The organism is Mesorhizobium sp. B3-1-6, assembly GCF_006439555.1.
Classification (GTDB): domain Bacteria; phylum Pseudomonadota; class Alphaproteobacteria; order Rhizobiales; family Rhizobiaceae; genus Mesorhizobium.
In genome coordinates this window covers 1-56191 of sequence record NZ_VFTM01000024.1, presented here as the reverse complement: position 1 = coordinate 56191, position 56191 = coordinate 1, and the positions used below count along the sequence as shown (strand labels likewise).

Sequence of the window (56191 nt, the reverse complement as noted above, 5' to 3'; positions counted from 1 at the left end):
CCCAATTCATCGGTAACCGTCGGCAAGGTCGTCTTCGCCAACAATGCGCCGCTGTCGCTGATCGCCGGCCCGTGCCAGCTTGAATCGCGCCAGCATGCTTTCGACATGGCGGGCGCGTTGAAGGAACTGACGGAACGTCTGGGCATCGGCCTCGTCTACAAGACCAGCTACGACAAGGCCAACCGCACCTCGCTGTCGGCGACGCGCGGCGCCGGGCTCGATGCGGCAATGCCGATCTTCGACGATCTGCGCAAGGAGTTTGGGCTCCCGGTGCTGACCGACGTCCACACCGAGGAGCAGTGCGCGATCGTCGCGCCGCATGTCGATGTCCTGCAGATCCCCGCCTTCCTGTCGCGCCAGACCGACATGCTGGTCGCCGCCGCCAGGACCGGCAAGGTCATCAATGTGAAGAAGGGCCAGTTTCTCGCGCCCTGGGACATGAAGAACGTCGTCGCCAAGATCACCGGTTCCGGCAATCCGAACGTGCTGACCACCGAGCGCGGCGTCTCGTTCGGCTACAACACGCTGATCTCGGACATGCGCGCTCTGCCGGTCATGGCCGAGATCGGCGCCCCGGTTATCTTCGACGCCACCCATTCCGTGCAGCAGCCGGGCGGGCAAGGCGGCTCCTCCGGCGGCGAACGGCACTTTGTCGCGACGCTCGCGCGCGCGGCCGTTGCCGTCGGCGTCGCCGGCGTCTTCATCGAAACCCATCAGGACCCGGACAATTCGACGTCTTCGGATGGCCCCAACATGGTGCCTCTCAAGGACATGCCGGCGCTGCTGGAAAAGCTGATGGCCTTCGACCGGATCGCCAAGGGCCATTGATCCGACCCGATCCTGCGCCGGCTTGTGGTTGCATTGGGCCGGCGCTACGCTCGTTTTCGTAACTGAGCGTTTTGGCAGGAGGAAGCCATGTCCGTTGCCCGCGTCACCGAAATCACGTCGTCGTCCATGAAGAGCTTTCAGGATGCCATCGAGCAGGGCATCGCGCGCGCCGCAAAAACCCTGAAGAACGTCGAGGGCGCCTGGATCCAGGACCAGAAGATCGTCGTCGAGGACGGCAAGATCGCCGCTTACCGCGTCAATATGAAGGTCACCTTCATCCTCACCGACAGCTGAGCAAGTCGTCGGGAACCTTAGTGCGCTCCTCTCATTGTCAATGCATGCATTCAACGAGAGGAGAACCATCATGACCACCCCGTCCGGGCATACCGAAGCCATCGCCGCCTCACGTGTCATCGGCACGTCTGTCTACAACACCGAAGGCAAGAGCATCGGCAGCATCGAGGACGTGATGCTCGACAAGATGTCGAACGGCATCATGTTCGCTGTCATCGGTTTCGGCGGCTTTCTTGGCATGGGCGAGAAGTACCACGCCGTTCCGTGGGCGACGCTCGATTATGACGAGGATCAAGGCGGCTACGTCGTGCCGTTCACCAAGGAGCAGCTCCAGGCGGCGCCTGCATATTCGATCGACGAGCTGACCGGCGCCGACGGCGAAGCCGCCCGCGATGCTTCATTCCAGTATTACCATGTGAAGCCCTATTGGCATTGATCGCACGATCGGCAAGCTGAAAATCGAAAGGCCCCCGACATAAAGCCGGGGGCCTTTGACGTTTACCTACTCCGCTGCGTTGAGAGTCGATAGCTCCGCCGAACTCTGCTGGGGTTTCTGATCGTCGCATGACGTCAGGAACGCCGCCGCGATCAGGAACAAACTCACGATACCGCTCAACTGGGACATGGCGAAACTCCTCCTGTTTCGCCCCGCGCGAATGCGACCATAGATGAGAAGGCCGTGCAGTGCGCATGACTTATGATGACAGAAATTTGCGCTTCGTGACTCTTGCCCGCGGCAATAATTGCTGCCCCGCCGATTGCCTTTTGCTCCGCTTTGGCTAAGAGGGGCGCGACGCTTCAATCGATCAATCGGGGACATCGCAAATGACCGCCATCATCGACATTGTCGGGCGTGAAATCCTGGACAGCCGTGGCAATCCGACCGTCGAGGTCGACGTGGTGCTGGAAGACGGCTCGATGGGCCGCGCCGCTGTGCCGTCGGGCGCATCGACCGGCGCGCATGAGGCGGTTGAGGTGCGGGACGGCGGGCCGCGCTATCTCGGCAAGGGCGTTCAGCGCGCCGTCGAAGCGGTGAACGGCGAGCTGTTCGAGGCGATCGGCGGCATGGAAGCCGAGAACCAGATCCATATCGACCAGACGATGATCGAGCTCGACGGGACGCCGAACAAGAGCCGCCTCGGCGCCAATGCCATCCTCGGCGTGTCGCTGGCGGTCGCCAAGGCCGCGGCGGAAGCCGCGGGCCTGCCGCTCTACCGTTATGTCGGCGGCACCAAGGCGCACATCCTGCCGGTGCCGATGATGAACATCATCAATGGCGGCGCGCATGCCGACAATCCGATCGATTTCCAGGAATTCATGATCCTGCCGATCGGCGCGCCGACGCTGCGCGACGGCGTGCGCTGGGGCTCGGAGATTTTCCACACGCTGCGCAAGAAGCTCAAGGATGCCGGCCACAACACCAATGTCGGCGACGAGGGCGGCTTCGCTCCCAACCTGAAGAGCGCGCCTTCGGCGCTCGATTTCATCATGGAATCGATCGAGAAGGCCGGCTTCAAGCCTGGTGAGGACGTGGCCCTCGGTCTCGATTGCGCGGCGACCGAGTTCTTCAAGGACGGCAACTACGTCTATGAGGGCGAGAAGAAGACCCGCGATCCGAAGGCGCAGGCCAAGTACCTTGCCAAGCTCGCTGCCGACTATCCGATCATCACCATCGAGGACGGCCTTGCGGAGGACGACTGGGAAGGCTGGAAGATCCTGACCGACCTGATCGGCAAGAAGACCCAGCTCGTCGGCGACGATCTCTTCGTCACCAACACCGCGCGGCTGCGCGACGGCATCCGCATGGGCGTCGCCAATTCGATCCTGGTCAAGGTCAACCAGATCGGCTCGCTGACAGAGACGCTCGATGCCGTCGAGACCGCGCACAAGGCCGGCTACACCGCCGTCATGTCGCATCGCTCGGGCGAGACCGAGGATTCGACCATCGCCGACCTCGCGGTCGCCACCAATTGCGGGCAGATCAAGACCGGCTCCCTGTCGCGCTCGGACCGCACCGCCAAATACAACCAGCTCATCCGCATCGAGGAAGAGCTCGGCAAGCAGGCGCGCTACGCCGGCAAGTCGGTGGTCAAGGGCTGATCCGGCCCGTTCGAACAGTCTGAAAAGGGCGGGTCATTCCCGCCCTTTTTCGTTCCGACGATCCTCGATAAAGCCGCCCGTAACCGTCCATTAAGCACAATCGGGCGAAATACGACTCATGGCCGCTTGCGTTCGCGGCCGCGAGGGTTCGGGTCATGTGGACACGTCAGCACAAGCAGAGAAACACCGGCAGGCTGATCATCCCCTCGCTTTGCGTGCTCTTCCTGGCCTATTTCGGCTTCCATGCCTATCACGGCGAATTCGGCATCTATTCCAAATATCGGCTGCAGGCCCGGGCGGTTGAATTGCAGGCCCAGCTCGATGCCGTGAAGGCGCGCCGGATCGATTTCGAGCGTCGTGTCCAGTTGATGCATGAAGGCACGCTGGAGAAGGATATGCTTGACGAGCAGGCCCGAAAGGCGCTCAATCTGTCCCATCCCGACGAAATCACCATCATGCTGCCCGCCTCGACTAAATAACCGAATTTCGGTTAATCGTCTTTATTTTCAATGATTCTAATCGCTTAGATGCATGCCAGCCATGCATTTTTCAGCATGGCGCAATGCATTCTTGCGTGTTAGCTTCTCGCAAATCGGTGGGGAGACGATCGATCTCCCTGAATGTCCGCGAAGAGACGCCAACAGGGAGTGACGCATGGCCACCGCCGCCAAAAAAGCGCCCGCCAAATCCAGATCCGACAAACAGCCCAATCTGTCAGCGCCCAAGCCGGCCGATTTCACCAAGGAAGAAGAGCTTTCCGCCTACCGGCACATGCTTTTGATCCGCCGCTTCGAGGAGAAGGCCGGCCAGCTCTATGGCATGGGCTTCATCGGTGGCTTCTGCCACCTCTATATCGGCCAGGAGGCCGTCGTCACCGGCATGAAGATGGCGCTTGTCGAAGGCGACCAGATGATCACCGCCTATCGCGACCATGGCCACATGCTGGCGATGGAGCTGTCGCCGCGCGGCGTCATGGCCGAGCTCACCGGGCGCCGCGGCGGCCTGTCGAAGGGCAAGGGCGGCTCCATGCATATGTTCTCCAAGGAGAAGCATTTCTATGGCGGCCATGGCATCGTCGGCGCACAGGTGTCGCTCGGCACCGGTCTCGCCTTCGCCAACCGCTACCGCGAAAACAAGAACGTTTCGCTGACCTACTTCGGCGACGGCGCCGCCAACCAGGGCCAGGTCTATGAAAGCTTCAACATGGCCTCGCTGTGGAAGCTGCCGGTGATCTACATCATCGAGAACAACCGCTACGCCATGGGCACGTCCGTGTCGCGCTCGTCGGCCGAGACCGACTTCTCGCATCGCGGCGCTTCCTTCAAGATCCCGGGCATCCAGGTCGACGGCATGGACGTCCGCGCCGTGAAGTCGGCGGCCGATCTGGCCACCGAATGGTGCCGGTCCGGCAACGGTCCGCTCATTCTCGAGATGCAGACCTACCGCTATCGCGGCCATTCGATGTCCGACCCGGCAAAATACCGCTCCAAGGAGGAAGTGCAGAAGATGCGCTCCGAGCATGACCCGATCGAGCAGGTCCGGGTGCGGCTGCTCGACAAGAAGTGGGCAAGCGAGGACGAGCTCAAGACCATCGACAAGGAGGTCCGCGACATCGTCGCCGACGCCGCCGAATTCGCCCAGAACGACGCCGAGCCGGATCCGTCCGAGCTCTGGACCGACATCGTACTCTAAGGAGAGGGCAAGGACATGCCGATCGAAATTCTCATGCCCGCGCTCTCGCCGACGATGGAAGAGGGCAATCTTTCCAAATGGCTGAAGAACGAAGGCGACAAGATCGTCGCCGGTGACGTCATCGCCGAGATCGAGACCGACAAGGCGACGATGGAAGTCGAAGCCGTCGACGAAGGCACGCTCGCCAAGATCGTGGTTCCCGCCGGTAGCGAAGGCGTCAAGGTCAACGCGGTCATCGCCGTGCTTGCCGTCGACGGCGAGGACGTCGACAAGACCGGTGAAGGCATCGGTGAAGAAGAGCCCGGAAAGGCCGAAAAAGCCGCACCGGCGCCGGCCCCCGCCGCGGCCAAGAGCGACGCTGCCACGCCGGTCGCCGCCGCGCCGAAGGCGGAGATCGCCGCCGATCCGGATATTCCCGCCGGCACCGAGATGGTTTCCACCACAGTGCGCGAAGCGCTCCGTGACGCGATGGCCGAGGAAATGCGCCGCGACGGCGATGTCTTCGTCATGGGCGAGGAGGTCGCCGAATACCAAGGCGCCTACAAGATCACGCAAGGCCTGCTGCAGGAGTTCGGGCCGCGGCGCGTCGTCGACACGCCCATCACCGAGCATGGCTTTGCGGGCGTCGGCGTCGGCGCCGCGATGGCCGGGTTGAAGCCGATCGTCGAATTCATGACCTTCAACTTCGCCATGCAGGCGATCGACCAGATCATCAACTCGGCCGCCAAGACGCTCTATATGTCCGGCGGCCAGATGGGCGCGCCGATCGTGTTTCGCGGTCCTAACGGCGCGGCCGCCCGCGTCGCCGCGCAGCATTCGCAGTGCTATGCCGCCTGGTACAGCCATATCCCCGGCCTGAAAGTGGTGATGCCCTACACGGCCGCCGACGCCAAGGGCCTGCTCAAGGCGGCGATCCGTGATCCGAACCCGGTCATCTTTCTGGAGAACGAGATCCTCTACGGCCATTCCTTCGATGTGCCGAAGCTCGACGACTTCGTGCTGCCGATCGGCAAGGCACGTGTCCACAAGCAAGGCAAGGACGTCACGCTCGTCTCCTTCGGCATCGGCATGACCTATGCGGTCAAGGCGGAGGCCGAGTTGCGCGGCATGGGCATCGATGCCGAGATCATCGATCTCAGGACCATTCGGCCGCTCGACTTCGACACGATCATCGCTTCGGTGAAGAAGACCAACCGTCTCGTGGTGGTGGAAGAAGGTTATCCGCAGAACTCGGTCGGCGACCACATCGCCAGCCAGGTCTCGCAGCGCGCCTTCGACTTCCTCGATGCGCCGGTGATCACCATTGCCGGCAAGGACGTGCCGATGCCTTATGCGGCGAACCTCGAGAAGCTGGCGCTGCCAAACGTCGGCGAAGTCGTCGAGGCGGTCAAAGCCGTCACTTATCGCTGAGCCGGTCGGGAGGACATCATGCCAATCAACATCACCATGCCGGCGCTCTCGCCCACGATGGAAGAGGGCAATCTTTCCAAGTGGCTGGTCAAGGAAGGCGATAAGGTTTCGCCGGGCGACGTGATCGCCGAGATCGAAACCGACAAGGCGACGATGGAAGTCGAGGCCGTCGACGAAGGCACCGTCGCCAAGCTGGTGGTTCCGGCCGGTACCGAAGGCGTCAAGGTCAACGCGTTGATCGCCATCTTGGCTGGTGAAGGCGAGGATGCCGCGGCCGCTGCCAAGAGCGGCGGCAGCGCCGCGCCAAAGGCCGAAGCGCCGAAGGCGGACGCCCCGAAAGCCGAAACGCCCAAGGAAGCACCCAAGCCAGCAGCGGCGGCGGCGGCGCCCGCGCCGGCGAAGGCCGAGCCGGCTCCCGTCGCCAACGGCCACGCCGCCGGCGATCGCGCCTTCGCATCGCCGCTGGCTCGCCGCATCGCCAAGGATGCTGGCGTCGATGTGTCCGCTGTGACAGGCACCGGCCCCCATGGCCGCGTGGTGAAGGTCGACGTCGAGGCGGCGATCGCTTCCGGCGGCGCCAAGGCCGCTCCGGCGGCGAAGGCGCCCGCCGGCGCTCCATCCGCTCCAGCGCCAGCACCCAAGCCGATGTCGGACGACCAGGTGCTGAAGCTGTTCGCCGAAGGCTCCTACGAGCTTGTCCCGCACGACAACATGCGCAAGACCATCGCGCGCCGTCTGGTCGAGGCGAAGTCCACCATCCCGCATTTCTATCTGACGCTCGACTGCGAGCTCGATGCGCTCTTGGCACTGCGCACGCAGTTGAATGCCGCGGCCCCGATGAGGAAGACCGACAAGGGCGAAGCCCCGGCCTACAAGCTCTCCGTCAACGACATGGTCATCAAGGCGATGGCGATGGCGCTGATGGCGGTGCCGGACGCCAATGCCTCCTGGACCGAGAGCGCCATGGTCAAGCACAAGCACGCCGATGTCGGCGTCGCGGTGTCGATCCCCGGCGGCCTGATCACGCCGATCATCCGGCATGCGGATGAAAAGACGCTGTCGGTCATCTCCAACGAGATGAAGGACCTGGCGAGCCGCGCCAGGAGCCGCAAGTTGAAGCCGGAAGAGTATCAGGGCGGCACCACCGCTGTGTCCAATCTGGGCATGTTCGGCATCAAGGACTTTGCCGCCGTCATCAACCCGCCGCATGCGACGATTTTAGCGGTCGGCGCCGGCGAGGAGCGTGCGGTGGTGAAGAAGGGCGAGATCAGAGTAGCCACCGTGATGTCGGTGACGCTGTCGACCGACCACCGCGCGGTCGACGGCGCGCTTGGCGCCGAACTGCTCGGCGCCTTCAAGCGCATGATCGAAAACCCGATGGGCATGCTGGTGTAAGAAGGGAAAAGGCGGTGCGGAAATTCTTCACCAGCCTTTTCGCCTTCGTCCTTTCCGGCTTCGCCGGCGGGCTGGTGGCTCAGGAACTCGCCGTCGCCACCGGTGCCGAGGAAGAATACATCGTCGTTTTCATGGTCTCGGTGCTGGTGACCGCTGTCGCCACTGTCGTCTTCTTCATGGCGCAGTTCATGGTCGATCCGGTCATGGCCGTCGCCAAGGCGGGAAAGTGGTCGCTGATCGTGTTCGCCGTGTTGCTCATCCTGCTGGTCGGCATGGTGCTCCATACGGATGCCAGCAAGGATGTGATGAAGCGCGACGGGCCGATGGTGGCCGGGCTGATATTGCCAGGCATCGTCACGATCATCGTGCAGTGGCTCTTCGTGCGCTGGCGGGTGGGGCATGTCCGAACAGGTTTTGGTAGAGGCGGGGCGAAGGCGTGAAGACAATTCTGTGCTACGGCGACTCCCTGACCTGGGGCTATGATGCCGCCAGCCTCGGCCGCCATGCGCTGGCAGACCGCTGGCCGAGCGTGCTTGGCGCTGAGCTCGGCGACGACGTCGAGGTCATCGCCGAAGGCCTCAACGGCCGCACCACGGCCTTCGACGACCATCTGGCCGGCGCCGACCGCAATGGCGCCCGCGTCCTGCCGACGGTCCTGACCAGCCATGCGCCGCTTGATCTCGTCATCATCATGCTCGGCTCCAACGACATGAAGCCGTGGATCCACGGCAATCCGGTCGCCGCCAAGCAGGGCATGCAGCGCCTGATCGATATCGTGCGCGGCCACGACTATCCGTTCGACTGGGATACGCCGCAGATCCTGATCGTCGCTCCGCCGGCGGTAACGCGCACCGACAATGCGGAATTCAAGGAAATGTTCGCCGGCGGCGACGACGCCTCCAAGCGGCTGGCGCCGCAATATTCGGCACTTGCCGATGAGGCCGGCTGCGGCTTCTTCGATGCCGGCACCGTCGCTGCCACCACGCCGCTCGACGGCGTCCATCTCGATGCGGAAAACACGCGGCGGATCGGCCGGGCTCTGGCGCCGCTCGTGCGCATCATGCTCTCACTCTAACCCTTAGAAAGAAAACCCGTGGCTGAATCCTACGACGTCATCATCATCGGCTCAGGTCCCGGCGGCTATGTCACGGCGGTGCGTTCCGCCCAGCTCGGCTTCAAGACGGCGATCGTCGAGCGCGAGCATCTTGGCGGCATCTGCCTGAACTGGGGCTGCATCCCGACCAAGGCGCTGCTGCGCTCGGCCGAGATCATGCATTATTCCGACCACCTCAAGGACTACGGCCTGAAGCTCGAAGGCGGCAAGGTCAGCCCCGACACATCAGCCGTGGTCGACCGTTCGCGAAAAGTGTCGCTCAGGCTGAACACCGGCGTCGGCTTCCTGATGAAGAAGAACAAGGTCGACGTGATCTGGGGCGAGGCGAAGCTTTCGAAGGCCCCTGCCGGTGACAAACCGGGCGAGGTCGTCGTTTCGAAGACCGCGAAAAAGGCGATGGAGCCGCAGCCGCCGGTGCCGAAAGGCGTCAAGGGCGAGGGCACCTACGCTGCCAAGCACATTATTCTCGCGACCGGCGCAAGGCCGCGCGCGCTGCCCGGCATCGAGCCGGACGGCAAGCTGATCTGGACCTATTTCGAGGCGATGGTGCCGAAGGAAATGCCGAAATCGCTGCTGGTGATGGGTTCGGGCGCCATCGGCATCGAATTCGCTTCCTTCTACCGCACCATGGGCGCCGATGTGACGGTGGTCGAGCTGCTGCCGGCGGTGATGCCGGTCGAGGACGCCGAGGTCTCGAAATTCGCGCAAAAGCAGTTCGAGAAGCAGGGGATGAAGATACTCCTCGAGGCCAAGGTGACCAAGGTCGAAAAGGGCGCCAATTCGGTCACCGCGCATGTCGAGATGAAGGACGGCAAGGTCGAGAAGATCACCGCCGACCGGATGATCTCTGCCGTCGGCGTGCAGGGCAACATCGAAAATCTTGGCCTGGAAGCGCTCGGCGTGAAGACGGACCGCGGCTGCGTCGCCGTCGATGGCTACGGCAAGACCAATGTGCCCGGCGTCTACGCCATCGGCGACGTTGCCGGACCGCCGATGCTTGCCCACAAGGCCGAGCATGAAGGCGTCGTCTGCATCGAGAAAATAGCCAATTTTCCGGGCGTGCATGCCACCGACAAGCTGAAGATCCCCGGCTGCACCTATTGCAGCCCGCAGGTTGCGTCCGTTGGCTTGACGGAAGCCAAGGCCAAGGCTGAAGGCAAGGATATCCGCGTCGGCCGCTTCCCCTTCAGCGCCAACGGCAAGGCCATCGCGCTCGGCGAGGATCAGGGCTTCGTCAAGACCATCTTCGACAAGAAGACGGGCCAGCTTCTCGGCGCGCATATGGTCGGTGCCGAGGTGACCGAGCTCATCCAGGGTTTTGTCGTGGCGATGAACCTGGAGACCACCGAGGAAGAGCTGATGCACACGATCTTCCCGCATCCGACGTTGTCGGAAATGATGAAGGAGAGCGTGCTCGACGCCTATGGCCGCGTTTTGAACGCATGACAAGTCACCAACCGGTGACAGATCACCAATCGGTGATAGACGGTCAATCCATGCTAAATTGGTCGGGCGAGACTCACTCGCGGCAGCCGGAGAAAGCTGACGGCAAGGCAGTTCGTATCCGGATGCATCTTCACCTGATCGAGGAGGAATTGGCATATGCATATGAATGGCGTCGGCTGGATTACAGCCATCATCGTCGGCGGTCTGGCGGGCTGGTTCGCCGAGATGGTCATGAAGAGCAACACCGGCATCGTCATGAACATCATCATGGGCATTGTCGGCGCCGTGGTGCTGAACGCGATCCTGCAGGCCCTCAATATCGGGGCCTTCGGTGCCGGCTGGGTGGCCTATCTGATCACCGGCTTCATAGGTGCCTGCCTGCTGATCTTCGTCGGACGGCTCGTTCGCCGCTGAACCGCTATGCGAAAAGGCTGTGGCGGCATGCGCTGCCACGGCCTTTTTCTTTGCCTCGAAAAGTCCTAGATGACGAAAGACAGGTGGCTGGCGAAATCGCGGCCGCGAAGGGTTTGAGATGGTCACAGTCGTAGACACGATCGCCAACCGGCCGCGCCCGCGGCATCCCGAGAAGGCGCACCGGCCCGACCAGGAGGTGTTGCGCAAGCCCGACTGGATCCGCGTCAAGGCGCCGGTTTCCAAGGGCTATGCCGAAACGCGCGAGATCGTGAAGTCGCACAAGCTGGTGACGGTGTGCGAGGAGGCCGGCTGCCCGAATATCGGCGAGTGCTGGGACAAGAAGCACGCCACCTTCATGATCATGGGCGAGATCTGCACTCGCGCCTGCGCCTTCTGCAATGTCGCGACCGGTATCCCGACCGCGCTCGATGCGGATGAGCCGGCGCGGGTCGCGCACGCCGTCAAGCAGATGGGGCTGAGCCACGTCGTCATCACGTCCGTCGATCGCGATGACCTGGCCGATGGCGGCGCGCAGCATTTCGCCGACGTCATCCGCGCCATCCGCGCGGCGACGCCCTCGACGACGATCGAGATCCTGACGCCCGACTTCCTGCGCAAGGACGGCGCGCTGGAGATCGTCGTCGCGGCCAAGCCCGACGTCTTCAACCATAATCTCGAAACCGTGCCGTCGAATTACCTGACGGTCCGTCCCGGCGCGCGTTATTTCCATTCGATCCGGCTTTTGCAGCGGGTCAAGGAACTCGACCCGTCGATCTTCACCAAATCCGGCATCATGGTCGGCCTCGGCGAGGAGCGGAACGAGGTGCTGCAATTGATGGACGATCTGCGTTCGGCCAATGTCGACTTCATGACCATCGGCCAGTACCTGCAGCCCTCGAAGAAGCACCATCCGGTGATCCGCTTCATCCCGCCGGACGAGTTCAAGTCCTATGAGACGATAGGCAAGACCAAGGGCTTCCTTCTGATGGCTTCGAGCCCGCTGACCCGCTCCTCGCATCACGCCGGCGAGGATTTCGCCAGGTTGCGCGCGGCGCGCGAGGCGCAGCTCGCGAAGGCCAGCTGACCTTCAATGCCGAAATTCGAGGCGACACGCCGCGTCGCGCACACGCCGCAAGAGATGTTCGCGCTGGTTGCGGACATCGAGGCTTACCCGCAATTCCTGCCGCTCTGTGAGTCGCTCACCGTGCGCTCTCGCAAGGAGCGCGACGGCCGCACCATCCTGGTTGCCGACATGAGCATCGGCTACAGGGCGATCCGCGAGACCTTTACCACGCAGGTGCTGCTCAATCCGGCCGAGCATGCCATCGATGTCAAATACATCGACGGTCCGTTCAAATATCTCAGCAATATCTGGCGCTTCGATCCCGCTGGCAGCGGCTGCGAGGTGCATTTCTTCATCGACTACGAATTCAAGAGCCGCATCCTGGGCGCGGTGATGGGCACGATGTTCGATCGCGCCTTCCGCATGTTCTCGGAAGCCTTCGAGAAACGGGCAGACGTCATCTATGGGGTGAAGCAAGCCTAACGCTCACCGAGCGCGCGCAGTCCGAGTTGCAGCGCGTGTCGCACCGTCTCGTGCCGGATGAATTCACGGCCCTTTTGGCCGAACAACTGCCGCTCCGCGACGATCGGCTGTCCGGCAAGCGCGGTCCCGAACCAGACAAGGCCGACCGGCTTGTCCGTCGAGCCGCCGCCCGGACCGGCAATGCCCGTGACGGCGAGCGAGAGGCTGGCTTGCGAATGCGCCAGCGCGCCTGCCGCCATCTCAAGCACCGTCTCGCGCGAGACCGCGCCACGCGCCTCAAGCGTGGCGGCGGAAACGCCGAGCATCTCCATCTTGGCTTCGTTGGAATAGGTGACGAAGCCGCGATCGACCACCGCGGAGGACCCGGCGATGTCGGTCAGCGCCGCGATGATCAGGCCGCCGGTGCAGCTTTCGGCCGTCGCCAGCATGATGCTGCGCTGCTGACAGGCCTGGAGCAAAGCGATAGCGAGTTCGGCGTTGCTCATGCCGGCACCTCTCCCGGGTAGACGACGCTGGCGGTGGCGATCGCGGCGATGCCTTCGCCACGCCCGACAAAGCCCAGCTTCTCGTTGGTTGTCGCCTTGATCGAAATGCGCTCGCGCGCGATACCAAGCATGGCCGAAAGCGCCTCCGTCATCGCCGCGCGATGCGGCCCGACGCGCGGCGCCTCGCAGATCAACGTGATGTCGGCATTGGCGATGCGGCCGCCACGCTCGCGCACCAGCTTTGCCGCATGCTCGACGAAGATCTTCGAGGCCGCTCCCTTCCATTGCGGGTCGGACGGCGGGAAATGCGTGCCTATGTCGCCGGCGCCGCAGGTGGCAAGCAACGCGTCGGTCAGCGCATGCAGCCCGACATCGGCGTCCGAATGGCCGGACAGTTTTCGCTCGTAGGGAATGGCGACGCCACAGAGCGTTACATGGTCGCCGGGCTCGAAGGCATGCACGTCGTAGCCATTGCCGGTGCGAATATCAGGGAAGCGATGCTGCGCGCTCAAGAGCCGCTGGTCGGCCAATGCAATATCCCTTGCCCAGGTGAGTTTGACGTTGTCCGGCGATCCCGGAACGATCTTGACCGGTATCTGCGCCCATTCGGCGATCGCCGCGTCGTCGGTGAATTCCGTTTTCCCCAGATGATGCGCCTTTTCGTGCGCGGCGAGCAGCGGCCAGAACGGAAAGCCCTGCGGCGTCTGCGCCGCATGAAGGCCGGCTCTCGACACCGTCTCATCGATCATGCCGGCAGCCGATTCCCGCTTCAGCGTATCGGCGACGGGCAGCGCCGGCAGCGCGCCCTGGCGCTCGCCGATCGCCTCGATGGTGCGGTCGATCAGCCCGGCGTCGACGAACGGGCGTACGGCATCGTGCACCAGCACTTTTGCGGGTGCCTGGTCCCTCAGCGCCATGAGGCCGAGCCGGACGGAAGCCTGGCGCGAAGGGCCGCCGATCACGGCGACAAGACGATCGCCATGCGCCTCGGCCGCGCGTTGGAAGAGTTCGGCATCGTCGGCATGGATCGCCACGACCACCGGGCCGATCATTGGATGCGAGAGGAAGATATCCAATGTATGCGCGATGACGGCACGGCCGCCGATGCGCTGATATTGCTTCGGACCGTCGGCCTGTCCGGCGCGCGCGCCGCGTCCGGCGGCGACGATCACCACCCCGATCCCACCGCTTGGGCCCGCCGCTTGCTTTTCGCTTGCCTCGCTCATTCCGATCGGTCCTAGTCGGCGTGATGGCCGAAGGCCAGCATTTTCCAAAATGCGCCTTAATGTGACGTCATTGCGCGTTGCACAATGCCACACTTCTGGCTAGAGAATGTGCAACGATTGAACATGCTTGGTTTTTGTGCATGGTTGAACTGACCACTTTGGCATCGCCACTCGATGTCGGCGGCGTGAGAATCCGCAATCGCGTTTTCCTGGCGCCGATGTCGGGCATCACCGACGAGCCGTTCCGGCAGCGCGCCCACGCGCATGGCGCGGGGCTGGTCGTGTCGGAAATGGTGGCAAGCGGCGAACTGGCCAAGGGCAGGGCCGGCTGCGACCTGCGCATCCGCCATTCCGGCCTGCCGGTGCATATGGTTCAGTTGGCCGGCCGCGAGGTTATCCATATGGGCGAGGGCGCGCGCATAGCGGCGGGCGAGGGCGCCGATATCATCGACATCAACATGGGCTGCCCTGCGAAGAAGGTGACCGGCGGCTATGCCGGTTCGGCACTGATGCGCGACCTCGACCATGCGCTGTCGCTGATCGAGGCAGTGGTCGGCGCCGTCTCGGTGCCGGTGACGGTCAAGATGCGGCTCGGCTGGGACGAAAGCGCGTTCAACGCGCCGATGCTGGCCCGCCGCGCCGAACAGGCCGGGGTCAAGATGGTGACAGTGCATGGCCGCACGCGCTGCCAGTTCTACCAGGGCAAGGCCGATTGGCGCGCCATCGCGCGCGTCAAGGAAGCTGTATCGATACCCGTGGTGGCCAATGGCGATGTCGGCTCGCCGGAAGAGGCGGCGACAATCCTCGAACAGTCCGGAGCAGACGCGGTGATGATCGGCCGCGCGCACTATGGCGCACCATGGATCGCCGGCGACATTGCCACAACCGCCGCCGGTGCAAGCGCGCAAGCAATTCCGCGCATGCCGCGGGCGCTCGCCGACTACGTCGTGTCCCACTACGAGGACATGCTCTCGCTCTACGGTATCGAAAGCGGCCTGCGCCAGGCGCGCAAGCATCTCGACTGGTATCTTGACCGCCATACGGCCGATGTTTCAGCCGAGCAGCGCAAACGCATTCTGACTTCCTTCGACCCGCGGGAAGTCGTCGCCGAGCTGCGCCGCGCGTTCACTGACAGCTTGTCCTCGATCAGCCTGCGGAGCGCGGCATGAAGGCCAACGTTCCCCAGCCGGCCGATATGGCGGATGCCGCCAATATCGTGCTCAACACCATCCGCCGCCCGGTCATCATGGTCGACCTCGACGGCTTTATCACTTTTGCCAATGCCGATGCCGAGGACTTCTTCCGCTCCAGCGCGACCATGCTCGCCCGCAACACGCTGTCCAAGCTGGTGCCCTTCGGCAGCCCGTTGCTGACGCTGGTCGACCAGGTGCGCGAACGCCGCGCGCCGGTCAACGAATACCGCGTCGACGTCTCGTCGCCGCGCCTCGGCATCGAGAAGATGGTCGACCTCTATGTCGCGCCGGTGCCGGAGTTTCCCGGCTCGATCGTGGTCATGTTCCAGGAACGGTCGATGGCCGACAAGATCGACCGCCAGATGACGCATCGGGGTGCTGCGCGCTCCGTCACTGGCCTGGCCGCCATGCTGGCGCATGAGATCAAGAACCCGCTCTCCGGCATCCGCGGCGCCGCCCAGCTACTCGAGCTTTCCGCTTCCGACGAGGACCGCGCGCTGACCCGCCTGATCACCGACGAGACTGACCGCATCGTCTCGTTGGTCGACCGCATGGAGGTGTTTTCCGACGAGCGGCCGATCGAGCGCTATCCGGTCAACATCCACGTCGTGCTCGATCATGTGAAGGCGATTGCCAAGAATGGTTTTGCAAGGCGGATCAAGATCTTGGAGGAATATGATCCATCATTGCCTCCGGTCTTCGCCAATCGCGACCAACTGATCCAGGTCTTCCTCAATCTGGTGAAGAACGCCGCCGAGGCGATCGGCGCCGACCCGCAGGGCGAGATCATGCTCTCGACGGCTTTCCGCCCTGGCATCCGCGTTTCCGTGCCCGGCACGCAGGACCGCGTCTCGTTGCCGCTGGAGTTCTGCGTGCATGACAACGGGCCCGGCGTCTCCGAGGACATCCTGCCGATCCTGTTCGATCCGTTCATCACCACCAAGCCCAATGGCTCAGGACTTGGGCTGGCGCTGGTAGCCAAGATCGTCGGCGAGCATGGCGGCATCATCGAATGCGATTCGACGCCGCGCGGGACGACATTCCGCATCCTGCTTCCGGCCTGGAAGGAGACCGCGCCCGGCGCAGGCGAGGAAGCTGAAGGAGACCGCACATGACCGCTCGCGGCAATATTCTCGTCGCCGACGACGATGCGGCCATCCGCACCGTGCTCAACCAGGCGCTGTCGCGGGTCGGCCACGAGGTGCGCGTCACCTCCAACGCCTCGACGCTGTGGCGCTGGGTCGCGGCGGGCGAGGGCGATCTCGTCATCACCGATGTGGTGATGCCGGACGAAAACGCCTTCGACATGCTGCCGCGTATCAAGAAGGCGCGGCCCGAGCTGCCGGTCATCGTCATGAGCGCGCAAAACACGTTCATGACCGCCATCCGCGCCTCCGAGACCGGCGCCTACGAATATCTGCCGAAGCCGTTCGACCTGACGGAGCTGCTCAACATCGTCAACCGGGCGCTGGCCGAGCCGAAGCGGCCGAAGCTCGATGCCCGCGCGGAAGACCAGCCGGAGACGATGCCGCTGGTTGGTCGCTCCGCCGCCATGCAGGATATCTACCGCATGCTGGCGCGCATGATGCAGACCGACCTCACGGTCATGATCAGCGGCGAGTCAGGCACCGGCAAGGAGCTGGTGGCGCGCGCGCTGCATGAATATGGCCGCCGCCGCGGCGGCCCGTTCGTGGCCATCAACATGGCGGCGATTCCGCGCGACCTGATCGAATCGGAACTGTTCGGCCACGAGAAGGGCGCCTTCACCGGGGCACAGAACCGCTCCAGCGGCCGTTTCGAACAGGCCGAGGGCGGCACGCTGTTCCTCGATGAGATCGGCGACATGCCGATGGAAGCGCAGACCCGGCTGCTGCGCGTGCTGCAGCAGGGCGAATACACTACGGTCGGCGGCCGCACGCCGATCAAGACCGACGTGCGTATCGTCGCGGCTACAAACAAGGATCTGCGCACGCTCATCAACCAGGGCCTCTTCCGCGAGGACCTGTTCTATCGCCTCAATGTCGTGCCGCTGAGGCTGCCGGCGCTGCGCGAGCGTTCCGAGGACATCCCCGATCTGGTGCGGCACTTCTTCAAGCAGGGCGCCAGCGAGGGCTTGCAGACCAAGCGCATTTCGTCCGGCGGCATCGAGCTCATGAAGCGCTACCCCTGGCCGGGCAACGTGCGCGAGTTGGAAAACCTGGTGCGCCGGCTGGCCGCCCTCTACTCGCAGGACGAAATTTCGTCGGAAATCATCGAATCCGAGCTGAAAACCGGCGAAAGGCCGGTCGTGCCCGACGGCGGCGCGCTCATCCCCGACGATCTGTCGATCGGCCAGGCGGTCGAGCACTACCTGCAGCGATATTTCGCCTCCTTCGCCGGCGAACTGCCGCCGGCCGGGCTCTACCAGCGCATTCTTGCCGAGGTCGAGTATCCGCTGGTGCTGGCTTCGATGACGGCGACACGCGGCAACCAGATCAAGGCGGCGGAACTTTTGGGGCTCAACCGCAACACGCTGCGCAAGAAGATCCGCGAACTCGGCGTCAACGTCTACAAATCGGCCAGGCAGCCGTAGCGTCACCTCGTCCCTTCGGTGAATTTTGTCTGGGAAAGATTATCTTCCCGGCCACACTTGTTGCATAATCGCCACAATGCGTTGCATACATCCGACGCGATGATCGACTCTGTACCGCGACATGGCAGCTGAGGCTCCGACCCTGAACCAACCGCTTTTCAACCAGACCGGCGCGCGCGACGGGCGACGGTTGCTGGCGTTGCCCGGCGTGGTCGCGATTGCCGGCGCGATGGTCACGGCGGCGATCTCGTTCGCGATCCTCGTCGGCGCAACACCGATCGCGCCGACGGCCCACGCGACTTGGGCCTTGATCGCGGCCAATGCCGTTTTTGTCCTGTTCCTCATCGCCTTGATCGCCCGCGAGGTGCGCCGCATCGTCCTGGCGCGGCGCCACGGCAGGGCCGCCTCGCGGCTGCATGTGCGCATCGTCGCCATGTTCGCGCTGGTTGCCGCCATTCCGGCCATCATGGTGGCGATCATCGCCTCGATCACGCTCGACATCGGCCTCGACCGCTGGTTCGAAATCCGCACCAAGACGATCGTCAACTCGTCGCTGTCGATTGCCGACGCCTATGTGCAGGAGAACGCGCGCAACCTGCAGGGCACGACATTGTCCATGGCATACGATCTCGACGCCTCGCGCACGCTCTACGGCCTCGACCGAGGCGGTTTCCTCGACCTGTTGAACAAGGAAGCCGTCGGGCGCGGACTGGCGCATGCGGCCCTGATCAAGCCGGATGGCTCGTTCGTCATGAACGCCAAGACCGACGCCGACTTTCCCATGCCAGAGCCGCCCTCGGGCGCTGTCGACACCGCGTCCGACGGCAAGCCGGTGCTGATCGAGCCGCGCACCCGCAACATCATGGGCGCCATCATCAAGCTGCGGGAGATCGAAGGGCTTTACCTGTATACGATCCGGCTCGTCGATCCCGACGTGATCAAGGCGCGCCAGATCGTCAGGTCCAACACCGACGAATACCGCAATCTCGAGGACAACCGCCGGACCTCGCAGGTCGCCTTCGCGCTGCCCTATCTGTCGCTCACGCTGATCATCACGCTCTCGGCTATCTGGACCGGCATCGCGGTCGCCGACCGGATCGTGCGGCCGATCCGCCAGCTGATCGGCGCCGCTGACGAGGTGGCGACCGGCAATCTCGACGCTGCCGTTCCGGTGCGCCAGTCCGATGGCGACGTCGCCTCGCTCGGCGAGACCTTCAACAACATGATCCTGGAGCTCAAATCGCAGCGCAACGAGCTGCTCTCGGCCAAGGATCTGATCGACGAGCGGCGGCGCTTCTCCGAGGCCGTGCTGGCCGGCGTCACCGCCGGCGTCATTGGCGTCGACCCTTACGGCATCATCACCATCGTCAATCGCTCGGCCGAAACCATGCTGGCGATTTCGGCAAATGCGACGCTCGGCCAGAACCTTTCGGCGGTCCTGCCGCTTGTCGGCCGCGTCTTCGAGATCGGGCGGCAGTCCGGCAAGCCGGTCTATCGCGAGCAGGTGACCTTCTTCCGCAGCGGTCTGGAGCGCACCTTCAATGTCCAGGTCACCGTAGAAGCCGCTGACGACGGCGAGGAAGAGAAATCCTATGTGGTCACGGTCGACGACATCACCGATCTCGTCCAGGCGCAGCGCTCGTCGGCCTGGGCCGACGTCGCGCGGCGCATCGCGCATGAGATCAAGAACCCGCTGACGCCGATCCAGCTTTCGGCCGAGCGCATCAAGCGCCGCTACGGCAAGGTCATCACCGAGGACCGGGAGGTCTTCGACCAGTGCACCGATACCATCATCCGCCAGGTCGAGGACATCGGCCGCATGGTCGACGAATTCTCGGCCTTTGCCCGCATGCCGAAGCCCGAGATGAAGGCTATCGACCTGCGTGAATCGCTGCGCGAGGCGTCTTTCCTGGTCGAGGTCAGCCGCTCCGACATCGCCTTCGAACGAGATTTCGGCAGCGAGCCGTTGAAAGGCACTTTCGACAGCCGCCTCATGGCGCAGGCCTTCGGCAACGTCATCAAGAACGCGGCCGAGGCGATCGACGGACTTGATGCGCAGGACCGTTCGGACGGCACAATCCGGATTCAGGCCGGGCGCCAAGATGGCGCCATACGAATCGACGTTATCGATAACGGCAAGGGGCTGCCGCGCGAGAATCGCCAAAGGCTTCTCGAGCCCTATATGACGACACGCGAGAAGGGCACCGGGCTTGGTCTCGCTATCGTCAAGAAGATCGTGGAAGACCATGGCGGCCGTCTCGAATTGCACGACGCGCCAGCGGATTTCCATGGCGGCCGGGGCGCGATGATCTCGATCATCCTGCCCCCGGCGATGATCGTAGCCGCGCCGCCACGCGGTGAAGGTCGAAGCGAACACGAAAGAGAAACTGAAAAGGTCGGTAATGGCGTCTGACATTCTTATCGTCGATGACGAGGAAGACATCCGCGAACTTGTCGCCGGTATCCTGAGCGACGAGGGTCATGAAACACGCACGGCGCATGATGCCGACAGCGCGCTCGCGGCGATCGCCGATCGCGCGCCGCGGCTGATTTTCCTCGACATCTGGCTACAGGGTTCGCGCCTCGACGGCCTGGCGTTGCTCGACGAGATCAAGACCATGCACCCGAACATGCCTGTGGTGATGATTTCCGGCCACGGCAACATCGAGACGGCGGTGTCAGCCATCCGGCGCGGCGCGTACGACTTCATCGAGAAGCCGTTCAAGGCCGATCGCCTCATCCTGGTCGCGGAGCGCGCGCTGGAGACGTCCAAGCTGCGGCGTGAGGTTTCCGACCTCAAGCAGCGCAGCGGCGAGACCTTCGACCTGATCGGCATGTCGTCGGCGATGAGCCAGCTGCGGCAGACCATCGAGCGCGTCGCGCCCACCAACAGCCGCGTCATGATCGTCGGTCCCTCAGGCTCCGGCAAGGAACTGACGGCGCGCGCCATCCACACGCTTTCGTCGCGCAAGACCGGTCCGTTCGTGACGCTGAGCGCGGCCACCATCACGCCCGAACGCATGGAGATCGAGCTGTTCGGTACAGAATCGAACGGCACCGAGCGCAAGGTCGGCGCGCTGGAAGAGGCGCATCGCGGCATCCTCTACATCGACGAAGTCGCCGATATGCCGCGCGAAACACAAAACAAGATCCTGCGCGTGCTGGTCGAGCAGCAATTCGAGCGGGTAGGCGGCACCAAGCGCGTCAAGGTCGATGTCCGCATCATCTCTTCGACCTCGCAGAATCTCGAAGCGATGATCGCCGACGGCCGCTTCCGCGAGGACCTTTACCATCGCCTGGCGGTGGTTCCGGTCATCGTGCCGGGGCTCGCCGAGCGGCGCGAGGACATTCCCTATCTCGTCGACAATTTCATGAAGCAGATCGCGCGCCAGGCCGGCATCAAGCCGCGCCGCATCGGCGACGATGCGCTGGCCGTGCTGCAGGCGCATAACTGGCCGGGCAATGTTCGCCAACTGCGCAACAATGTCGAGCGATTGATGATTCTGGCGCGCGGCGAAGAGGCCGATGCGCCGATCACCGCCGATCTTCTGCCCTCCGAGATCGGCGACGTGATGCCACGCACGCCCAACCAGTCGGACCAGCACATCATGGCGCTGCCGTTGCGCGAGGCCCGCGAGCAATTCGAGAAGGACTATCTGATCGCCCAGATCAACCGCTTCGGCGGCAACATCTCGAAGACGGCCGAGTTCATCGGCATGGAACGCTCGGCGCTCCACCGCAAGCTGAAGTCGCTGGGTGTGTAAAGCAATTCCAGGAAAGGTGCGCAGCGTTAGGCTCGGCGGTTTCGCCGTAGCTGTCCGTCCGGAATTGCGTAAGACTCCCCAGGGCCGGCTTGCCAGGGCCGACTTGGCCCACGCGATTGTTCATTACGGCAGGGGCGGAATCGCCTAAGAAAGCCTGATATTTCCCTGAGGATGCCCATGCCGCGCATTGCCTATGTCAACGGGCGTTACGTCGTCCATGCCCAAGCCAGCGTCCATATTGAGGACCGTGGCTACCAGTTCGCGGACGGCGTCTATGAGGTCTGCGAAGTGGCGCGCGGCCATATCGTCGACATGCCGCGCCATCTTGCCCGGCTCAAGCGCTCGCTGGAGGAACTGTCGATCGCCTGGCCGGTCTCGGAAGGCGTCCTGCCGATGCTGCTGCGCGAGGTGGTCAATCGCAACGGCGTTCTCAACGGCCTTGTCTATGTGCAGGTGACACGCGGCGTCGCCAGCCGTGAGTTCGTGTTTCCGCCGGCAGGCACGAGGCCTTCCCTGGTCATAACCGCCCGAAAGGCCGATCCGGCCGCGGCGGCGAAGCGGGTGGAAGCCGGCATCAAGGTCATCACGGTGCCTGAGAATCGCTGGGACCGCGTCGACATCAAGAGCACGGGCCTCTTGCCCAATGTGCTCGCCAAGCAGAAGGCCAAGGAAGCCGGCGCCCAGGAAGCCTGGTTCGTCGACACCGACGGCAACGTCAAGGAAGGCGGCTCGTCCAACGCCTGGATCGTCACCCGGGACGGCGTCCTGGTGACTCGGCCGGCCGAGCACGGCATCCTGCGCGGCATCACCCGCACGACGCTTTTCGACGTCGCCGCAAAGCTCGGCCTCAAGATCGAAGAACGTGGTTTTTCGGTCACCGAGGCCAAGGCGGCCAGGGAAGCGTTCATCAGTTCGGCGACGACAATCGCCATGCCGGTGGTCGAAATTGACGGCGCGCCGATCGCAAATGGACATCCTGGTTCCATGACACTTTCGTTGCGGCAGGCCTTTTTTGACGTTGCGGAAAAAAGTCCAGCCTGATAACCGCACAACTGGAATTAACCTCAACTATCTCATTCTGCTTGCCATTGTGTCGGCAAGAGGGGGTTTGCTCGCTTGACAGGTGCCGCGTAATTTGGCGCATTGGCCCGCAAACCGAAGGGGATCGGCGAAAGACAAGAAAAATGGCGGAACGATCGCAAAACCTTCAGGACCTGTTCCTGAATTCAGTTCGCAAGAGCAAAAATCCACTTACCATCTTCCTCATCAACGGCGTGAAGCTGACCGGTGTCGTCACTTCGTTCGACAATTTTTGTGTGTTGTTGCGGCGTGACGGGCACTCCCAGCTCGTCTACAAGCACGCCATTTCCACGATCATGCCGAGCCAGCCGGTTCAGATGTTCGATGGCGAGGAAAGCCAGGGCGCCTGATTGGCACGTGATAAGGACGCGGACCGCAGCGTTCGCGGGAAACAAGGACATCAACTCGGGCCGGAATCCAAGGATCCGACCCGGGCCGTTGTCATTGTGCCGGTGCTTACCCGCCAGCCGCGCGGCGACGATGAGTCGAGTCGCCCGCGTCTGAGCCGTTCGGCGGATGCACGCCACGACGAAGCGGTCGGCCTTGCCAGCGCCATCGATCTCAACCCGGTTCACACCGCGGTGGTGACGGTTGCCGATCCGCGGCCGGCCACGCTGCTCGGCAGCGGCAAGGTGGCCGAGTTCGCGGATATCGTGAAGGAACGCAAGGCGGAGCTGGTCATTGTCGACCATCCGCTGACCCCGGTGCAGCAGCGCAATCTCGAAAAGGAACTGAACGCCAAGGTGCTCGATCGCACCGGGCTCATCCTCGAGATATTCGGCGAGCGGGCGCGCACCAAGGAAGGCACGCTGCAGGTCGAGCTCGCCCATCTCAACTACCAGAAGGGCCGCCTGGTGCGGAGCTGGACCCACCTCGAGCGGCAGCGCGGCGGCGCCGGCTTCCTCGGCGGTCCCGGCGAAACCCAGATCGAATCCGACCGTCGCATCCTGCAGGACAAGATCACCAAGCTGAAGCACGAGCTGGAAACGGTGCGGCGCACACGCGACCTGCATCGCGCCAAGCGCAAGAAGGTGCCTTTCCCGGTGGTGGCGATCGTCGGCTACACCAATGCCGGCAAGTCGACGCTGTTCAACCGGTTGACCGGGGCAGGGGTGCTGGCCGAGGACATGCTGTTCGCAACGCTTGATCCGACGTTGCGGCGCGTGCGGTTGCCGCACGGCACGCCGGTCATCCTGTCCGACACGGTGGGCTTCATTTCCGACCTTCCGACGCATCTGGTGGCGGCCTTCCGGGCGACGTTGGAAGAAGTCGTCGAGGCGGATCTGGTGCTTCATCTGCGCGACATCTCCGATCCGGACACGGCGGCCCAGGCCGAGGACGTCGAACGCATCCTCGGCGATCTCGGCGTCGACGCCGCCGACGCGAACCGCGTGATCGAGGTCTGGAACAAGATCGACCTGCTCGACGAAGGCAATCGCGAGCGGCTGCTTGACGAAGGGGCAAGCGGCAAGTCTCCGCCGATAGCCATTTCAGCGGTGACCGGCGAAGGACTGGACACGCTGAAAGCGCTCATCGAAACGCGGGTGTCGGGCGAGCTGGAAACGATGACGGTGACGTTGAGCCCGGCTCAGCTCGGCCAGGTCGACTGGCTCTACCGCAACGGCGACGTCGTTTCGCGCGCCGACAATGAGGACGGCAGCGTCACCCTCTCGCTCACGGCCACGCATAGCGCCAGGCGGGAAATCGAGAGCCGCCTGCATCGCAAGGGCAGCTAATCGGCTGATTCCTTGCCGCTTTTGGCCTCCTGCCAGAGCGCTTCCATTTCGTCGAGCGTTGCCTTCTCCAGTGAACCGCCCGAAGCTTCCAAGGCTTGCTCGACATAGTGAAAGCGCGAGCGGAACTTGTCGTTGGTGCCGCTGAGCGCCGCTTCCGAATCGAGCTTGAGGTGGCGGCCGAGGTTGACGACGGCAAACAGCATGTCGCCGAACTCGTCCTTGATCGGAGCCGCGTCACCGGTGGCGAGCGCCTCGCGCAATTCGCCGATCTCTTCCTCTATTTTGTCGAGGATCGGGGCTGCCTCGCTCCAGTCGAAGCCGACGCGCGCTGCCTTCTCCTGCAGCTTCAGGGCGCGCGTCAGGGCAGGGAGCGCGACCGGCACGCTGTCGAGATAGCCTTTGCCGTGATCTTCCGGATCGAGCCCGCGCGCGAGCCGGGCGTCGCGCTTCTCGGCTTTTTCAACCGCCTTGATCTTCTCCCACATGCCCTTGGCCATGCCCGCGCTGCGCGCCTTCTCGTCGCCGAAGACGTGCGGATGGCGGCGGATCATCTTGGTGGTGATGGCCTCGACGACATCGCCGAAAGCGAACTCGCCGATCTCCTCGGCCATCTGCGCATGGTAGACGACCTGCAGCAGCAGATCGCCCAGCTCCTCGCGCAGATCGTCGAAATCGCCGCGTGCGATCGCGTCGGCCACTTCATAGGCCTCCTCGATCGTGTAGGGCGCGATGGTCGTAAAATTCTGCTCGATATCCCAGGGGCAGCCGGTCTTCGGCGCTCGCAGCGCCGCCATGATCTCGATCAGCCGGGAAATGTCCTTGGAGGGCTTCATGAATTGAGCCTATCCCGCGGTCAGCGTCCGACCAATCCTGGCCGGACACCGAAACGAGTTGTCCACAGCCTCAGTCAAGCACCGAAACGATCGCCTTGGCGAGATCGTCCATGCCGTCCTCCGGCAGGCCGGCCACGTTGATGCGGCTGTCGCCGACCATATAGACGGCGTGCTCGGCGCGCAGGCGTTCGACTTGCGCCTCGGTCAAGCCGAGCCGCGAAAACATGCCGCGATGGCTGGCGACGAAATCGAAGCGATCGGAGTTGGACTGACGCCTGAGGGCTTCGGCGAAGGCGACGCGCAGCGTGAGCATGCGCAGCCGCATCTCCTCGAGCTCCCTCTCCCAATCCTTTCTCAGGCTGGCGTCCTCCAGCACCATGCGCACGGCCGCGGCGCCATGGTCCGGCGGCATCGAATAGAGCGCGCGCGCCGCCGCCAGCATCTGGCTCATCGCCACGTCCGCCTGGGTGCCGTCCTTGGCCATGACCATCGCGGCGCCGACGCGGTCGCGATAGACGGCGAAATTCTTCGAACAGCTCGAGGCGACGACCATTTCCGGCACCTTGCCGGCCAAGAGCCGCAGACCGGCGGCGTCGGCGTCGAGGCCCTCGCCAAAGCCCTGATAGGCAATGTCGACGAAAGGCAGCAGACCGCGCTCCAGCAGCACGTCGGTGACCTTGGCCCACTGCGCGGCATCCAGATTGGCGCCGGTCGGGTTGTGGCAGCAGCCATGCAGCAGCACGACATCGCCACTGTTGGCCATCTTGAGCGTCGCCAGCATCTCGTCGAAGCGGACAGCGCCGGAAGCGGCATCGAAATAGGGATAGTCGCGGACTTGCAGACCGGCGGCGCGCATCACCGGCAGATGGTTCGGCCAGGTCGGGTCGGACAGCCACACGGTCGCGCCGGCGCGCGTGCGCTGCAGAAGCTCCGCCACCAGCCTGAGCGCGCCCGATCCGCCCGGCGCCTGTGCCGCGCGGATGCGCGAAGGGTCGGCCTTCTCGCCGAAGGCGAGCTTGATCATGGCGGCGTTGAAGCCGGTATCGCCGGCAAGGCCGAGATAGGTCTTGGTGTCCTGGCTGGCCAGCAGCCGCTTCTCGGCCTCGCGCACGGCGCGCATCACCGGCGTCCTGCCGTCGATGTCCTTGTAGACGCCGACACCGAGGTCGACTTTGCCGGGCCGCGGGTCGTTGCGATAGAGGCCGATCAGGGCAAGGATCTTGTCGGCGGGGGCGGGCTGCAGGGTCTCGAACATCGAAAAGGACTCCAATGGCGGCGGATTGATACGCAAATCGACCCCGCCGCGCCAGCGGTTTCCTCAGACACGGGCGGCACGAAAAGAAATGCCGGGCAGGGGATTAAAATCCCTACATGCTCCGTAAACAGGGCATGAAACGGTCGATGGCACGCTTCGACATCGTCGGGCAGTTGGGGTCGCTGCGGCGCTACGCGCGCTCGCTGACGCGCGACAGCGCCGACGCCGAGGATCTCGTCCATGACGCGCTGGTGCGCGCCTATGAGCGACGCGCGACCTTTCGCTCGGGCGGCAATTTGCGTGCCTGGCTTCTGGCGATCGTGCACAACATCTTCATCGACCGCATGCGCTCGCGCCGCTCCGAGGCGGCGCGCATCGAACAGGCCGGCCTTGTTGCGGACCAAAGCATGCCGGCAGCACAGGACCATTCGGTGCGCCTGTCGCAAGTGCGGGAAGCGTTTCTTTCGCTGCCGGAGGAGCAGCGCTCAGCGCTCCATCTCGTTGCTATCGAGGGGCTTTCCTATCAGCAGGCCGCCGAAGTCATCGGCGTGCCGCTCGGAACGCTGATGTCGCGCATCGGCCGCGCGCGTGCCGCGCTGCGCGAGATGGAAGAAGGCGCGACGCCGAAGACCAAGCCTCATCTCAGGATCGTGGGAGACGATCAATGACCGCCATTGTCGACCCCGTGACCGATGCCGATCTCGACGCCTATGTCGACGATCAACTGGATGTCGCCCGCCGCATCGAGGTCGAGGCGTTCCTCGCCGCGCGCCCGGAAGCGGCGGCGCGCGTGATGTCCGATTTGAGGACGCGCGATGAACTGCGAGTTGCGCTTGCAGGCCCAGTCGGCATGGCGCGTCCGGCCACGACAGAGGCGGCGCGGCGGCTGGAAAGGGCACTTGCCAGGGGACGTATCCTTGCCGTGCTGCAGCGGGCCGCGGCCGCGGCCGTGCTGGTCGCAGCGGGCTGGCTGGCCAACGGCATTTTCGGGCCGATCGCGGTGACCAAGGTGGTCGCCTCGACGCAGCCGCCGGCCTATGTCGAGGATGCGGTCAGGGCGCACCGCACGACTTTGGTGCGCGAGACGATGCCGTCGCAGCAGGAGGCGCCGGGCTACGATGCCGACGAAATCCGCGCCGCCACGGCGATCGTCATGCCGTCGCTGCCCGACGACTGGAAAATCCGCGATGTCCAGGTCTACCCCTCGCAATTCGGGCCGAGCGTCGAGGTGGCGGTGGAGACCAAGGATCTCGGTCTCGTCTCGCTGTTCGCCATCAGGCCCGGCACGTTCGACGTCGTGAAGCCCACGGTCGCGCCCTCCAATGACATTTCGACTGCGTATTTCCAGATCGGCGAGGTCGCCTATGCCGTGGTCGGACGCAGCGACGCCGGCAATCTCGACCATGCCGCCGAGAAACTCGCCAGAACGCTCTACTGAAAACAGACCCTCTACTGAGAACCAAGGAGAACCAAATGAACAGCCCCAATCTGGGATACCGAACGGGCGCCGGCGTCCAGGCCGGAGCCGTCTATGACGAAGGCCTGCGCAAGCACATGCTGCGCGTCTACAACTATATGGGCCTCGGCCTCGTCGTCACCGGCCTCGTCGCCTTCTTCGTGGCCTCGACGCCCGCGCTCTACGTGCCGATCTTCTCCAGCCCGCTGAAATGGGTGGTGATGCTGGCGCCGCTCGCCTTCGTCATGCTCTTCTCGTTCAGGATGCAGACCATGTCAGCCGCGAGCGCGCAGGCGATGTTCTGGGCCTTCTGCGCCGTCATGGGCCTTTCGCTTGCCTCGGTGTTCCTGGTCTTCACCTCGACCAGCATCGCACGCACCTTCTTCATCGCCGCCACGATGTTCGGCGCCACCAGCCTCTACGGCTACACGACCAGGCGCGACCTGACGCAGTTCTCGTCCTTCCTGATCATGGGTCTGATCGGCGTTGTCATCGCCAGCCTGGTCAACCTGTTCCTCGGTTCGACCGCGCTGCAGTTCGCCATCTCGGTGATCGGCATTGCCGTCTTCGTCGGCCTGACCGCCTGGGACACGCAGACGATCAAGGAGCAGTACGCCGAGAATTTCGACGCGGAATCGCAGCAGAAGCTCGCCGTCTTCGGCGCCTTCTCGCTCTATCTGAACTTCATCAACATCTTCCAGCTGCTCTTGAATTTCACCGGCGAGCGCGAATAGGCCGGACCGTAGCAGGCAACGCTGCTGATCTCGGAATGGCCGGAGGGAAACCTCCGGCCATTTTTGTCGATTGCGCACCAAGGCGTCCAGGACCAAGGTGCGATCTGCCTGCCGCGCTTGAGTTCACGCGCGGCCTTTTGCTAGCCTGCCGGCCAGACCAGCCAGCCGCGAGGACGCAATGGAACAACTGACGCTTCACGCTGACGGCATTTCGGCGACCGTCGTCGGGCAGGGGGCCGAACTGGTCTCGCTGCGCGATGGCGACGGCACCGAGCTTCTGTGGCAGGCAGGCCCCGTCTGGCGCCGTCATTCGCCGGTCCTGTTCCCGATCGTCGGCCGGCTCAAGGGCGACCAACTGCGGCATCGCGGCCAAACCTATCCCATGACGCAGCACGGCTTTGCCCGCGACCGGCGCTTTGCCTGGGCGGAGCAGGGGCCGACCGCCTGCACATTGGTGCTGACGGATGATGCCGAGACGCGAACGCACTATCCCTTCGCCTTTCGCCTCGCCATCGGCTACGAGCTGAAACCCCGGCTGCTCGGCGTGACCTTCGAGATCGCCAACACGGGCGACGAGCCGCTGCCCGCCTCGGTCGGCGCGCATCCGGCGTTCAACTGGCCGCTGCTGCCGGAACTGCCCAAGGAGGCCTACCGGCTGACCTTCGCCGACGATGAGCCGGCGCCGGTCCGCCGCCTGAAGGACGGCCTGCTACTGACGGACCCGCAACCGACACCCATCGAGGGAAAGACGTTGCCGCTTTCCGAAAAACTGTTCGACGATGACGCCGTCATCCTCGACAGGCCGGCCAGCACCAGCGTGCGCTATGCCGCCGGGCGCGGGCCGGCGATAGAGATGTCGTGGCAGGGTTTCAACGAGCTGGGCATCTGGTCCAAGCCCGGCGGCGCGCCCTTCCTGTGCATCGAGCCCTGGCGCGGCATCGCCAGTCCCGTCGATTACGACGGCGAGTTCGCCGACAAGCCGGGCGTCATGCTGATCGAGCCGGCCGGCCGGCGCGTGCTGAGTTACCGGATAGGCCTCAGCCGGGAACCGTAGGGCATGGCATACGCCATCAAGACCGAAATCGAGGACCCGGCGGCGGAGGCGTTCGTGTTCGCCGCCCAGAAAACCATGTATGGCGGCAAGCGCATCGCCGAGGGCGACGTCATCTTCCTGTTCGCAAGCGAGAACGAAGGCGGGCAGGGGCTTGTCGCACGCGGCGTCGTGACCTCCTCGGCGGCTATCCCAAGACGCTCCGATCTCGTACGGCAGACGCCGCGCGTCAGCATTGCCGTCCGCCGCACCGCCTTGGCGACGAGACGTTTGGGTCGCAATGAGCTCAAGCGCTTCAAGGATTGGAAGGACGGCCGGCCCGAGACCGAGCTCAATTTCAAATTCTATCGCCAGGCGACCAACAAGATCGTCGGTGTTTCAGACGAGGCATCGGCATTTCTGAACAGCTTTTTCTAGACCAACCGATCGGATCTCAGCCGGTCTGCCGGACAATGGCGCCGATCACGTTGACAAGAAGACGGGCGGCCGTGAGCGCCGACACGCCGTCAATATCGGCGGGAGGATAAAGCTCGACAAGGTCGAATCCAGCAATCCTCGCCCGCTTGCCGAGGCCTGCGATCAGATCGATCGCTTGCGTGTAGGTGAGGCCGCCGGGCGTGCGCGCGGCCACTCCCGGCATGATCGATGGATCGAGGCTGTCGGAGTCGAAAGTGACGACGACACGCGCGCCTTCCGGAATGTGCCGCAAAGCGGCTTCGACGCCCTGGGCGTGAACCTCGCGGGCCGTGACGAAGCGGCTGCCGTAGCGCCAGGCAAGCGAGACGGTACCGAGTAAAAATGGCCGACAGGCAGTGGCCAGAACATTGATGCCGGACAATGTAGCCCGGGCGTCGGCCGCGTTCGGGCCGGCCAGACCTCAAGGACTGTTCTATTGCCGTTCCAGGAAGTCGACCATCAACGACGCAGCTTGGTTGGCATGCGTTTCCAGCAGGAAATGAGGCCCGTCGAGAATGTGTGCTTCCATCCTCGGCAGGGCCTGCATCCATGATAGCGTCTCTGCCAGGTCAAAGAACGTGTCATGCCGACCCCACAGCATCAGGGCGCGAGGCTGCCGGCGCTGCAGATAGTCCGCAATCGCGTCGAAACCAGCGACGTAGTTGCCATAGTCCGCAATAAGCGCGCGCTGCGTCTCGATGCCTCCGGGGCGCTGCATCACGCGCCAGTCTTCCTCCCAGTTCTCCTGCGGAATTTGTGCGGCCACATCGTCGGGAACACCTGCCACATACTGATCGCGCGTGCCCTCGAAGGTCAGATGCGCGGTGGCTTTCGCTTCATTGTCGCGGTTCGGATTGGCCCAAAAGTCCTGCGTCGCCTTCCATGATGGCCCCATTCCGCTCCGATGCGCGTTGGCGTTCTGGACGATCAAGCCCAACACCGCATCGGGAGCCTGCATGGCTATCCGCAGGCCGACCGGCGCGCCAAAGTCATGCAGGTAGATGTAGCGCGAGCCGACCGAGAGGTGGCCGAGCAACTCCGAGATCGCATCGGCAAAACCATCAAAAGACGGCTCGGGCAGAGCATCGGACATGCCGAACCCAGGCATGTCGGGAGCAACCACATAAGCCACCTTCGACAATGCGGGAATAACGTGGCGAAAGGTCCTGGAGGAACTCGGAAAACCGTGAAGAAGCAGAAGAGCCGGTTTGGAGGGCTCTCCAGCCGTGAGGAAAGACAATTCCGTGCCGCTCGCCAACTCAAGCCGTGAACGCATGCAAAGGTCCTCAAACCGCTCACCAGGCCAACGCGAGGTTCGGCGGTTGAGTTCCGAATAGAGATGTTGCCGAAACGATGGCCGACTTGTGCTTCCTACCCGTCAGGAATACGAGATGTTGCAACCAAGTTCGGACACGGCAGCATGGGGCTGGTGCAGGGCGGACGGATCGCCTTGAGCCGGTGTGCTCGCTATAGTGGGCATCGTGAGAAATCTCCGGGTCCCCAATGAAGCAGCGGATCATCGTCGTGTTTGAAATGGAAGGTGACGGCGTGCGAATGCGCAACAACTCCGTGCGGCTGGCGAGCAGCGCTGTGTGACATCGCGCTCTCGGCATCTCCGTTGCCATATCAGAAAGTCGCATAACATGTATTATGGAACTAACGGGTCGGGCGCATACCCAGGAATTGCTGCGGCTTTCGCTGCTGGCGACGAACTCCGCGGATTACTCCCCGTAACGCTTCGCGACTTCGATATCTCTACCGAACGTTCGACAGACGAACTGCAACACAAACTGAGCAGCTGACGCTATCGTTCTGACTCGTAAGGGATTTCGAGCACCATGCCGTCATAGGCCGGCACCACGTGATCCGGCGTTTCGGCCATCACGGCGGCGTAGTCGAGCGGCACATGCATATGCGTCAGCACGGCATTCCTCGGCGCCAGCTTTTCGATCCACTCCAGCGCCTGGCCGAGCGACAGATGGCTGGGATGGGTGTTGTACTGCAGCGCGTCGATCACCAGCATGTCGAGGCCGCGCAAACGCTCGATGGTGGCGTCCGGGAAGCCGCTGATATCGGGGCAATAGGCAAGCCCGCCGATGCGGAAGCCGAGCGAGATGATATCGCCATGAAACTGCGGCAGCGGCTCTAAGGTGAGGGCGCCGCCCTCGCCTTCGATCACCACCGGCTTCGCGTGGTCGATGATGTGAGCCTCAACGATCGGCGGATAAGAGCTGCCGGGTGGCGTCTCGAAGCAATAGCCGAACGCCTGGCGCAGCCGCAGCATGGTCGGCTCGTCGGCATGGACATCGATGCGATGGCGTTGCTCGAGCACGTAGCCGCGCAGATCGTCGATGCCGTGGATATGGTCGGCATGCGGATGCGTGTAGACGACCGCGTCGATGCGCTGGACGGAGGCCAGCAGCATCTGCTCGCGGAAATCCGGCCCGGTGTCGATGACGACCGTGGTACGCGCGCCGTCGGCGGCAATACGCTCGACCAGCGCGGCCGTGCGCATGCGTCGGTTCTTCGGATTCTTGGGGTCGCAATTGCCCCAATCGCCGGTGATGCGCGGCGTGCCGGGCGATGAGCCGCAACCAAGAACGGTAAAGCGCAGCCGGTCGCCCATGCCTCAGCCTGTCGCCCTGTCGGGACGCGGCATCTTGGTGAACAACCGGAAGAAGTTTCCGGTGGTGATATCGGCGATCTCGGCGTCGCTTACGCCGATGGTCTCGGCAAGCACCTTTGCCGTGTTCGCCACATAGGCCGGTTCGTTGCGTTTTCCGCGATGCGGGACCGGCGCAAGGTAGGGTGCGTCTGTTTCGACCAGCAGCCGGTCGCGCGGGACGTCGGCGGCGATGGCGCGCAATTCGGTGGAATTCTTGAAGGTCAGGATGCCGGAAAAGGAGACATAGCCGCCCAGCGCCACGCCGACTTCGGCCAGCCTGCGTCCGGACGAAAAACAGTGCAGAATGAAGGGGAAAGCGCCCTTCCCTGTTTCGTCCTCGAGGATCGCCGCCATGTCGTCGTCGGCATCGCGCGAATGGATGACCAGCGGCAGGCCGGTCCGGCGCGCGGCCGCGATATGGGTGCGAAAGCCTTGCGCCTGCGCATCGCGCGGCGCCTTGTCATAATAGTAATCGAGCCCGGCTTCGCCGATCGCCACCACTTTGGGATGGTCGGAAAGCCGCACCAGCTCGTCGGCGGTGACGTCCAGCTCTTCCGCGGCATTGTGCGGATGAGTGCCGACCGAGCAATAGACCTCATTGAAAGTTTCAGCGATTTCAAGGATTTGCTGAAAGCGCCTCACGCGCGTCGAGATCGTCACCATGCGACCGATGCCGGCGGCGAGGGAGCGGGCGACGATAGCCGCCCGCTCCTCGGCGAAGTCCGGAAAGTCGAGATGGCAATGGCTGTCGACCAGCATCAGTTGTTGCCGTCCTGCTCGATATAGCGCGGAAACACGCCCTCCGGCGCCGGCAATGCCGCGCCGGGCACCAGCGCGTGGTCGGCGTGGACATGCTCGAAAGCGCGTTTGTCCGCGGGCACGGCCAACAGGTCGAGCAGTTTCGCGGCCGATCCGGGAACGAAGGGCTGGCAAAGCAGTGCCACACGCCGCACCAGTTCGGCCGTTGTCCACAAGACTGTTTCCATGCGCTCCGGGTCGGTCTTCTTGAGCGCCCAGGGCTCCTGCGAAGCGAAATAGCGATCGGCTTCGGCAACAACGCCGAAGATCGCCGCCAGCGCCAGGTGGATGCCCTGCTCCGCCATCGCCCTGCGAGAAACCGCCAACGCTTCGATCGCCTGGTCGAGGATCGCCGTGTCGGCCTCGGTAAGGTCGCCGCGCGCCGGCACCTTGCCACCACAGTTCTTGGCGATCATCGACAGCGACCGCTGCGCCAGATTGCCGAGGCCGTTGGCGAGATCGGCATTGGTGCGGTTGACGATCGCCTCATGGCTGTAACTGCCGTCCTGGCCGAACGGCACCTCGCGCAGGAAGAAGTAGCGCACGCGGTCGAGTCCGTAATGTTCGACCATGGCGAACGGGTCGACGACATTGCCAACCGACTTCGACATCTTCTCGCCGCGGTTGAACAGGAAACCGTGGGCAAAGACCCGTTTCGGCAGCTCGATCCCCGCCGACATCAGGAATGCCGGCCAGTAAACGGCATGGAAGCGCACGATATCCTTGCCGATGACATGCGTGGCCGGCCAAAAGCTCCATTTCTGGGACTTGGTATCGGGATAACCGGCGGCGGTGATGTAGTTGGTCAAAGCATCGACCCACACATACATAACATGCTTGTCGTCGCCGGGCACCGGAACGCCCCACTTGAAGGTGGTTCTTGAGATCGACAGATCCTTCAGGCCGGACTTGACGAAGCTCATCACCTCGTTGCGGCGCTCCGCCGGACCGACGAAATCCGGCTGGGTTTCATACAGCGCCAGCAACTTGTCCTGATAGGCGGACAGCCGGAAGAAATAGCTTTCCTCCTCGTTCCATTCGACTGGCGATCCAAGCGGTTCGCGGCGCACGCCATCCTCGCCGAGCGTGGTTTCGCTCTCGTCGAAATAGGCCTCCTGCCGCACCGAATACCAGCCGCTGTAGCGGTCCAGATAGATGTCGCCATTCGTGGCCATCGCCTTCCAGATCGCCTGGCAGGACGCGTAATGGCGTGGTTCGGTCGTGCGGATGAATTCGTCATTTGAGGCGCCGAGGGTCTCGGTCATCGAGCGGAAGATTGCTGAATTGCGGTCGGCAAGCTCTAAGGGCGTGATGCCTTCCCTCTCGGCCGTCTGCTGCATCTTGAGACCATGCTCGTCAGTGCCCGTGAGAAAGAACACGTCCTTGCCGTCCAGCCGCTGGAAGCGGGCCAGCGCGTCGCTGGCAATGACCGTATAGGCATGGCCGATATGCGGCTTGCCATTCGGATAAAAGATCGGGGTGGTCAGATAGAATTTTTCGCGTGCCATGGATGAAATCGCCATGAATGTCTGAATGGGAAGTGTGGCGGTGGATATCTCATCGAGACGGCGATTGCCATCCCGAGGACAAGGGCGCATTCACATTCGCATCGCAGAATTCAAGCGGTCGATCATGGTCAGAGCGTGCTGCTTCTTGTCGAGGTTGTAGGTCTCGGCCTCAGATATCGTGTTCAGCGCTTCGTGCCAAGCCTCGGACAGCGATTTGGCCCTGGCGAGGTCGCCGGCCAGCGCCGCTTCGCTGGCGGCGGTCGAAAGCAGGTCGAGCGCGCGGCGGTTGAAGATGTCGAACTGGATCGCCTGATCGCGTCCCGCCACGGCCTCGGCAAGGCGGTGGGCGCCGGCAATGTCGGGCTTCCTGGCCGCCACCAGTGCGTCGAGCGCTCCGGCGATCTCCAGCCCGCCATATTGGGTGAGCAGGATCGCGTTGCGGGCGCTGCCCCCTGCCCGCTCGGCAAGTGCTGCGCGCGCGGCCGGATCGTCCGGCGGCGGCGGCTCGACATTTTCCAGCACCGCCATCAGCTCGTCGGCGGCCAGAGGCGCGAGCCGCACCATCTGGCAGCGCGAGCGGATCGTCGGCAACAGACTGCCCGGTGCGTGCACCACCAGAATGAACAGGGTGCGTGCCGGCGGCTCTTCGAGATTCTTGAGCAAGGCATTGGCGGCATTGATGTTCATGTCGTCGGCCGGATCGACGATGACGACGCGGTAGCTGCCGTCATGCGAGGTCATCGAGAGGAAGCGGCTGACCTTGCGGATCTCGTCGACGGTCAGCACCGTCTTGAAGCTCTTGGTCTTGTCATTGGCCGGACGGGTGAGATGCAGCACCGAAGGATGCGCGCCGGTGGCAATCTGGCGAAACAGCGAGGAGGCCGGATCGGGAACGGCGAGCGCGTCGGGCGCCGTCTTGAAATCCGGATATCTCAGAAGATGGTGCGCCATGTGGAACGCCAGCGTCGCCTTGCCGATGCCTTGCGGCCCGGCGAAAATCAGCGCATGCGGCAGCTTGCCGGCGCGGTAGGCGCCGGCAAGCATCCCTGCCGCCGTCGCGTGGCCGATCAGCCGCGGCGTTTCAGCCGGCTCAGGCACGCCGTCCAGCGTGTCATGCTGCTCGGGGGCGATGCGTTCGAAGATCATGCAGGCGCCGTCTCAATCCTTTGCGCCGGCATCCGTTCTTCCAGCGCCGCGAAGACGGCGGCGGTGACGACATCCTCCACCGTATCGGGATCGGCGGAAGCGTCGACGACGATGCAGCGCTCCGGCTCCGCCTCGGCGATGGCAAGGAAAGCCTCGCGCCGTCGCCGGTGGATGGCCAATGTCTCCTTCTCGAAGCGGTCGGCGGCGTCCCCGGCGCCGCGCCGCGCGGCGGCCCGCTTGAGGCCTTCAGCGGGATCGATGTCGAAGATCAGCGTCATGTCCGGCATCATGCCGTTGATGGCCACTGCCTCCAGCGCCTTCATGAAATCGGCATCGAGGCCGCCCGTGACCCCTTGGTAGACGCGCGAGGAATCGATGAAACGGTCGCACAGCACGACCGAGCCGCGCTCGACCGCCGGCCGGATGACCTGCTCGACATGGTCGGAGCGCGCGGCGGCGAACAGGATCGCCTCCATCTTCGGGCCGAACGGCTCGGCCGCCCCGGACAGGAGCACATGCCTTACGGCCTCGGCGCCGGGCGATCCACCCGGTTCGCGGCTGACCAGCACCTCATACTTCTTGGCGCGCATGCGCCGCGCCAGCCGCTCGATCTGCGTCGACTTGCCTGCTCCTTCGCCGCCCTCGAAGGTGATGAAAAATCCGCTCGCCAATCGAGACTGCCTTTGCCCATGCTGGCCGCTGTCATAGCTCTCGTCCGACAAAAGGTCCACGAACTTGCCCGATCACAAATGTTTCTGACGCAGCCAGCCGACAGCGAGTTCCTTGGCCGCGTCGAGCGCGCGCTGCGGCAGCGTACCCACCTTCACCGACTCGGCGGCATAGAGCGGCGTCTGCTGGCTCAGCGTGTCGCCTATCCAAACGCGCAGTTCCCCGACCGGTTGCCCTTCCTCGATCGGCGCCGACACCGGGCCCTGGTAGACGATCCTGGCGGTCAGCTTGTCGCGGTTGGCGATCGGCAGAAAGATGTCCACCGGGCCTTTGGCTTTCAAGGCTAGGCCCGACTTGGCGCCGCCGAAAACCTCTGCTTCGCCGACCACCTCGTCCTTGGCGAAGATCTCGGTCTTCTGGAATGACCGCGAGCCCCAGTCGAGCAGCTTGCGCGCCTCTTCGGAGCGTTCGCGGTCATTTGCCAGTCCGCTGAGAGCGGCGATCACGCGCGTGCCGTTGTGGCTGACGGTGCCGACCAGGCCGAAGCCCGCCTGCTCGCTGGCGCCGGCCACGAAGCCGTCGGCTTCGATGCCCATGGCGATCAGCGGATTGCGATTCCTCTGCGATATCTTGTTCCAGGTGAAGTCCGGCTGGCCGTAGTAGTGGAAGAATTCCGGATAGTCGCGCCACAGATGCAGCGCCAGCATCGTCAGCTCCCGCACCGTCGTCTGCTGGCCGTCCGCCGGCAGGCCGGTCGAATTGACGAAGGTGGATTTCGAGAGGCCGAGCTGACGGGCGCGATCGGTCATCTGGGCGGCGAAATTCGCTTCCGAGCCCGCCATGCCCTCGGCGAGCACGATACAGCCGTCATTGGCCGCCTGCACGGTGACGCCCTGGATCAAATCCTCGACGCGGACCGCGGATTTGAGCTTGGCGAACATGGTCGAGGTCCCGGATGGCGCGCCGCCGGTGCGCCAGGCGTTTTCGCTGACGACGAAAGTGTCGTCGAGCGTGATCCGCTTCGACTTGATGGCGTTGAAGACCATTTCCATCGTCATCAGCTTGGCCATCGAGGCCGGCGGGATCGGCTTGTCGGGGTCCTTGGCGAAGAGCACGGTGCCGGTGTCGGCATCGATCATGAACGCCTGCGTCGCCTTGGTCTCGAAAAGCTGCGCGCCGGCCGGGACGGAGCAAAGCAGCGCCAGCACCAATCCCAGAAGGCTGGCGAAAGGTGGAAAAAGGCGCAATTGCATGAAATGTCGACCCAATCTGGGCAATACCGGAAGCGTGGAGCCACCCGGAATTGCGCAAAACTACCCCGCGGCCAAGCTATCAGGATTGTTTCGACCGGATCAACGGGCCGCGCGAATTTGATCAGTTACGCACAGCCAGCGCATCCGGCGCGCCATGCGACCAGGCTGCCTGAAGCAGGTCGTCGATGCTGCCATGGCCGTCCGGGTAGACGTTGACCGCATACCAGTCATTGCCGTCGAGTTCGGTGCGCTGGATCTCGGCCCGGCCGAACGGCTCGAGCGCCGCGGCCACGCGCTTTGCCTCCGCGGCCTCGTCGAAGGAGCCGGCGGCGACGTAGTCGGATGCGGGCGTCTGTTCCTGACGGATCGATTTCCGCCACGACTGCAGGACATCGGCCGGCGACATGCCGCCGGCATCGAGCGCCGCAAAGACATCCGCGCGCTTTACCCTTTCGTCCGCGTAAGACAGCGAAGCCATGGCGAAGGGCGAGTTCGACGGGAGCGTAAGATCCGGCCGTTCCGGTACGATCGGCCCGAAATCGGGCAGCACGACATCGCTGGCGCCCTGCACCGAGAATGCAGCCGGCTGCACGGCCGGCTGCTCCGACAGGCCCGGTTGCGCGGCAAAGGCCTCGCCCGAATTGGTCAATTGGCCAGGGAACGGCACGGCGGCCGGCGGCGCGCCCACCGGCAGGCTCGGCGATGGGCCGTTCATGGCCACCATCACGCCGGTCGGTAGGCCGTCCGAAGGATCCGGCCGGTTGTTGCCGGGGTGGTAGGAAGCCACCAGATACCGGTCGTCGTCGCCGTCGAGCGGCGCGCGGCCGACATATTCGACTTTGACCCTGGCCGTGCCGACCTTGGCATAGTCGAGCATCTGCGCCGCGCGTTCGGAGACGTCGATGATGCGGCCTTCGTGATAGGGGCCGCGGTCATTGACGCGCACGATCACCGAGCTGCCGGTCTCCAGATTGGTGACGCGGGCATAGCTCGGCAGCGGCATCGTCGGATGCGCCGCCGTCAGATGCGTCATGTCATAGATCTCGCCATTGGCGGTCAGCCGGCCGTGGAACGCATCGCCATACCAGGAAGCAAGCCCGACCTTGGCGTAGCCCTTGTCTTCCTTGGGATAGTACCACTTGCCGCGCACCTGGTAGGGCTTGCCGAGCTGGTCGCGGCCGCCGCCGCGCCGCATGAACTGGACACGCGGGCTCGCTTTCACGCCATATTCGGATTCGGCGAAATATTCCTTGGAGCGGGCCTTCTTGTAGATCATCCCTTTGGGTTCGGGCTGCGAGGCGCAGGCAGCCAAAAGCAGGCCCGAAAGGGCGCACAGGGCGAAAGCAGAAGCGCGACGAAGACGCGGGCGCGCCGGAATCTGCATGTTTTCGATTGTCCCCTACCGTGCTGCCACCCGTCGGGGCCAGAAGTCGCCCGCCAGGCCAACACCTTGATCCCCAATCCCTTTTGCACAGGAATTGCTTATTACGATGTTAATCGATTATGGCCGCAACAGGGCGAGATTATGGCGCGAGGCGATACCACCACGCTCGGAAAATCCGCGCTCTTCGAGAATGCCCTGCTGCCAACAACGTCGGCCCACAAGATCGACGGCATCAAATCCGAATAAGAGTAAAGGTTGTCCGCTAATCCGCCCGCGCATCGGACGGCACCTGCTGGGCCGTCGCACGAGACAGCATGCCACGCTTTGTCAGCACGGGTTTCTCGTAGGTTTTCTTCACGATTGCCCCCTGTTTGAAATATTAGCAGATTGAGATTGACAGGCTCTTGACGGCACTGTCAATGCAACGAACCGGCTGTCCCCGGGTCCGCAAAACAATGGATTGAGCCGTTCCTGCGATTGACAGGTCTTTGCGCGTCGCACTAGAGCATGGGCGCTCTCGATCCTGTCGGCACGGCCTTTGGCACCAACAGGACGAAGCGCCTCGTGAAGATCACGATGGAGGGATGGCCGAGCGGTTTAAGGCACCGGTCTTGAAAACCGGCGTGGGCGCAAGTTCACCGTGGGTTCGAATCCCACTCCCTCCGCCACAATGACTTGATTTAATTTAATAATTTAGCATTTTTTCAAAGCTTACCCGCCAAAATGCCCGCTATTCGAAATGCTATTGATTCAGACGGTATGCGACGCCATGCAACAGCATCTCTCACCCTCTTGGCAGCTTATGAATCTCCAACCTGACCGGCCCGCCCCTGTGAAAATCCATGCGTCCCGCCGGCCATGACGTGCTCTGATAACGTCCCTTTCCAGGTCGTGTTGCTTCGCCGCAACAGGGCATTGAAATCGCCTGAAGGCTCGGAAGTACAGATGTTGCCGCTAAGACGTTGCTCCTATAGCCCCTGATGCGTAACACGGAGCCTGGCATGAAATCGATTCTGCTCGCGACCGCAACTCTCATTGCTTCTACTGGCGGCGCTTTCGCTGCTGGCGTTCTAGCCTCGGACCCGGTGGCGTCTACGTACAACTGGACGGGGCTCTACGTCGGGGCTCAAGCCGGTTACGAGTGGGCGAGGACCAGCTACAGTTTCAACGGCCCTCACGCCCCTTACCCAAGCGGGACTTTTACTCCAAGCGGCTTTGTTGGTGGCCTGTACGTTGGATACAATCACCAATTCGACTCGCCGCTTGTCGTTGGTGTGGAAGGCGATATCGAATACGCCAATGTCAAAGGCAGTTTTAACAAGCCAATTTTAAGTTTGGGTGCCGGTAGCGCCGATTTGCGCTGGCAAGGCTCCGCGCGCGTTAGGGTCGGATACGCCTTCGATCGCTTCCTGCCCTATGTTACCGGTGGCGTTGCCTTTGGCAATTTCCGCTTTGCCGGCGGCCCGGACCCGGCAACTTTGCAATCTTGGACGAAGACCAAAACCGGTTGGACCATCGGTGCCGGATTGGAGTACGCGTTCGCTGATAAATGGAGCGCGCGACTAGAGTATCGCTACACTGACTTCGGGACCGCAAGCGGAAATGAGGCCCCAGTCTTTCCGGATGTGATCGAAACTATGAAAATTCGAGACCACGCAGTTCGCGTTGGTGTGAGCTACAAGTTTTAATCTGCCCACTTGCCTCTGCCATTGCGACCGTCGCAAAGCTCACCAGCAAGCCAGAATGGACCCCTACCTTTACCCCACTTGCCATTCCCTAGGTCGAGCGCACCATTGATCGTTTAATTCGTTGTGAAGTTGTCGCAGATCGACCGCGCCAGCGCCTGTTTGAATATTTGCTGCTCTTCCGCCCAACCTCCCTCTCGCAACCAACAGAAGTTCGGCGAGCTATGGAATCGAAGAGTTTAAAAACCACTCCCTCCGCCACCTTGCATCGCGGTTCAAGCTTCGCAGGATCGGGGCGCGATCCTCGGTCGAGGTTGGTCGCCAGTCCCTCTACCAGTTCACCTTGAGACCGACATCGCCGCCATAGCTCTGCAAGCCGTCACCGAACTTGCCGTCGAAGGCGGCGAACATCGAGGTGTTTGAGCTCCAGTTCATCTTCAGCCCGGCATTGACCGCAACCGCGTCCTCGGCGGCCGAGGTGCCCTGGATGACGAAGGAGGTGCCCGGAGCCGCCTGGAAGCTTGGCTTCACCGAGCGGTCTGGCTCGAACTCATGCACCCAGGCCGCGCGGCCCCAGGCCTGCAGCGACTGGCCGTCGCCGACGCCGATCGTGGTACCGAGCTGCAGGCCCAGCGAGACCGGCAGCGAGGTGACGACGCGGTGATCGAAGCTGAAGCCTAGCGCGCCGCCGTCAGACGAAGCGGTTTCCGGCGCGCATTGGTGGAACGGTCAACAGTTGGTAAACCACCGTTTATTTGATTTCTCGGACAAAATATGCTTCTTCTCGCGCCCATGAAAAAGCTCTGCCTGATGGTTCTGGCGTCGCTGACGCCGGTCTTGCCGGCCAAGGCGATGGACAATGCCTTGCGCGCCGGCCTGATGAAACTCGATCCGCAGACTCGCCTCGAGCAGCGCTGTGACGCCGAGGTGCTCGACCGGATCAGCCACGACGATCGCAACTACAAGGCCGACCGCGTCGTGGCCTACGCCTTCGCCACGCCGCAGATGAGCGCCGATGCCATCAAGAGCTCGGGCGCCGCCTTCCGCAGCAATGGCCAATGGTACCGGCTGAAGTTCAAATGCCAGACCGCGCCGGACCATATGGAAGTGCTGCAGTTCCGCTACAAGATCGGCGACGAAATCCCGGAATCCGACTGGGCCAAATATAATCTCTACGACTAGTTTTCGGCCTCGCCAGCTTGCCGGCAACCACCCGAAATCCTTGAGGGCTTGCGCCGCCGGCGTTGTTTTCCGGCGATGTCCAAACCTGCGCCTTGACGCCGATGGACCATGCCTTTAGGGCCGTCTCGGTAAAGGCTACGCTCATTTCAGGCAAGGATTTCTAGTCGATGGAAATATTCACTGCCGCAGGCCTTTCGGCTCTCCTCCAGGTCGTCGCAATCGATCTCGCGCTCGCGGGCGACAACGCGATTGTGATCGGCCTCGCGGCGGCCGGGCTTCCCGCGGATCAGCGCAAGCGCGCCATCCTGGTCGGCATCGCGGCAGCCACCGTCCTGCGCATAATCTTTGCCCTGATCACGCAATGGCTGCTGAGCATCGGCCCCATGCTGCTCATCGCCGGCGGACTCCTGCTTCTGTGGGTGTGCTGGAAGATGTGGCGCGAGCTGCGCGTCAGCCACGAGGATGAGCGCGACGCGACGGAAGCACTGTCGAACGGCGACTACAACAAGGACGGCAAAATCGCTGGCAAAGGCCCGCGCAAGACCTTCTCGCAGGCCGCCTGGCAGATCGTCATCGCCGACGTCTCGATGTCGCTCGACAACGTGCTTGCCGTCGCCGGCGCAGCCATGAAGCATCCCACGGTGCTGATCATCGGATTGGTCCTTTCGATCGCGCTGATGGGCTTTGCCGCATCCTTCGTCGCGCGCCTGCTGCACAAATACCGCTGGATCGCCTATATCGGCCTGCTGATCATCCTGTATGTCGCCGTGAACATGCTTCTGGGAGGCGCCGTGCAGCAGTTTCCCGACCATTTTGCCTTCCTGGCGCCATGGTTCGGGCCGGACGGCCACTGACGCCCTTTCAGGCGAGCGTTTGCCGCATCGCCTTTTCCTGGCCGGCTGGCAGGTTTGCATCTCTGCCGAAGCGTGCTATTGCGCCGCGCGAAATGGCTCAAAGCCGCGCGCGTAGATCGATCTCCGGAGCCTGAGGCTCAATCCTCGATCTCGCTCTCATCTCTTGGAAAAAAGTCCATGTCCGCCCCACGCGTCAGTTTCGTCAGTCTTGGATGCCCGAAGGCGCTCGTCGATTCCGAGCGCATCATCACGCGACTGCGCGCCGAGGGCTATGAGATCGCACGCAAGCATGACGGCGCCGACCTCGTCGTCGTCAACACCTGCGGCTTCCTCGATTCCGCGCGCGACGAGTCGCTCAACGCCATCGGCTCGGCACTGTCGGAGAACGGTCGCGTCATCGTCACAGGCTGCCTCGGCGCCGAGCCGGAGGTCATCCGCGAAAAACACCCCAATGTGTTGGCGATCACCGGCCCGCAGGCCTATGAGAGCGTGATGGCTGCGGTGCATGAAGCGGCCCCCCCGAGCCACGATCCCTATGTCGACCTGCTGCCGCCGCAGGGCGTGAAGCTGACGCCGCGCCACTACGCCTATCTGAAGATTTCCGAGGGCTGCAACAACCGCTGCACCTTCTGCATCATCCCGGCATTGCGTGGCGATCTCATCTCGCGCCCGGCCGCGGACGTGCTGCGCGAGGCCGAAAAGCTCGCCAAGGCCGGCGTCAAGGAGATCCTCGTCATCTCGCAAGACACCAGCGCCTACGGCATCGACATCAAGTACCAGACGTCGATGTTCGGCGACCGCGAGGTGCGGGCGAAATTCCTCGACCTGGCCGAGGAGCTCGGCAGGCTCGGCATCTGGATACGCATGCATTATGTGTACCCGTACCCGCATGTCGCCGACGTCATTCCGCTGATGGCGGAGGGAAAGATCCTCCCCTATCTCGACATTCCCTTCCAGCACGCCTCGCCACAGGTGCTGAAGAACATGCGGCGCCCCGCGCATGGCGAAAAGACGCTGGACCGCATCCGCGGCTGGCGCGAGGTCTGCCCTGACCTCACCATCCGCTCGACCTTCATCGTCGGTTTTCCCGGCGAGACCGAAGACGATTTTCAGATGCTGCTCGACTGGCTAGACGAAGCCAGGATCGACCGCGCCGGCTGTTTCAAATACGAGCCGGTCAAGGGCGCGCGCTCCAACGACCTCGGGCTGGAACAGGTGCCGCACGAGATCAAGGAAGCGCGCTGGCACCGTTTCATGCAGCGCCAGCAGAAAATCTCGGCAGCGCAGCTCGCCAGGAAAGTCGGCAAGCGCCTGCCGGTGCTGATCGACGAGGCGCATGGCACATCCGGCAAAGGCCGCACCAAATACGACGCGCCGGAGATCGACGGCTCGGTGCACATCCAGTCGCGGCGGCCGCTGCGCGCCGGCGAGATCGTCACGGTCAAGATCGACCGCGCCGACGCGTACGACCTTTACGGCTCGGCGGTCTGACAGCCCATGCGAACCTTCGCAGTTTCAAAGAAAAAGGGCGCCCGGGCGCCCTTTTCCGTTTCGGTTCCACGACTTGCCGCTTACTGCGGCAGCTTGTCGTCGATGCCTTTGACGTAGAAATTCATGCCGAGCAGCGTGCCGTCGTCGGCGACTTCGCCGTCCTTCAACCAGGGCGAACCATCCTGCTTGGAGACAGGCCCGGTGAAGGGGTTCCAGCCGCCGGCGATCTTCTTCTCGGTCGCCTCGGCCATCGCCTTCACATCGTCCGGCATGTTGGTATAGGGCGCGAGCTTGACGGCGCCGTCCTTGATGCCGAGCCAGACATTGTCCGGCTTCCAGCTGCCGTCGAGCGCCGCCTGGACGCGGCTGATATAGTACGGGCCCCATTCGTCGGTCAGTGAGGTCAGCTGCGCGTTTGGCGCGAACTTGATCATGTCGGACGACTGGCCGAAACCATGCAGCTTGCGCTCCTCGGCGACCTGCAGCGCGGCGGTCGAATCGGTGTGCTGGACGATGATGTCGGCGCCCTGGTCGAACAGCGCCTTGGCGGCGTCGGCTTCCTTGCCCGGATCGAACCAGGAGTTCACCCACACGATCTTCACCTTGAAGTCGGGATTGACCGATTGGGCGCCGAGGATGAAGGAGTTGATGCCCATCACCACTTCCGGGATCGGGAAGGAAACGATGTAGCCGGCGAGGCCCTTCTTCGATTCCTTGGCCGCGATCTGGCCGAGCACATAGCGGCCTTCATAGAAGCGCGCATTGTAGATGCCGAGATTGTCGCCGGTCTTGAAGCCGGTGGCATGCTCGAACATCACCTTGGGAAACTTCTTGGCGACCTTCACCTCGGCATCCATGAAGCCGAAGGAAGTGCCGAAGATGATCTTGCAATTCTCGCGCGCCAGGCGCTCGAAAGCGCGGTCGGCGTCCGGGCCCTCCGAGACGTTTTCGAGATAGGCGGTCTCGACCTTGTCGCCGAGCGCCTTTTCGACTTCGAGCCGGCCCTGGTCGTGCTGGTAGGAGTAGCCGAAGTCGCCGATCGGACCCGTGTAGACCCAGCAGGCCTTGAGCTTGTCAGCAGCCTGGGCGGTTGCCGCCAGGGACAGGGCCGCGGCCGTGGTCATCAACGCAATAAGCAGTTTTTTCATTGTGTTACCTCTCTGAGTTAAGCCTTGGAGCTTCCCGTCTTTTTGTTATTGTCAACGATCCGGAACAAATGGCTGCCCCAACGAAGCCGGCGTGTTCATCATCGTCAGCCGCTTGTTGCGCGAGATTAGAACGAGAACCACGACGGTTGCCAGATAGGGCAGCGAAGAAAGAAACTGTGAAGGCACCGGAATGCCAAAAGCCTGTGCATGAAGCTGGCCGATCCACACCGCGCCGAAGATGTAAGCGCCGGCCAGCACCCGCCACGGGCGCCAGGAAGCGAACACCACCAGCGCCAGCGCGATCCAGCCGCGGCCCGCACTCATGTTCTCCACCCATTGCGGCGTGTAGACCAGCGACAGGTGCCCGCCGGCAAGGCCGGCGCAGGCGCCGCCGAAGATCACGGCGAGATAGCGGTAGCGGATGACCTTGATGCCAAGCGCGTGCGCCGACGTATGGCTGTCGCCGATCGAGCGCAGCGTAAGCCCTGTGCGCGTCTTGAACAGGAACCACATCACCGCCGCGGTCAGCGCGGTCGAGATGTAGAAGACCGGATCCTGGCCGAAGATCAGCCTGCCGACGACCGGGATCGAGCTGATCCCCGGGATGTCGAGATTTGGTAATCTCACGCCCGGCTGGCCGACAAAGCTGGTGCCGATCATGCCGGAAAGGCCGAGACCGAGCAGCGTCAGCGACAGGCCGGTCGCCACCTGGTTGGTCGCGAGCGACAGCGTCATGACGGCGAACAGCAGCGAGAACAGCGCGCCGACGATGATAGCGGCAAGCAGGCCGATCCACGGCGACCCGGTGAGGTAGCCGGCACCGAAGCCGCCGACGGCGCCCATGATCATCATGCCCTCGACGCCGAGATTGAGCACACCGGAGCGCTCGACCACCAGCTCACCGATCGCCGCGATTAGTAGCGGCGTCGCCGCGGTCGCAATGGTCAAAAGGATGTTGACGGCGATGTCCATCAGCGGGCCTCCTCGAGCTTGGGCGCCGCCTCGAGCTGCGCCGCGCCGTTCGGCTTCGTCAGTGCCATGCCGATCAGGCGAATGCGGTAATGGATGAGCGTGTCGCAGCCGAGCACGAAGAACAAAAGCATGCCCTGGAAGACGCGCGCCACCTTGTCGGAAATGCCGAGGGCGCTCTGAACCGCCTCGCCGCCCAGATAGGTCAGCGCCAGCACTAGGCCCGCGGCCACGATACCCAGCGGATTGAGCCTGCCGAGGAAGGCGACGATGATGGCGGTGAAGCCGTAGCCGGGCGATATCACCGGCTGCAACTGGCCGATGGCGCCGGAGACTTCCGAGATGCCTGCAAGGCCGGCCAGCGCGCCGGACAGAAGGAAGGTGAAAAACACCATCCGGTTGAAGCCGAAGCCGGCGAAGCGCCCTGCCCTTGGGCTGGAGCCCAGCACGCGCATCTCGAAACCCTTGAGCATGCGGCTCATCATCAGCCAGACCAGCACGGCGGCCACCAGGGCGAAGACGAAGCCCCAATTGGCGCGGCCGGCATCCGGCATCAGCTCGGGCAGCACAGCGGAATCGCCGAACTGAATCGTCTGCGGGAAGCCATGGCCTTGCGGATCGCGCCATGGACCGCGCACCAGCCAGTCGAGGAAGAGCTGCGCGACATAGACCAGCATCAGGCTGGTCAGGATCTCGTTGGTGCTGAAGCGGGTCTTCAACAACGCCGGGATGGAAGCGTAGAACGCGCCGCCGACCATACCGAGCAGAAGCATCAGCGGGATCACCAGCGGGCCTTCGAATTGCGGGAACAGCACCGGGATGATCGAGCCGAAGATCGCGCCGAAAATGAACTGGCCTTCGGCGCCGATGTTCCAGATGTTGGCCTTGTAGCAGACCGACAAGCCGACCGCGATCAGGATGAGCGGTGCTGCCTTGATCGCCAGTTCGTGCAGCTGCCAGACCTGGCTGATCGGCTCGACGAAATAGATTTGGAAGGCGTTGAGCGGATTGACGCCGAGCAGGGCGAACATGATGGCGCCGGCGATGATCGTCAGCGCGAAGGCGATGAAGGGCGATAGCATCGAGAACAGCGCCGAGCGCTGCGGGCGTTTGACGAGTTCGATACGCATCATGCCACCTCCAGGCTGTGTTCGGCGTGGCCGGGCTCGGCGCCGCCCATCAACAGGCCGATCTTCTCGAACGTCGCCTCGGCGATCGGCAGCGGCACCGACAGTTCTCCGTTGTGCATGACGGCAATCGCATCCGACAGTTCGAACAATTCGTCGAGGTCCTGGCTGATGACGAGGACCGCCGAGCCGCTGCGGGCAAGCTCGATGAGTGCCTGGCGGATATGGGCGGCAGCCCCGGCATCCACGCCCCAGGTCGGCTGGTTGACGATCATCACGCTCGGCTTGCGGTCGAGCTCGCGGCCGACGATGAATTTCTGCAGATTGCCGCCCGACAGCGCAGCCGCCTCCGGATCGGGCGCGCTCTTGCGCACGTCCATGGCTGTGATGATGCGCTGCGCGGCGCTGTACACCGCGCCGTTCTTGACCATGCCGCCTGAGCCGACGAAAGCCTTGCCGTCGGTGGCGTGACGCGAGAGCAGCAGGTTCTCCGAAAGCTTCATGCGCGGTGCCGCGCCATGGCCGAGGCGCTCTTCCGGCACGAAGGCGGCGCCCATCAGGCGGCGGCCGGTGATCGATAGGCCTCCGGCGTCCTTGCCGCGAATGCGGACCGAGCCGGCATCCTGCTGCAGCACTTCGCCGGAGACGGATTCGAAGAACTCGCCCTGGCCGTTGCCGGCCACGCCCGCGATGCCGATCACTTCGCCGGCGCGCACGGTGAGGTTGATGTTCTTGAGCGGAATGGCGAAAGGGGTCGCCGGCTTGCGGGTAAGCCCGCGGATTTCCAGCAGCGCCGGCGCCGTTTCGATGCCTTCGGCCGGCGCGCGCACCACGGCCTTGACCTCGCTGCCGACCATCATGCGGGCGAGCGACGCGGCGGTCTCCTGGCGCGGGTTGCAATGGCCGACAACCTTGCCATGGCGCAGCACCGTGGCGCGGTCGCAGATGCGTTTGACCTCTTCCAGCCGGTGCGAGATGTAGAGGATCGACTTGCCTTCCGAGCGCAGGCGCTCCAGCGTTTCGAACAGCTTGTCGGCTTCCTGCGGCGTCAGCACCGAGGTCGGCTCGTCGAGGATGATGAGCTGCGGCGTCTGCAACAGGCAGCGGATGATCTCGATGCGCTGGCGTTCGCCGACGGAGAGGTCTCCGACCAGCGAATCCGGATCGAGCGGCAGGCCGTAGCTGTAAGACAGCGCCCTCGCCTTCGCCGCGATGCTGCCGATTGGCGAACCGTCATTGAGCGAAAGCGCGATGTTCTCGGCCGCAGTAAGCGCTTCGAACAGCGAGAAATGCTGGAACACCATGCCGATGCCGAGCTTCTTGGCCACGCCCGGACTGGTGATCTTGACCGGCTTGCCGTCCCAGAAGATCTCGCCCGAGTTCGGCTCGAGCGATCCGAACAGCATCTTGACCAGCGTCGACTTGCCGGCGCCGTTCTCGCCGAGCAACGCGTGGATCTCGCCTTTTGCGATATTGAGATCGATGTGATCGCACGCCGTCAGTGTGCCGAAAATCTTGGTTAGACCACGAACCTCAAGCAGGTTCGCCCTGTCATGATTTGCACTCACAGTGCCTCCCATCTGGTTTCCCAGATATGTTCTGTGTTCCCGAAAGCATGGTATGCGCGGCCGGCTCCAGTCGGAAAGCAGCACCCGACTTGAAAGAGCTTCAAGAATTTCAGCGGAAACTCAAGGGCTAAGATAGACCCGTAGAGAACGACAGCAAATCAACAACGCTTTTCGGGCAAAGCCCTGCCTTCGGGGACGGCAAGTCGCCGAAAAACAGGGCAGCCGGCTAAGCCATGATGCCGAAGTGTAAAGCGCTCTAGGGAATGAGGACAGTCGTTCCCGTTGTCTTGCGCGCTTCGAGATCCGCTTGCGCCTTTGCCGCGTCCTTCAGCGCATAGCGCTGGTTGATCTTGATCTCGACGGCGCCGCTCTCGACCACGTCGAAAAGCGCTTCGGCCGACTTCACCAGATCCTCGCGCTTGGCGTTGTAAACGAACAGCGTCGGCCGGGTCGCATAGATCGAGCCCTTCTGCGCCAGCAGCGACATCGAGAAAGGCGGGATCGGCCCGGACGACTGGCCGAAACTCACGAACATGCCGAGCGGCCGCAGGCAATCGAGCGATGCCGGAAAGGTGTCGGCGCCGACCGAGTCGTAGACGACGTCGCATTTCTTCCCGCCGGTAAGCGCCGCGACGCCGGCGACGAAATCCTGATCCTTGTAGTTGATGACGTGGTCGAAGCCATGCGCCCGGGCGAGTTCGATCTTGTCGGCGGAACTCGCGGTGCCGATCACCGTCGCGCCGAGATGCTTTGCCCATTGGCCGAGGATCAGGCCGACGCCGCCGGCGGCGGCGTGATAGAGGATCGTGTCGCCGGCCTTGACGGGAAAGGTGCGGCGCAAGAGGTATTCGGCCGTCATGCCCTTCAGCATCATGGCCGCCGCCTGTTCGTCGCTGATGCCGTCCGGCACCTTGACCACACGGTCGGCGGCGATCACCCGTTTCTCGCAATAGGCCCCGACATTGACCGCATAGGCAATGCGGTCGCCGGGCTTCAGCCAGTCGACGCGGGTACCGAGCGCCAGCACGACCCCTGCCGCCTCGCCGCCCGGGATCAGCGGAAAGCCGCCGGGTGGCGGGTAAAGCCCTGAGCGGTGATAGACGTCGATGAAGTTGAGGCCGATCGCCGTGTGCCGGATCAGGATCTGGCCTTCTCCCGGCTGGCCCGGATCGGCATTTTCATAGGCCAGGACTTCGGGACCGCCATTGGCGTGGATGCGGATTGCCTTGGACATCGCTCAACTCTCTGAATGATACGTACACAATCTGGAACATGATCCCGAAAGGGAGAACCGGTTTTCGAAGCGTCATGCGCCGATAGACAGCAGCGCCAGGATGACCATTCGACCAAAAATTATCCTGATCCAGGATCAGGACTTCTTGGTGCCCAGATTGGGAAACATCTGCATGACGCCTCCGATGCAGGCGAGATAGAGGCCGGTGATCGTGATGCCGATCTTGGTGAAGCTGTTGACCTGCTCTCCCAGCACGCCGATCTTGTCGTAGAAGGCGGCAAGTGCTGCCTGCGCCAGCGCCAGCGCGCCGAAGGCGCACCATAAAAGCGTCATGCCGAGATTGACCGGCCTCAGCCGCACGACGCGCACCGGATGGATGAAATTGATCGGCAGGAAGGTCAAAATGCCTGCGACCACCACAACGGCAAAAGACACCCATTGGCCCGGCTCTATGACGAAGAGCGTGAACACCACCATGTTCCAGACGACCGGGAACCCCTTGAAGAAATTCTCCTTCGTCTTCATGCCGGTGTCGGCATAGTAGATCGCGCTGGAGACGACGATAATGGCCGCGGACAGGAAAGACAGGTTCTCGCCCATGAAGCCACGCTGATAGAGCGCGAAGGCCGGTATGAGCACGTAAGTGACATAGTCGATGATGTTGTCGAGGAGCTCGCCCGACCACGTCGGCAGGATTTCCTTGACCTCGAGCTTCCTGGCGATCGGGCCGTCGATGCCGTCGACGAAAAGCGCCAGCCCCAGCCACCAGAACATCGCCGTCCAGCGTTCCTCGCTCGCCGCCACCAGCGACAGGAAGGCAAGGAACGATCCTGACGCGGTGAGCAGATGAACCGAGAACGCGCGCGCCTGCGGCCACGTCACCTTCTTCTTCGGCAACGGAAGCCGCTCTGCGATCTTCTTGGCTGCCTTCCTGGCCGCTGTGTTCTTGCTCACGGTCCCCGCCAGTCCAGCTTGCAGATTTCGGCCGAGCGGCCGGCGAAATTCCAGTTGCGGCCGAAGGCCCGCATCTTGCTCTTGTCGGACTTCGCCACGATGATTTCCGGCGCGATCCAATATTCCGAATTGGTGATCACCGTATCCTTCTCGCGATCCTTGCCGGGAATTGGCGTCACCGCACCGTCTATGATCTTCGGTATCTGGAAGACGCGCGTCTTGTCGCGCGTCTCGTAGGTGATCGGTACCTGCTCGACGCCGAGGAATTTCCCGACCAGGATCGAAAGCAGCGATGTCGTGCCGCCGGCCCTGCCGGTGAAGATCTTCGTCAGCGCCTTCACCGCATAGACCGAGGCGCGCTTGTCGATGAACAGTCCGGCCGTCCAGTTGCCGCGGCTCATATAGCCGGGGATTTCCATGATCAGGCCAAGATTGAGGCCCGACAGGTCGACATCGCCGAAATGGCCTGCGTCGATGCGGAAGCCGGCCCAGGTCTGGCAATAACCCTCGGTCGGCGGATGGTTGCCGAGCGACAGCACGCAGGGACAGAAAACCGTGCAATTGCAGGAGAGTACCAACTCCCCTTTCATTGCCCAGCTTTGGTCGCTCATCGAATTCTCCCCCTCACGCCGAAACTAATAGCAGGGCAGCCGCCCACACAAGCAGTATCGCACCGGCAACCCGGCTGACCACCCTGCCGGTGGTCTGTTTTTCGATCAGGGTGAACAGGCCGATCAACGCCATCCAGAAGAGGTTCATCGCGCCGACGGCGAACATCACCAGCATCAGCGCCCAGCAGCAACCGAGGCACCAGGCGCCCTGCTCCAGCCCCAAACGGAAGATGCGGGCTGGTTTCGCGCTCCAGTTGGCGAACAGGATCAAGAACGGGTTGCGGCACTTTTCCAGGCATGCCTGTTTCAGGCCGCTGAACTGATAGAGGCCGGCGACGAGCAGCGCGGCGCCGCCGGCAATGCCGATGGCGGGATCGAGCATCCGGCCGGAACCGGCAAAGGCGTAGATCGCAAGCGTCAACAGCGTGAAGCCCACGGATGCGCCAAGCCATGTGGTAAGGTATCCGGCGACAAGCACCAGCGGATGAACGGCGGGTTCGCCCTTGATTCTCGCCGTGTCGGCGATTTCGCAATAGGTGCGGATCAAGGGCGCCGCCGAAGGCAGCATCGTCGCCACGGCCATCAGGAACCACATCAGCACCAGCGCCGGCGCCTGCAGGCCGGCCGGGCCGGCAAGCGGCGCGGGCGCGAGGCAAAGAGCGAAGAACCGGTCCAGAACACTCGGCAACGGCAGGCTCGGCAGATTCTTCAGCAGCATGTCGCCGGGGACGCCGGCGGGGCTGCTTTCAGCGCCGCGTATCGCCATCGCGCCGAGCAGGAGCCAGGCAAGAGCGACGCCCATACCGATCGTCAGCATGACAGCGCGGCGCGGGCTGCGCGCCACGCCCGCCGTCGCGCGGCCCGCCCGGTCGAGATGGCTGAAATCGTGCTGCTCACCACTCATGGCATTCGAATGGGCTGAATCGCCGCGTTGATCAAGCCGGCTGATCTGCCCTATATCCGCATAAAGGCCCGACGGGTCGCCTCGCATTGTGGAAGCTTGGCGTGGAGCACAACGACAAAGCCCGCATCCTGGTTGCCGGCAGCGGTCCGGCCGGCTTGATCGCGGCGCTCGGCTTTGCCGAGGCCGGTTTTGACGTGACGCTGGTCGGCCCCGAGGCCAACACCACCGACGGCCGCACCACCGCCCTGATGAATCCAGCGCTGAAGGTTCTCGACCGGCTGGGCATCCTTGCCGAACTGAAGCCGCAGGCCGCGCCGCTCAAGGTGATGCGCATCGTCGACGCAACCCGCCGGTTGATCCGAAGCCCGACCGTGACCTTTCGCGCCAGCGAGATCGGCGAGGAACGGTTCGGACTCAATTTGCCGAACAAGGTTCTGATCCCCATCCTCGCCAAGGCCGTTTCGGCCCATCGCGGCGTCGAATGGCTGAAATCCATTGTCGAGTCATGGCGCCTCGACGCCGATCAGGCCCGCGCCCGGCTGGCCGACGGCAGCGAAATCTCCGCGTCCCTGGCGGTCGCCGCCGACGGACGCCTGTCCCCGGCGCGGGAAGCCGCCGGCATTCGCGCCTCTGCGCGGCCCTATCCGCAATCGGCGCTCGTGCTCAATTTCAGCCACCGCAGCGAGCACGGCTTCGTTTCGACCGAGTTCCACACCGAAACAGGGCCGTTCACGCAGGTTCCGCTGCCCGGCAGGCGCTCGAGCCTTGTCTGGGTGGTCAAGCCGCAAACGGCGCAGGAGCTTGCCGCGCTCGACGATGCAGCCCTGTCGGGGCGGGTCGAGGAACAGATGCAATCGATGCTTGGCCGGGTCTCGGTCGAGCCGGGCCGCCAGGTCTATCCCTTGTCGGCGGCCTCGTCCGGTCGCTTCGCGCAAAACCGCGTGGCGCTGGTCGGCGAGGCAGCGCATGTGTTTCCGCCGATCGGCGCCCAAGGCCTCAACCTCGGCATCAGGGATATCGACGATCTGGTTGGAATCGCGAGTGAAAACAGCAGCGATCCCGGATCGCGCCGAAGCCTAGCCTCCTATGACACGAGGCGCCGGCCCGACATATGGGCGCGCAGCGGCGCGGTGAACCTGCTCAACATGTCGCTCTTGTCCGACATGCTGCCGGCGCAGCTGGCGCGCAGCGCCGGCCTCAACGCGCTGGGCGGCTTCGCCCCGCTGCGCGCCTTCTTCATGCGCGAGGGACTGCGGCCCGGCAGCGGTTTTCGCGCGATTGCCGGCGGCTTAAGGAAAGAGGTCGGCCCGTAGGATTCCGTGCCGGATCGCGTAGAGCAGCGCGGTCACCGTCACCACCGAAAGGCATGTCGTGATCAGCACGCTGGCCGAAGCCCGCTGCACCCACACGTCGTATTGCTGCGCGATCACGAAGACGTTGGTCGCCGTCGGCAGCGCCGCCAGCAGCATGGCGGAAAAGACCCAGCTCGGCGAGAAATTGCCGATCCAGCTCAGCACGACATAGCAAAGCAGCGGGTGGACGACCAGCTTCAGCCCGGCGATCAATGCAAGCTCGTGCGGCACGCGGTTGAGCGGCCTGAGCGCCAGCGTCACCCCCATCGCAAACAAGGCGCAAGGCGCGGCCGCGCGGGCGAGATAGTCGAGGAAGCGATCGACAGGCAGCGGCGGGCGGAATTCCACATAGGCGGCGGCGACGCCAAGGGCCGTCGCGATGATGAAGGGATGCAGCGCGATCTTCTTCACGACGCCGAACGCCAGTTGGAGCGGCGGCGCTTTCTCCTTGCCCGACAACGCCATCATCATCGGCGCGACGGTGAAATGCACGATGTTCTCGAAGCAGAAGATCAGCGCCACTGGCACCGCCGCCTGCTCGCCGAACGCCAGCAAAGCAAGGCCCGGTCCCATATAGCCGATATTGCCGTAAGCGGCTGCAAGGGCGGTGATCGTCGCCGGCGCGATCCCGTCACGGGAAACGAAGACCGACCAGGCGAACATCAGCGTGAAGATCGCGTAGGTGGCGACCAGCGAGCCGAGGATGAAGCTCCACTCCGTCAACTGCTCGAACGGCGTCTTGGCGAGTAACTGGAAGAACAAAGCCGGCAACGCGACATAGACGATGAAAATGTTCATCCAGCCGAGCGCCTCCAGCGGCTGCCTGGTGATGCGCGCCACCAGGAAACCGACAAAGATCATGCCGAAGAATGGAAGAACGAGACCGATGATGTCAGACATTTTCGCTCGGGCGGGAAAACTCCCGTGCGGGGCTAACCCGTTGCTTCGGCTAAGGTCAAGGAGTTCGGCTATTGAATTGCCGCAGCGTCTGCGCCAAATAGGCACCAAGCCGAAAGTCGGGGTCGATTTTTGGCCTGGTGACGTGTAAATTCAAGGTCTTAGGCGCCTTGCGCGCAGCCACGACAGGCGCCTCGGAACCTAAGTGGTGAACGTGATGAAAACGGCCAAATTCTCGATCGGACAAGTGGTTCGCCATAGGCTGTTTCCGTTCCGCGGCGTGATCTTCGACGTCGATCCCGAATTCGCCAATACCGAGGAGTGGTACGAGGCCATTCCCGCCGACGCGCGTCCCCGCAAGGACCAGCCTTTCTACCATCTTCTGGCCGAAAATTCGGAGACCGAATACATCGCCTATGTGTCCGAGCAGAACCTGCTCGAGGACCGGTCGGGCGAGCCGGTGCGGCATCCGCAGATCGGCGAGATGTTCGACAAGCTGCCGGACGGCCGCTACGAGCCAAAGCGCCAGTCGAGGCACTGAAGCCGATCGAATGTTGCCCAACGCGCGCGGCACGGCGACAACAAAAAAGCGGGGCATTTGCCCCGTTCAGACTGCTGACAAACCTCTGGCAATTTGAACTGACCCCCGAAAGTTGGACACAACCTTCGGGGGTTTTGCATGTCCAAATACAGTGCGCGCTTCAAGCGGTCA

General features: G+C 63.4%; 56 protein-coding genes, 1 tRNA gene and 1 pseudogene (1 of these 58 cut by a window edge). 35 read left to right on the top strand and 23 right to left on the bottom strand.

The annotated features are described in order from the left end of the window. From kdsA to FJ414_RS20895, 14 genes are all read left to right on the top strand, one after another. Positions 1-828 carry the 3' portion of a 3-deoxy-8-phosphooctulonate synthase gene (gene kdsA / locus FJ414_RS20960; RefSeq protein ID WP_140646246.1) on the top strand. The gene continues 18 nt to the left of window position 1, outside the view, so the window shows 828 of its 846 coding nt (coding positions 19-846); its start codon lies off the left edge, out of view; its stop codon occupies positions 826-828. 87 nt (positions 829-915) lie between these two features. Then, positions 916-1122 carry a dodecin family protein gene (locus FJ414_RS20955; RefSeq protein ID WP_140646245.1) on the top strand — a complete coding sequence of 69 codons (207 nt, stop codon included), beginning with the start codon at positions 916-918 and terminating at the stop codon, positions 1120-1122. Positions 1123-1192: 70 nt separating this feature from the next. Beyond that, positions 1193-1558 carry a PRC-barrel domain-containing protein gene (locus tag FJ414_RS20950; RefSeq protein WP_095818099.1) on the top strand — a complete coding sequence of 122 codons (366 nt, stop codon included), beginning with the start codon at positions 1193-1195 and terminating at the stop codon, positions 1556-1558. A gap of 389 nt (positions 1559-1947) precedes the next feature. Next, positions 1948-3222: a phosphopyruvate hydratase gene (eno, locus tag FJ414_RS20945; RefSeq protein WP_140646244.1), complete on the top strand. Its 1275-nt coding sequence runs from the start codon at positions 1948-1950 to the stop codon at positions 3220-3222. Positions 3223-3377: 155 nt separating this feature from the next. Continuing rightward, positions 3378-3701, top strand: coding sequence for a septum formation initiator family protein (locus tag FJ414_RS20940; RefSeq protein ID WP_140646243.1), 324 nt, complete (start codon positions 3378-3380; stop codon positions 3699-3701). A gap of 175 nt (positions 3702-3876) precedes the next feature. Further along, a complete protein-coding gene (gene pdhA, locus FJ414_RS20935) occupies positions 3877-4914 on the top strand; it encodes a pyruvate dehydrogenase (acetyl-transferring) E1 component subunit alpha (protein WP_140646242.1) in 1038 nt (345 codons plus the stop codon). A 15-nt stretch (positions 4915-4929) separates the two neighbouring features. Beyond that, positions 4930-6324 (top strand): pyruvate dehydrogenase complex E1 component subunit beta, encoded by a 1395-nt coding sequence (locus tag FJ414_RS20930; RefSeq protein WP_140646241.1) that lies wholly within the window; start codon positions 4930-4932, stop codon positions 6322-6324. Between the two features lie 18 nt (positions 6325-6342). After that, positions 6343-7719, top strand: a complete 1377-nt coding sequence (locus tag FJ414_RS20925) for a pyruvate dehydrogenase complex dihydrolipoamide acetyltransferase (protein ID WP_140646240.1) — start codon at positions 6343-6345, stop codon at positions 7717-7719. Positions 7720-7733: 14 nt separating this feature from the next. Continuing rightward, positions 7734-8159, top strand: a complete 426-nt coding sequence (locus FJ414_RS20920) for a hypothetical protein (RefSeq protein ID WP_140646239.1) — start codon at positions 7734-7736, stop codon at positions 8157-8159. Next, positions 8156-8794, top strand: a complete 639-nt coding sequence (locus FJ414_RS20915) for an SGNH/GDSL hydrolase family protein (RefSeq protein ID WP_140646238.1) — start codon at positions 8156-8158, stop codon at positions 8792-8794. The genes FJ414_RS20920 and FJ414_RS20915 overlap by 4 nt, the downstream gene beginning before the upstream one ends. Before the next feature lie 18 nt (positions 8795-8812). Further along, positions 8813-10279, top strand: coding sequence for a dihydrolipoyl dehydrogenase (gene lpdA, locus FJ414_RS20910; protein ID WP_140646237.1), 1467 nt, complete (start codon positions 8813-8815; stop codon positions 10277-10279). Between the two features lie 156 nt (positions 10280-10435). Beyond that, positions 10436-10693, top strand: coding sequence for a GlsB/YeaQ/YmgE family stress response membrane protein (locus FJ414_RS20905; RefSeq protein ID WP_140646236.1), 258 nt, complete (start codon positions 10436-10438; stop codon positions 10691-10693). Positions 10694-10811: 118 nt separating this feature from the next. Further along, positions 10812-11777: a lipoyl synthase gene (gene lipA / locus FJ414_RS20900; protein WP_140646235.1), complete on the top strand. Its 966-nt coding sequence runs from the start codon at positions 10812-10814 to the stop codon at positions 11775-11777. 6 nt (positions 11778-11783) lie between these two features. Continuing rightward, on the top strand, positions 11784-12239 hold the full coding sequence (locus FJ414_RS20895; RefSeq protein WP_140646234.1) for a type II toxin-antitoxin system RatA family toxin: 456 nt from the start codon (positions 11784-11786) through the stop codon (positions 12237-12239). On the opposite strand, the gene FJ414_RS20890 is transcribed toward FJ414_RS20895, so the two are convergent. Continuing rightward, the gene (locus FJ414_RS20890; RefSeq protein WP_140646233.1) at positions 12236-12724 is read right to left on the bottom strand and encodes a CinA family protein; all 489 of its coding nucleotides are present in this window, start codon (positions 12722-12724) and stop codon (positions 12236-12238) included. The two genes, FJ414_RS20895 and FJ414_RS20890, sit on opposite strands and share 4 nt — an antisense overlap. Continuing rightward, complete coding sequence (locus tag FJ414_RS20885; protein ID WP_140646232.1) at positions 12721-13950, bottom strand: bifunctional 2-C-methyl-D-erythritol 4-phosphate cytidylyltransferase/2-C-methyl-D-erythritol 2,4-cyclodiphosphate synthase; 1230 nt, start codon at positions 13948-13950, stop codon at positions 12721-12723. The genes FJ414_RS20890 and FJ414_RS20885 overlap by 4 nt, the downstream gene beginning before the upstream one ends. 140 nt (positions 13951-14090) lie before the next feature. Here FJ414_RS20885 and dusB point away from each other — a divergent pair, with 140 nt between their 5' ends. The 8 genes from dusB to hflX all read left to right on the top strand — a co-directional run bounded on the left by dusB (position 14091) and on the right by hflX (position 24295). Then, entirely contained in the window at positions 14091-15119 is a 1029-nt protein-coding gene (gene dusB, locus FJ414_RS20880) for a tRNA dihydrouridine synthase DusB (RefSeq protein WP_140646231.1), read from the top strand. Beyond that, entirely contained in the window at positions 15116-16258 is a 1143-nt protein-coding gene (locus tag FJ414_RS20875) for a nitrogen regulation protein NR(II) (RefSeq protein ID WP_140646230.1), read from the top strand. Before dusB ends, FJ414_RS20875 begins: the two co-directional genes overlap by 4 nt. Next, positions 16255-17715, top strand: a complete 1461-nt coding sequence (gene ntrC, locus FJ414_RS20870; RefSeq protein ID WP_140646229.1) for a nitrogen regulation protein NR(I) — start codon at positions 16255-16257, stop codon at positions 17713-17715. Before FJ414_RS20875 ends, ntrC begins: the two co-directional genes overlap by 4 nt. A 121-nt stretch (positions 17716-17836) precedes the next feature. After that, positions 17837-20128 (top strand): PAS domain-containing sensor histidine kinase, encoded by a 2292-nt coding sequence (locus tag FJ414_RS20865; protein WP_140646228.1) that lies wholly within the window; start codon positions 17837-17839, stop codon positions 20126-20128. Further along, positions 20118-21479, top strand: a complete 1362-nt coding sequence (locus tag FJ414_RS20860; protein WP_140646227.1) for a sigma-54 dependent transcriptional regulator — start codon at positions 20118-20120, stop codon at positions 21477-21479. The genes FJ414_RS20865 and FJ414_RS20860 overlap by 11 nt, the downstream gene beginning before the upstream one ends. A gap of 177 nt (positions 21480-21656) precedes the next feature. After that, positions 21657-22520, top strand: a complete 864-nt coding sequence (locus tag FJ414_RS20855) for a D-amino-acid transaminase (protein WP_140646226.1) — start codon at positions 21657-21659, stop codon at positions 22518-22520. 143 nt (positions 22521-22663) lie between these two features. Beyond that, positions 22664-22909 (top strand): RNA chaperone Hfq, encoded by a 246-nt coding sequence (gene hfq / locus FJ414_RS20850; protein ID WP_006202172.1) that lies wholly within the window; start codon positions 22664-22666, stop codon positions 22907-22909. Next, the gene (hflX, locus tag FJ414_RS20845) at positions 22910-24295 is read left to right on the top strand and encodes a GTPase HflX (RefSeq protein ID WP_140646225.1); all 1386 of its coding nucleotides are present in this window, start codon (positions 22910-22912) and stop codon (positions 24293-24295) included. On the opposite strand, the gene mazG is transcribed toward hflX, so the two are convergent. Then, positions 24292-25128 (bottom strand): nucleoside triphosphate pyrophosphohydrolase, encoded by an 837-nt coding sequence (mazG, locus tag FJ414_RS20840; RefSeq protein ID WP_140646224.1) that lies wholly within the window; start codon positions 25126-25128, stop codon positions 24292-24294. The genes hflX and mazG overlap by 4 nt on opposite strands. 70 nt (positions 25129-25198) lie before the next feature. Beyond that, positions 25199-26383: an amino acid aminotransferase gene (locus FJ414_RS20835; RefSeq protein WP_140646223.1), complete on the bottom strand. Its 1185-nt coding sequence runs from the start codon at positions 26381-26383 to the stop codon at positions 25199-25201. 146 nt (positions 26384-26529) lie between these two features. Between FJ414_RS20835 and FJ414_RS20830 the strand changes: the two genes are divergently transcribed. The 5 genes from FJ414_RS20830 (at position 26530) to FJ414_RS20810 (ending at position 30041) form a co-directional block, all read left to right on the top strand. Beyond that, positions 26530-27051, top strand: a complete 522-nt coding sequence (locus FJ414_RS20830) for a sigma-70 family RNA polymerase sigma factor (protein WP_246672454.1) — start codon at positions 26530-26532, stop codon at positions 27049-27051. Then, positions 27048-27821, top strand: a complete 774-nt coding sequence (locus FJ414_RS20825; RefSeq protein WP_140646221.1) for an anti-sigma factor — start codon at positions 27048-27050, stop codon at positions 27819-27821. Before FJ414_RS20830 ends, FJ414_RS20825 begins: the two co-directional genes overlap by 4 nt. Positions 27822-27856: 35 nt before the next feature. After that, positions 27857-28573 (top strand): Bax inhibitor-1/YccA family protein, encoded by a 717-nt coding sequence (locus FJ414_RS20820; protein ID WP_140646220.1) that lies wholly within the window; start codon positions 27857-27859, stop codon positions 28571-28573. A 178-nt stretch (positions 28574-28751) separates the two neighbouring features. After that, positions 28752-29627 (top strand): aldose 1-epimerase family protein, encoded by an 876-nt coding sequence (locus tag FJ414_RS20815; protein WP_140646219.1) that lies wholly within the window; start codon positions 28752-28754, stop codon positions 29625-29627. 3 nt (positions 29628-29630) lie between these two features. After that, complete coding sequence (locus tag FJ414_RS20810) at positions 29631-30041, top strand: hypothetical protein (RefSeq protein WP_140646218.1); 411 nt, start codon at positions 29631-29633, stop codon at positions 30039-30041. A gap of 16 nt (positions 30042-30057) precedes the next feature. On the opposite strand, the gene FJ414_RS20805 is transcribed toward FJ414_RS20810, so the two are convergent. The 9 genes from FJ414_RS20805 to FJ414_RS20765 form a co-directional block, all read right to left on the bottom strand. Then, a complete protein-coding gene (locus FJ414_RS20805) occupies positions 30058-30444 on the bottom strand; it encodes an arginase family protein (protein WP_281405802.1) in 387 nt (128 codons plus the stop codon). 69 nt (positions 30445-30513) lie between these two features. Then, positions 30514-31356 carry an alpha/beta hydrolase gene (locus FJ414_RS20800; RefSeq protein WP_140646217.1) on the bottom strand — a complete coding sequence of 281 codons (843 nt, stop codon included), beginning with the start codon at positions 31354-31356 and terminating at the stop codon, positions 30514-30516. A 528-nt stretch (positions 31357-31884) separates the two neighbouring features. After that, a complete protein-coding gene (locus FJ414_RS20795) occupies positions 31885-32706 on the bottom strand; it encodes an MBL fold metallo-hydrolase (RefSeq protein WP_140646216.1) in 822 nt (273 codons plus the stop codon). A 3-nt stretch (positions 32707-32709) separates the two neighbouring features. Continuing rightward, positions 32710-33504, bottom strand: a complete 795-nt coding sequence (locus FJ414_RS20790) for a TatD family hydrolase (RefSeq protein ID WP_140646215.1) — start codon at positions 33502-33504, stop codon at positions 32710-32712. Further along, the gene (gene metG, locus FJ414_RS20785) at positions 33504-35051 is read right to left on the bottom strand and encodes a methionine--tRNA ligase (protein ID WP_140646214.1); all 1548 of its coding nucleotides are present in this window, start codon (positions 35049-35051) and stop codon (positions 33504-33506) included. Before metG ends, FJ414_RS20790 begins: the two co-directional genes overlap by 1 nt. A gap of 90 nt (positions 35052-35141) precedes the next feature. After that, positions 35142-36197 (bottom strand): DNA polymerase III subunit delta', encoded by a 1056-nt coding sequence (locus FJ414_RS20780; RefSeq protein ID WP_140646213.1) that lies wholly within the window; start codon positions 36195-36197, stop codon positions 35142-35144. Continuing rightward, positions 36194-36868 carry a dTMP kinase gene (tmk, locus tag FJ414_RS20775; RefSeq protein WP_140646286.1) on the bottom strand — a complete coding sequence of 225 codons (675 nt, stop codon included), beginning with the start codon at positions 36866-36868 and terminating at the stop codon, positions 36194-36196. Before tmk ends, FJ414_RS20780 begins: the two co-directional genes overlap by 4 nt. A gap of 72 nt (positions 36869-36940) precedes the next feature. Further along, positions 36941-38119 carry a D-alanyl-D-alanine carboxypeptidase family protein gene (locus FJ414_RS20770; RefSeq protein ID WP_140646212.1) on the bottom strand — a complete coding sequence of 393 codons (1179 nt, stop codon included), beginning with the start codon at positions 38117-38119 and terminating at the stop codon, positions 36941-36943. A gap of 121 nt (positions 38120-38240) precedes the next feature. Further along, entirely contained in the window at positions 38241-39503 is a 1263-nt protein-coding gene (locus FJ414_RS20765) for a septal ring lytic transglycosylase RlpA family protein (RefSeq protein WP_140646211.1), read from the bottom strand. 66 nt (positions 39504-39569) lie between these two features. Between FJ414_RS20765 and FJ414_RS20760 the strand changes: the two genes are divergently transcribed. The 3 genes from FJ414_RS20760 (at position 39570) to FJ414_RS20750 (ending at position 41191) form a co-directional block, all read left to right on the top strand. Next, positions 39570-39749 (top strand): hypothetical protein, encoded by a 180-nt coding sequence (locus FJ414_RS20760; RefSeq protein ID WP_140646210.1) that lies wholly within the window; start codon positions 39570-39572, stop codon positions 39747-39749. Positions 39750-40081: 332 nt separating this feature from the next. Then, positions 40082-40171, top strand: a tRNA-Ser gene (locus tag FJ414_RS20755). A 333-nt stretch (positions 40172-40504) separates the two neighbouring features. Beyond that, on the top strand, positions 40505-41191 hold the full coding sequence (locus FJ414_RS20750) for an outer membrane protein (RefSeq protein WP_181175523.1): 687 nt from the start codon (positions 40505-40507) through the stop codon (positions 41189-41191). Positions 41192-41518: 327 nt separating this feature from the next. Here the strand turns inward: FJ414_RS20750 and FJ414_RS31540 are convergent. After that, positions 41519-41869: pseudogene (locus FJ414_RS31540) on the bottom strand (autotransporter domain-containing protein); the annotation flags it as partial. A gap of 93 nt (positions 41870-41962) precedes the next feature. Here FJ414_RS31540 and FJ414_RS20740 point away from each other — a divergent pair. The 3 genes from FJ414_RS20740 (at position 41963) to rimO (ending at position 44715) form a co-directional block, all read left to right on the top strand. After that, positions 41963-42370 carry a DUF930 domain-containing protein gene (locus tag FJ414_RS20740; RefSeq protein ID WP_181181666.1) on the top strand — a complete coding sequence of 136 codons (408 nt, stop codon included), beginning with the start codon at positions 41963-41965 and terminating at the stop codon, positions 42368-42370. Between the two features lie 167 nt (positions 42371-42537). Beyond that, on the top strand, positions 42538-43224 hold the full coding sequence (locus tag FJ414_RS20735; protein ID WP_140646207.1) for a TerC family protein: 687 nt from the start codon (positions 42538-42540) through the stop codon (positions 43222-43224). Positions 43225-43401: 177 nt separating this feature from the next. After that, complete coding sequence (gene rimO, locus FJ414_RS20730) at positions 43402-44715, top strand: 30S ribosomal protein S12 methylthiotransferase RimO (RefSeq protein WP_140646206.1); 1314 nt, start codon at positions 43402-43404, stop codon at positions 44713-44715. 80 nt (positions 44716-44795) lie between these two features. Here rimO and FJ414_RS20725 read toward each other — a convergent pair whose 3' ends face one another. From FJ414_RS20725 to FJ414_RS20690, 8 genes are all read right to left on the bottom strand, one after another. Further along, a complete protein-coding gene (locus FJ414_RS20725; RefSeq protein ID WP_140646205.1) occupies positions 44796-45863 on the bottom strand; it encodes a BMP family ABC transporter substrate-binding protein in 1068 nt (355 codons plus the stop codon). A 51-nt stretch (positions 45864-45914) separates the two neighbouring features. Further along, positions 45915-46835 (bottom strand): ABC transporter permease, encoded by a 921-nt coding sequence (locus tag FJ414_RS20720; RefSeq protein WP_140646204.1) that lies wholly within the window; start codon positions 46833-46835, stop codon positions 45915-45917. Further along, entirely contained in the window at positions 46835-47965 is a 1131-nt protein-coding gene (locus FJ414_RS20715) for an ABC transporter permease (protein WP_140646203.1), read from the bottom strand. The genes FJ414_RS20720 and FJ414_RS20715 overlap by 1 nt, the downstream gene beginning before the upstream one ends. Beyond that, positions 47962-49539: an ABC transporter ATP-binding protein gene (locus tag FJ414_RS20710; protein ID WP_181181665.1), complete on the bottom strand. Its 1578-nt coding sequence runs from the start codon at positions 49537-49539 to the stop codon at positions 47962-47964. Before FJ414_RS20710 ends, FJ414_RS20715 begins: the two co-directional genes overlap by 4 nt. 244 nt (positions 49540-49783) lie before the next feature. Beyond that, positions 49784-50761 carry a quinone oxidoreductase gene (locus FJ414_RS20705; RefSeq protein WP_140646201.1) on the bottom strand — a complete coding sequence of 326 codons (978 nt, stop codon included), beginning with the start codon at positions 50759-50761 and terminating at the stop codon, positions 49784-49786. Between the two features lie 135 nt (positions 50762-50896). Next, positions 50897-51715, bottom strand: a complete 819-nt coding sequence (pcsA, locus tag FJ414_RS20700; protein ID WP_181167066.1) for a phosphatidylcholine synthase — start codon at positions 51713-51715, stop codon at positions 50897-50899. After that, positions 51712-52326 (bottom strand): DUF1326 domain-containing protein, encoded by a 615-nt coding sequence (locus tag FJ414_RS20695; protein ID WP_140646200.1) that lies wholly within the window; start codon positions 52324-52326, stop codon positions 51712-51714. Before FJ414_RS20695 ends, pcsA begins: the two co-directional genes overlap by 4 nt. 13 nt (positions 52327-52339) lie before the next feature. After that, on the bottom strand, positions 52340-53230 hold the full coding sequence (locus tag FJ414_RS20690; protein ID WP_140646199.1) for a DUF2182 domain-containing protein: 891 nt from the start codon (positions 53228-53230) through the stop codon (positions 52340-52342). Positions 53231-53331: 101 nt separating this feature from the next. On the opposite strand from FJ414_RS20690, the gene FJ414_RS20685 reads away from it, so the two are divergent. Then, a complete protein-coding gene (locus FJ414_RS20685; protein ID WP_140646198.1) occupies positions 53332-54543 on the top strand; it encodes a UbiH/UbiF family hydroxylase in 1212 nt (403 codons plus the stop codon). Here the strand turns inward: FJ414_RS20685 and FJ414_RS20680 are convergent. Further along, entirely contained in the window at positions 54520-55482 is a 963-nt protein-coding gene (locus FJ414_RS20680) for an AEC family transporter (protein WP_140646197.1), read from the bottom strand. The two genes, FJ414_RS20685 and FJ414_RS20680, sit on opposite strands and share 24 nt — an antisense overlap. Positions 55483-55696: 214 nt before the next feature. On the opposite strand from FJ414_RS20680, the gene hspQ reads away from it, so the two are divergent. After that, positions 55697-56020 (top strand): heat shock protein HspQ, encoded by a 324-nt coding sequence (gene hspQ, locus FJ414_RS20675; RefSeq protein ID WP_181167067.1) that lies wholly within the window; start codon positions 55697-55699, stop codon positions 56018-56020. The last annotated feature ends 171 nt before the right edge of the window (positions 56021-56191 follow it).

Coding starts and splice junctions, on each gene's coding strand:
- FJ414_RS20695 (WP_140646200.1), bottom strand. CDS start 52,326: ATGAGCGACCAAAGCTGGGCAATGAAAGGGGAGTTGGTACTCTCCTGC.
- FJ414_RS20955 (WP_140646245.1), top strand. CDS start 916: ATGTCCGTTGCCCGCGTCACCGAAATCACGTCGTCGTCCATGAAGAGC.
- FJ414_RS20885 (WP_140646232.1), bottom strand. CDS start 13,950: ATGAGCGAGGCAAGCGAAAAGCAAGCGGCGGGCCCAAGCGGTGGGATC.
- FJ414_RS20810 (WP_140646218.1), top strand. CDS start 29,631: ATGGCATACGCCATCAAGACCGAAATCGAGGACCCGGCGGCGGAGGCG.
- dusB (WP_140646231.1), top strand. CDS start 14,091: ATGGTTGAACTGACCACTTTGGCATCGCCACTCGATGTCGGCGGCGTG.
- FJ414_RS20825 (WP_140646221.1), top strand. CDS start 27,048: ATGACCGCCATTGTCGACCCCGTGACCGATGCCGATCTCGACGCCTAT.
- FJ414_RS20905 (WP_140646236.1), top strand. CDS start 10,436: ATGCATATGAATGGCGTCGGCTGGATTACAGCCATCATCGTCGGCGGT.
- hfq (WP_006202172.1), top strand. CDS start 22,664: ATGGCGGAACGATCGCAAAACCTTCAGGACCTGTTCCTGAATTCAGTT.
- FJ414_RS20925 (WP_140646240.1), top strand. CDS start 6,343: ATGCCAATCAACATCACCATGCCGGCGCTCTCGCCCACGATGGAAGAG.
- FJ414_RS20735 (WP_140646207.1), top strand. CDS start 42,538: ATGGAAATATTCACTGCCGCAGGCCTTTCGGCTCTCCTCCAGGTCGTC.
- lipA (WP_140646235.1), top strand. CDS start 10,812: ATGGTCACAGTCGTAGACACGATCGCCAACCGGCCGCGCCCGCGGCAT.
- FJ414_RS20930 (WP_140646241.1), top strand. CDS start 4,930: ATGCCGATCGAAATTCTCATGCCCGCGCTCTCGCCGACGATGGAAGAG.
- FJ414_RS20690 (WP_140646199.1), bottom strand. CDS start 53,230: ATGAGTGGTGAGCAGCACGATTTCAGCCATCTCGACCGGGCGGGCCGC.
- FJ414_RS20835 (WP_140646223.1), bottom strand. CDS start 26,383: ATGTTCGAGACCCTGCAGCCCGCCCCCGCCGACAAGATCCTTGCCCTG.
- FJ414_RS20815 (WP_140646219.1), top strand. CDS start 28,752: ATGGAACAACTGACGCTTCACGCTGACGGCATTTCGGCGACCGTCGTC.
- hspQ (WP_181167067.1), top strand. CDS start 55,697: ATGAAAACGGCCAAATTCTCGATCGGACAAGTGGTTCGCCATAGGCTG.
- FJ414_RS20830 (WP_246672454.1), top strand. CDS start 26,530: ATGGCACGCTTCGACATCGTCGGGCAGTTGGGGTCGCTGCGGCGCTAC.
- FJ414_RS20710 (WP_181181665.1), bottom strand. CDS start 49,539: ATGGGAGGCACTGTGAGTGCAAATCATGACAGGGCGAACCTGCTTGAG.
- FJ414_RS20770 (WP_140646212.1), bottom strand. CDS start 38,119: ATGCAATTGCGCCTTTTTCCACCTTTCGCCAGCCTTCTGGGATTGGTG.
- FJ414_RS20860 (WP_140646227.1), top strand. CDS start 20,118: ATGGCGTCTGACATTCTTATCGTCGATGACGAGGAAGACATCCGCGAA.
- FJ414_RS20940 (WP_140646243.1), top strand. CDS start 3,378: ATGTGGACACGTCAGCACAAGCAGAGAAACACCGGCAGGCTGATCATC.
- FJ414_RS20725 (WP_140646205.1), bottom strand. CDS start 45,863: ATGAAAAAACTGCTTATTGCGTTGATGACCACGGCCGCGGCCCTGTCC.
- FJ414_RS20750 (WP_181175523.1), top strand. CDS start 40,505: ATGAAATCGATTCTGCTCGCGACCGCAACTCTCATTGCTTCTACTGGC.
- FJ414_RS20790 (WP_140646215.1), bottom strand. CDS start 33,504: ATGCTGGTCGACAGCCATTGCCATCTCGACTTTCCGGACTTCGCCGAG.
- FJ414_RS20740 (WP_181181666.1), top strand. CDS start 41,963: ATGCTTCTTCTCGCGCCCATGAAAAAGCTCTGCCTGATGGTTCTGGCG.
- FJ414_RS20715 (WP_140646203.1), bottom strand. CDS start 47,965: ATGATGCGTATCGAACTCGTCAAACGCCCGCAGCGCTCGGCGCTGTTC.
- eno (WP_140646244.1), top strand. CDS start 1,948: ATGACCGCCATCATCGACATTGTCGGGCGTGAAATCCTGGACAGCCGT.
- FJ414_RS20820 (WP_140646220.1), top strand. CDS start 27,857: ATGAACAGCCCCAATCTGGGATACCGAACGGGCGCCGGCGTCCAGGCC.
- pdhA (WP_140646242.1), top strand. CDS start 3,877: ATGGCCACCGCCGCCAAAAAAGCGCCCGCCAAATCCAGATCCGACAAA.
- FJ414_RS20705 (WP_140646201.1), bottom strand. CDS start 50,761: ATGTCCAAGGCAATCCGCATCCACGCCAATGGCGGTCCCGAAGTCCTG.
- FJ414_RS20720 (WP_140646204.1), bottom strand. CDS start 46,835: ATGGACATCGCCGTCAACATCCTTTTGACCATTGCGACCGCGGCGACG.
- FJ414_RS20765 (WP_140646211.1), bottom strand. CDS start 39,503: ATGCAGATTCCGGCGCGCCCGCGTCTTCGTCGCGCTTCTGCTTTCGCC.
- FJ414_RS20875 (WP_140646230.1), top strand. CDS start 15,116: ATGAAGGCCAACGTTCCCCAGCCGGCCGATATGGCGGATGCCGCCAAT.
- FJ414_RS20895 (WP_140646234.1), top strand. CDS start 11,784: ATGCCGAAATTCGAGGCGACACGCCGCGTCGCGCACACGCCGCAAGAG.
- FJ414_RS20865 (WP_140646228.1), top strand. CDS start 17,837: ATGGCAGCTGAGGCTCCGACCCTGAACCAACCGCTTTTCAACCAGACC.
- FJ414_RS20855 (WP_140646226.1), top strand. CDS start 21,657: ATGCCGCGCATTGCCTATGTCAACGGGCGTTACGTCGTCCATGCCCAA.
- FJ414_RS20950 (WP_095818099.1), top strand. CDS start 1,193: ATGACCACCCCGTCCGGGCATACCGAAGCCATCGCCGCCTCACGTGTC.
- FJ414_RS20890 (WP_140646233.1), bottom strand. CDS start 12,724: ATGAGCAACGCCGAACTCGCTATCGCTTTGCTCCAGGCCTGTCAGCAG.
- FJ414_RS20780 (WP_140646213.1), bottom strand. CDS start 36,197: ATGATCTTCGAACGCATCGCCCCCGAGCAGCATGACACGCTGGACGGC.
- mazG (WP_140646224.1), bottom strand. CDS start 25,128: ATGAAGCCCTCCAAGGACATTTCCCGGCTGATCGAGATCATGGCGGCG.
- rimO (WP_140646206.1), top strand. CDS start 43,402: ATGTCCGCCCCACGCGTCAGTTTCGTCAGTCTTGGATGCCCGAAGGCG.
- ntrC (WP_140646229.1), top strand. CDS start 16,255: ATGACCGCTCGCGGCAATATTCTCGTCGCCGACGACGATGCGGCCATC.
- FJ414_RS20680 (WP_140646197.1), bottom strand. CDS start 55,482: ATGTCTGACATCATCGGTCTCGTTCTTCCATTCTTCGGCATGATCTTT.
- FJ414_RS20800 (WP_140646217.1), bottom strand. CDS start 31,356: ATGCGTTCACGGCTTGAGTTGGCGAGCGGCACGGAATTGTCTTTCCTC.
- metG (WP_140646214.1), bottom strand. CDS start 35,051: ATGGCACGCGAAAAATTCTATCTGACCACCCCGATCTTTTATCCGAAT.
- FJ414_RS20795 (WP_140646216.1), bottom strand. CDS start 32,706: ATGGGCGACCGGCTGCGCTTTACCGTTCTTGGTTGCGGCTCATCGCCC.